Source organism: Pseudanabaena sp. UWO310, assembly GCF_006861605.1.
Lineage (GTDB): Bacteria > Cyanobacteriota > Cyanobacteriia > Pseudanabaenales > Pseudanabaenaceae > Pseudanabaena.
The window spans coordinates 1-57,671 of the sequence record NZ_SELU01000011.1 but is presented as its reverse complement, the minus strand read 5'-3'; the positions used below and the strand labels follow the sequence as shown (position 1 = coordinate 57,671).

Here is a 57,671-nt window from a genome sequence, read left to right as displayed (position 1 = left end):
AGTTTTGGAAAGTGTTGCAAAGCAACACTTTCCAAAACTTTCTTGTGGTCTTTTTGATCGAAAATTACGGTAGGATTTAGTAAAGACGGCTCAAAATGCCGTCTTTAACTTTTTAAAGCTTAGAGATAATCATCTTGACTACTGTTTCACTATCCCAACGCGCCATTCAAATTAAAGAATCCCAAATTCGTGAGGCTTCTCGATACTGTGAAAAGTTTGGGGCAATTAATCTCGCTCAAGGTTTGCCTGACTTCCCTGCACCAGAAGCGATCAAAGAATCCGCAAGAGCGGCGATCGCCTTAGATTTTAATCAATATGCCGATAGTTGGGGATGGGACAAGTTACGTAACGCGATCGCGTCAAAGATGCAACGCGACAATCACATCACCGTCGATCCCGAAACCGAGGTAACTGTTTGCTGTGGCGCAACCGAAGGACTGAATATTGCTCTAATGACCTTAATTAATCAAGGCGATCGCGTCTTGATTTTTGAACCATTTTACGAAAACTATATTCCCAATCTTGCTACCGTTGGCGGTATTCCTGAGTTTGTCACGCTGCAACCACCGCAATGGGAAATTACGCAAGAGATGCTCGAACCAGCTTTTAAGCGAGGGCTTAAAGCCGTCATCATCAATAGTCCTGCTAATCCGACAGGCAAAGTATGGACGAGGGCTGAACTGGAATTAATTGCCCAACTCTGCCAGCAATACAATGTCTATGCGATTACCGATGAGATTTATGAATATATTCTTTACGAAGGCGAGCATATTAGCCTCATGAGCATTGCGGGGATGCGCGATCGCACAATCGTTGTCAATGGCTTCTCGAAGACTTTTTGTATTACGGGTTGGCGCTTAGGCTATACCGTTGCCAGTCCCGAACTAACCGCCGCCATGCGACGGATTCATGATTTTATTACCATCTGCGCTCCCGCGCCTTTGCAACATGCCGCCCTCACCGCCATGGAATTTGGACGGGAATACTTTACCAAGCTTGCCCTAGACTACAAGCGCAAGCGCGATATGCTTTACCCCGCCTTGGTGGAACTAGGTTTAGCCCCCGTGCTTCCTAAGGGAGCCTATTATATGTGGACAGACAGCTCCGCCATCGCTCCAGATGCAGATCGGGCTGCCTTTCGTTTGGCTAAAGAAGCCTTAGTCGCGGCAGTTCCTGGCAGTTGTTTTAGCCATCCCGATCGCGAAAAAGTTAATGGTTTGAGATTCTGCTTTGCAAAGAAAGATAGCACGATTGAAGCTGCGGTCGAAAATTTGCGTAAACTCAAACTATAGGTAATCAGGAAGCATCGACATTTGGCTATAGTTATTGGGGTCACAAGAGTGGGATAACTAGTTTTGTCAAGAACTATCAAGAACTATCAAGAACTAGATAGTTAATACCAATTCCCAAAATGGCGTTGCCATTTTGGGAATCTCAAAACCTTATACCAAAACTAAAAATGGCTACGCCATTTTTAGTTTTGCAAACCCTTATACCAATTCCCAAAATGGCGTTGCCATTTCGGGAATCTCAAAACCTTATACCAAAACTAAAAATGGCTACGCCATTTTTAGCTTTGCAAACCCTTACTAGGTTTAATTTTTAATTCACAAATCTTAATTCAAAAATCTTAATTCAAAAAAGTGTTGTCACGCTTTCGTGAATTGGTATTAAGTGGGTTTTCAGGTTATCTATGCTTAACTGCTTATTTGCTTGCTGTCGTCAGGAGTAAAGCTATGGTTGAGAATATACAAGACAATGCGATCGCGCTAATACCAGATTTTGTACATAACTATTCAGGCTGCGATCCAGACTTTTATTCAGATTTTTATTCAGGTTTTATGGAGACCCAAACTCTAGATATTGATATATTTCAGGATTTAAGAGTGGCGATTGGGGAGGATCTCGAATTTTCTGACTTGCTTACTATCTATCTTAATTCCGCAGAGAACTTGATCGATACCATTCAGTCAGCCTTTGTTAATCAAAAAGCGAGTCAATTAGCGCTTGCCGCCCATTCTCTAAAATCGACCAGTGCCAGTATTGGCGCAATTAGACTGTCTCACATCTGTAAATATCTCGAAAAATTCGGTAAAACAGGGCAAATTCCCACTTCCACGGAAATTTTAAAATTGCTCAGTAGCGAGTACAATGCCATGGTTATTGCAGTTAAGGTCGCTATTATTGGGTTTATGGCAGAATGATGGGGAATCCATTAGATTACTAATCTATGCTAGTCCAAGCGATCGCACCCTTTTCTCAAAAACTGCAAACTCCCTTCTTAAAGCATCATATTTCCGTATTGCAGATTAATTTGGGTAAAATTTGCAATCTTGCCTGTAGTCACTGCCATGTTGAGGCAAGTCCCCATCGTACCGAAGAGTTGACCCCAGAGGTCTGCGAACAGTTAATAGAAATTATTCGTCGCTTTCCACAAATTCAAACCGTAGATCTGACGGGGGGTGCGCCAGAAATGCTATATGGATTCCGTCCATTGATCGAGGTGGCAAGAGAACAGGGGAAAGAGGCGATCGCGCGTTCTAATTTGACCATATATTTTGAAAAGGGCTATGAAGACATTCCCGAATTCTATGCTCGCCATCAAGTGCGGGTTGTGGCTTCTCTCCCCTGTTACCTTGAAGATAATGTGGACAAGATGCGGGGGAAGGGAGTTTTTGATCGCTCGATCCAAGCTTTACAATGGCTGAATCGCCTTGGCTATGGTTCCGATCCTCATCTAGTTTTAGACTTAGTATACAATTCCCAACTTCCCACATCCGAACGATTTACCCTTGCCCCCAATCAACAGAATTTAGAAAAGGATTATAAAGACTATCTGCAAAAGCATTTCGGGATTGTTTTTAACAGTCTCTTTGCTCTTACTAATCTTCCCATTGGCAGAAGTAAGTTCCATCTCCAGCACCGCCAACTAGAACAGCAATATACCTCCTTTTTAGAATCTCATTTCAATCCCAACACGCTTAACCATCTCATGTGTCGCAACCAGCTATCCATCGACTATCAAGGCAATATCTACGATTGCGACTTTAATCAAATGGAAAACTTACCCGCCCGTTCTCCTTCAGACCATATTCTTACCCTCGCTGAAATTCTCAAACTAGATACTTTGGAAATTATCCAAGAAATCCAGACTGCTGACTATTGCTATGGCTGTACCGCAGGAAGCGGTTCCAGTTGTGGTGGTTCCCTACTATAACTGTCGCCAAGGTCGCCAAGTGTAAAAAACAAGAATTGACTGGCGGCGCAAAGCGCTGCCAGTCAATTCTTGGGGTTTTGTCCTAAAGCAAGTGGTGATAGCCCCATTTTTCTTAAGGTACGGGCACGACATCTAGCAAGCGTTGAATGATTTTTTGTGGCGATCGCCTGCCAGACACCATAATCCGATGTCCTAGAACAAAGGGGGCAAGGAATTTTACATCGTCGGGTAAGACATAATCCGACTTGCGATTGGGATCGAGCATTTGTTGCATAAAGGCATAACTTTGGAGCGATCGCAATAGAGCCGAAGTGCCGCGAGGACTCACCCCAAGGGTAATTTCTTCATCATTACGGGTAGCGCGGACGATATTCACGATATATTCGCTAATGGCATCACTCACAGGAACTTTTTTACAAAGTTGGCGAATTTCGAGAACTTCTTCAGGGGTGATACAGGCTTCTAGCTGGGCGGAACCGATCTGCCCTGTTTGCATCCGTTTTAACATTTCCAGCTCTTCAGTTTCACTGGGGTAGCCAATGCTAAAGGATAGGGCAAAGCGATCGAGTTGGGCTTCAGGTAATGGGAACGTGCCCTGATATTCGATGGGATTTTGGGTGGCGATCGCAAAAAATGGTGAAGGGACTTGACGCGATATACCGTCAACCGTAACTTGACTCTCTTCCATTACCTCTAGTAAGGCTGACTGGGTGCGAGGAGTAGCCCGATTGATTTCATCAGCTAATAACACATTGGCAAAGACTGGACCTGGCAGAAACTGAAATTCTCCCCTTTGCGGATTCCAAATATTTGTGCCTGTAATATCTGTTGGTAACAGATCGGGAGTACATTGTACGCGCTGAAATTTACCAGAAATAGAGGCGGCGAGGGACTTAGCGAGTAAAGTTTTACCCACCCCCGGCACATCTTCTAGTAATGCGTGACCACCAGAAAAAAGCGCCACTAAAACTAATTGAATGGCTTCATCTTTACCAACGATCGCCTTTGCCAGATTATCAACTAACTGCTGTATTTTAAGTTGCTTTTCCATGTTCCCCATCAAGCTTATGAAGATCGAGTTTTGCCATAGTTGCCATACTAACTTATTGCGGCTCGATTACCCATAAGTAGCTAGGTATAATTAAGAGCGTACCGCCCGCGTAGCGGGCGGTACGCTCTCTGGTTTTGTTTTTTTAATTATGCCTAGCTACTTATAGCTATCGCCAAATGTACTAGGATATAAACCCGAAGAATTGACTGGCGGCGCGAAGCGCCGCCAGTCAATTCTTCGGGTTTGATTTGTCCTCATTCAAGTGACTGTAGCGATATTACCAATTCACGCAAGTGTGACAACAATTTTGTGAATTAAAAACCAAACCCAGTAAGATTTTTGGAATTGGTATAAGAGGGTAGGCGGCGCGAAGCGCCGCCTACCCTTACCTATTTAGCACTACTGATGGTTAATCTGCTAAGATCTATGCTGTGAGGACTTAGGAGTTACATGGCTGGATATACGCTGATTTTAGCGATTTTGATCTTAGGAGGCTTAATCGCGACGCTGGGCGATCGCATTGGCACTAAGGTTGGTAAAGCACGACTTAGCATATTCAAGCTCAGACCTCGTGACACTGCCACCGTCGTGACGATCGCTACGGGTGGCATGATTTCGGCATCAACCCTAGGGATTTTATTACTACTAAGCGGACAGCTAAGAGATGGTCTATTTCGATTAGAAAGTATTCGATCGGAGTTAGCTAGTAGTCAAGAACAAAAACAAAAGGTGGAGACTGACTTAAAAACGGCAAAGGACGAACAGGAAAAAGCACAACAACGCTTGGGACAAATTAATCAATCCCTCGTTCAAGCCATCCGCAAACAGTCAGAAACGCAGGCTCTATTGCAATCAGTCGAAAGCAAATTTCAACAAGCCGATGAAGCGCTGCAAAAAGCATCAAAACAGGAAGCCGATCTCCGCGATCGCATCCAGAATTTGACCGCAGAACAATCCAGTTTGCAAGCGGAAAGCAGTCAACTGCGGGAAGAAAAATCGCGCATTTCTAACGAATTAGCCACCATTTCACAGGAGCGCGAAACCCTCAAACAAAAAGTCGATGAATCCGAACAACGTCTAGTCGAAATTGAAAAGCAAAGGGTTGCCCTCGGTTCAGAGGTCGCTTCCTTGGAATCGGTTCGGGAACAATTATTAATCAGCCTCGAAGCACTCCGCAAAGGGAATGTCGCGATTTTTGCCGATCAAATTTTGTCCATCGGTGTCGTGCGTCCGAATCTCAGTACTGGGGAATTGCGCCAAGCCAGTACCCAACTACTGCAACAAGCAGAACGCAATGCTCGCGAACTTCTAGCTTTTCTCCCCGACCAAGCTCCTAAGGAACCCGTAATCAAAATTACGGAGGCTCAGGTCGAAGAGCTATTAAATAAGATTAAAGACGGACAAAGCTATGTGATCCGCATTCTATCCGCAGGCAACTTTCTCAAAAGAGAAACCCGCATTGCGATCGCTGCCGATGTGACCCTCAACCGCCAGATCTTTGCCCGTGGTGCAGAAATTGCGACTTTACAATTTACGCCCGACCTATCACCACAGGCTTTAGCCTCAAGAGTCGAGCAATTGTTTTTACTCGTCAGTTTTCGGGCGCGTCGTGAGGGGGTTCTTGCCGATCCCCTGACAGGCAAGGTCGGTCAATTTACTCCAGAAGCATTTAACGCCCTTATAAAAACTGCGGGTGAACTCAAATCTCCCTATGAGATTAAGGCTGTAGCCAAAGATCCCATTTTTCCTGCGAGTTCGCTCAGCCTAGAACTGGTGATCCGCCAAAATGGTGTCGAAATTGCTCGCTTTAGTTAAGTGATCCCAATTCCCAAAATGGCGTTGCCATTTTGGGAATCTCAAAACCTTACTGGGTTTGTTTTTCAATTCACAAAAGTGTTGTCACACTTCAGTGAATTGGTATGAAACCGCAAGCAGAGAATGGCGGCGCATTGCGCCGCCATTCTCTGCTTGCGGTTTATGGACTGATATACTTAGCGACAGCTATAAAATATAAATATGGCAAAAATATCCCTCTGCGATCGCTGCAATTTTTACGCCCACACTCAGTTATTGGTCTGTGCAGTGCATCCCTATGGACCAGAGTGGGGAGTCTGCTCGGATTTTGTCTCTGCGGAGTTGTGGGAACCCGACGATCCCCAAAGTTACGATCCCGCTATGGAATCAGAATGTGGTTGGCATCCTATCTTCACAGGTAAATGTCCAGAGTGTCGAACTCCCTTCTCGCGGATGCGGTTACCACCAGAACAATGGCGATGTAAATGTTGTGGTTGGGAAGATGATCTCTAGGTAAAGCCTGTAGCGCACGCGCAGCGTGCGCTACAGGTTTTGGGGTTTAAATTATGACTAGCTACTTACCTATATTGATTATTCTTTGCGATCGTTACTATATATATCCCGACCTCTGACATTGTTAATTGTATTTAGCACTGCTGCCGAAGCAGCCATAATATCTCGCTCCTCGCCGCCAAGATATAAACGTCCAAAACTACCCACTGCCACAATTTCCAAAATGTTAATAGATGCGGCTTTCTCCGCTTCATTGGCGGCAAGAGCGGCATAGGCAGCAGGTTCAACTTCCATAATGTACAGAGTCTGTCCTGAAAGCAACATTTGACCGCGCCGAAATCGATTAATCAGTTGTGTTTGATGTGCGTCCACATTCCGAATAATTTGACTTGACAATAATCTTGGCTTAATCCGTTCTTCTTCAGTAACGCCAAGCATTTCTAAGATTGCGCGACCTGCGGCTTGGGTTTCCCCTTGGCTTCCAGAATGAATTTCTAGCAATCCATACAAGCGCTCAACTATTTGCACTCCAGGACGGACTGAAGTCGATTTTAGCGCTACGTCAGTAATGCGGTTAATCTCAATGCCGGGGGATATTTCGATCCAGAGGGAAGTGTCCCCTGGTAAGGGCAAAAATCCTTGTGCGATCGTTCCTAAATAGGCAGCATGTTGTCGCTGTAAATTGTCTAAATAGACGTAGCTGCGTAAATCGATACCCAAAAATTTTCTCCCACAAGGCTTTTACTGGGTTTTCCTAGCTGCCTGAATCAAAAAATTAGTTAGCCTACCCAATGTGTAATTTTATAGCAATATAGCTGCCTTCATAAAAGTTATCCCAACTTCCTCAATTAAATATAAAACCCAAAGGAATAGTGGTAGCGCTTCGCGCTACCACTATTCCTTATTGCTTAGGAAAAATCAAAAACCAAGAATTGATTGGCGGCGCGAAGCGCCGCCGATCAGTTCTTGGTTTATATTGGGCAACTATAGACCCGCTTGGGCTTTTGCAACAACTTGCCCATCCTTAAACTCCACGATCGCATTGCTCCCCTGAGAATTTTTCCAAGAATAAACCTTGCCGTTACCATTGCTCGAACTATTCTCGGCGATCACTTTACCTGAGATCCCAAAAATTTTGTCCACCTGTTCGACCGACATACCTTTTTGAATGCGGTTAAATTTTTCTAAAGTGATGACTTGTTCTTCTTGCTGGGGAATGGCATTGGCGGAAATCGGCTCATCCGTGAGGGAGCCATTGGCTTTTGTTACCTTGGTGGGATTGGGGCTAGGTGTTTCTGCGATCGCACTAGGATTGCTCGCTCCCGTGGGTTTTGTCCTGTCCATCACTTGGCTGGGGTTGGCTGGATCTGAACCGTTCTCGGTTGCGATCTTCGAGGTCAAGGCTCTTACGGAAGCACCAATTCCCAAACCTAGTAAGACAATTGATAAACCTACCAATAATAATTGCCAATAGCTGATATTTGCCTGATTTTTTCCCTCTTTGGGATTGGCAAGGACAATTGATGACTTTGATGACTTAGGGAAATATTCATCTAAAGATGACTTTTCTAGAGACGGATTCTCTAGGGATGGCTTTTCTGAATTTGCAAAGGCTGGTTGTTTTGCTTGAGGACTAGTGCTAGTGGGAGCGATCTTAGAGATCGCCTGTTGTAGAACCGACTGTTTAGAAAGTTGGGTTTCTGGGGCTCGCGTTTCCGAAGATTGATTTTCAGGCAAGCTTGTGGCAGGTGTACTTGTTGGGGGCGAGAACGGAGCCTCTAAATTTGATTCCAATCCTGAAAGTGATGATTTGGGTAGATCTAGCATAAATTGCTCCGTCCAGAGTGGGCGCTGTTCATGCATTTCTTCATCATTGCGCCAACAGTGGATTTTAAATTTAGCTATTGATTCTATATGCAATTCTTGAAGTCCATTACGGACAATTGTCAGCAGTTGTTCTTTGTCTAGGGCGGAATCTGTCCGAATTTGTACTTCCAAGCTACTATCAACAATGTCCACATCAATATTTAGCCGATCAATGTCAAGACATTGCAACTCCTGATAAATAATCTTAGCGATCGCTTCGGGATTTCGTTTATGGGCAAGTTCAGCAATCGAAAGCATACTTGGCTGATCGTCCTAGGCTAAATAATGAATAGCTTTATGAATGGCTTTTTGTGAATAGCTTTTGAATAAATCTTAAATAATCTTGGCTATTATTCCATAGATTACACTTGCCGACCAAAAGCTGCGATCGGCTAAATTGCGTGAGTACACGCAAGTCCATTATAAAAGTTTGCGTCAAAATTAGCGATATTTATCCACAAATACCAAAACAGGAAAACTTCTCGCGAAGCAAGTATAGCTGCCGTCAACTGTATCAGGACATCAAACCCAATAGAGAGTTGCGGCGCGAAGCGCCGCAACTCTCTATTGGGTTTGATGTCCTGATAGCTAAAGCAAAACCTAAAAGATCGTACCGCCCGCTAAGTGGGCGGTACGATTGCCTAGCTACTTAACCAGCCTTCCCAAGTTATGTCTTGCCTGTATTCCCTGACACATACAACTTAATAAATTTCGGTCTTGTGCATCACAAATGAGATAAATCCTGATAGGGTTAGTTTGGAAACTGTAACTCAAAATTTTTGTAACCCACAGAATTCATGAAAGTACTGGTAATTGGTGGCGACGGTTATTGCGGATGGGCGACAGCTTTACATCTCGCCAATAAAGGGTATGAAGTTGGTGTGTTAGATAGTTTAATTCGCCGACATTGGGATAATGAGTTAGGCGTTGCGACTCTAACACCGATCGCCTCTATTCAAGATCGGATCTATAAGTGGCAAGCCGTTTCAGGTCAAAAAATCGATTTGTTTATTGGCGACATTACAAATTACGAATTTTTGCAAAAAACATTTCGTAATTTTGAACCCGAAGCCCTCGTGCATTTCGGTGAACAACGCTCAGCACCATTCTCAATGATCGATCGCGAACATGCCGTACTCACTCAAGTCAATAATGTTGTTGGTACGCTCAATTTACTTTATGCCATCAAGGAGCATAACCCAGACTGCCATCTAGTCAAACTCGGGACAATGGGCGAGTATGGCACGCCCAATATCGATATTGAAGAGGGCTACATCACCATTGAACATAATGGGCGCAAAGATACCCTTCCTTATCCCAAACAGCCTGGTAGTTTTTATCACCTCAGTAAAGTCCATGACAGCCATAATATTCAGTTTGCCTGTCGGACATGGGGCTTGCGAGCGACCGATCTCAACCAAGGCGTAGTTTATGGGGTACTTACCGAAGAAACTGGCACTGACGAATTACTAATTAACCGTCTTGATTATGATGGTGTCTTTGGTACGGCGCTTAATCGTTTCTGCATCCAAGCAGCGATTGGACATCCTTTAACTGTCTATGGCACAGGAGGACAGACAAGGAGTTTCCTTGATATCCGCGACACGGTGCGCTGTATCGAACTGGCGATCGCCACCCCCGCAGAATCTGGCAAAATGCGCGTCTTCAACCAATTTACTGAGCTGTTCTCGATCCGCGACCTTGCCTACATGGTGCAGAAAGCGGGGCAGACTCTCGGGATCAAGGTCGAAGTGCAAAATATCGATAATCCCCGTGTGGAGCTAGAAGAGCATTACTTCAATGCTAAAAACACTAATCTGCTAGATCTTGGTTTGCAACCTCACTTTCTCTCTGATGCCCTACTCGACTCATTACTCAATTTTGCAGTTAGATATAGCGATCGCATCGACCAGAAGCAAATTTTACCTAAAGTCAAATGGCGCGGTTAAGCTATTTTTACAATTATCTATAATATAGCTGCCGCCAGTCTTGTTATACCAATTCACTGAAGTGAGCCAACACTTCAGTGAATTTAGGACAAAATTAAAGCCGAAAAGAGGGTTGCCGCGCGGAGCGCGGCAACCCTCTTTTCGGCTTTATATCCTGATGCAGTTGACGGTAGTTATATATCCGAACGAGAAGCGGTAGAACATTACGCTACCTCTTCTTTATGAATAGTTACGATTAGTCCCTGTGGTAGAAGCTTTGCAACAGAAAAAGAGGTATCTTAAATTACATAAAAGAATAATTGTCAAGATCTTCTTACCGAACCTACCATGACATCTTCTACAAAAACTTTGCGCGTTTTGGTGGTGGATGACCACGAACTAACCAGATGTACTTTACAACTAGCACTTTCCCTACAATCCTGCATTGGATCGGTTGAAGTGGCAAACAATGGCAAAGAAGCGATCTCCAAAGTACACAAGTACAAGCCTGATGTGGTGATCATGGATTTACATATGCCTGTAATGGACGGTTGGTCAGCTTCAAGCGCCATCAAAACTGAGTATCCTCATATTAAGATTGTCGCCTATTCAGCCGCTGATGGTGGCAAAGCTCAAGCTATCTCCAATGGGGCAATTATTGACGCTTTTTGCGATAAAGGAGCCTGCACGCGCAGTTTACTCGAAGCGATTAAGAGCGTAGCTTAAAATTTAATAAACTAATAACTAGTAACTAATAAAAGAGAGGCGGCGCAATGCACCGCCTCTCTTTTATTGGGCAACTTTACTAGGGGACAATAACTTTGCGGCGATAATTCCGCCTATAAAACCAAACAAATGTCCTTCCCAAGAAATATAGGCATTTGTGGGCAATACACCCCAGATTAAACCGCCGTAGGTAATGGCGATCGTAATTGAAATAGCGATCGCTACAAAACTCCTCTCAAAATAGCCACGAAATAAAAGATAGCCAAAGTAGCCAAAAATCACACTACTTACACCAATATGAACCGAATCAGCCCTGCCGACTAACCAAGTACCTAAACCACCAACCAAAGCCGCCATAAAAGACACAAAGTAAAAGTCTTTAGTGTTTCGTAGCATCACCATCCAGCCCAAAACAATAAAAGGAACCGTGTTTGCCGTAATGTGATAAAAGTTTGCATGGAGAAACGGGGCAAATAAAATGCCACGCAAGCCGATGAAACTGTGAGGGAGAATCCCAAAGGCATTAAGGCGGCGAGAAAAGATTAATTCATTTAAGATAAAAACAATCCAAAAGACTGATACCAAGGTTGCCAAGATTTTCACTTGGTTTTTTAGTTCACCACCAATTGCTTGTAGATTTTGCTTCACAATTTTTACCCCAGACTTAAAAATTCTTCCATCTTGGACTACCTAAACTATAGCGATCCTCAATGGTTCTTGGAAGAGTGCGCCCAAAGATTTCGCTCTTCTAAGAACTTAGAAAAATCCAAAAAATCCAATTAATTAAGGAGCTTTTCAAGCAAGGCAGAACAAGCCAGAACAAGCCAGAACAAAAGGTTCATTTCCTCACCACAGGTAGAGTAATGAACCTCTATTTCTATAAAACTAGGGTTTCTCAATGATACGAACATTCATGTATTGATCGTTTTTGAGCTTTTCTTTAATCTTTTTCTCAATTTCCTGCTCTTGTTTCTTTTGGGAATCATTAAGAGCCTGAGAAATCCACAAACAGTAGCTGATTAGCACAATCCCAAAAATTTCCATATAAATTTTATGTAGATTTATGCAGGTGGATATTACATTAGTTAAATTTTATTAGTCAAGCAATAAATTATAAAAATATCAGAACTTAACAATTTCATGCTGAATATGCTTAAAAACCAATCGGGATCAGGATTGCCCTAGTAATTCCTTCAGGATATTTCGTTATATATTCAGTTTTATAGCTCAATTAAATTTTGATACTTTCATTACATTTTATTTTTGAGTACGCGCATTTTGTATGTTATGTTGATACATGGCACAAGAGTGTCGTATTAATTTGATTAATCGCAGGTAGCACCTAATCAATAGCTCCAATTTAAGCTAATTAAGTAGCAAACAAGTTTTTTAAACAAGTTTTTTGTAGCGGCTGCTCTAGTCACCTGCTGAAGATTTCATAGCGTAGAGGTTTTCTATTATCATGTCCATTCGCCTTTATGTTGGCAACTTGCCAGCAGAATTAGATCGCCAAGCTCTAGAAAAAATTTTCAATGAATCAGGTGATTCAGTATCGTTGAAAGTTATAACCGATCGCAAAACAGGCAAATGCCGTGGTTTTGGATTTGTGACCGTCGGCTCTGATGAAGTTGCCGATACAGTAATTGAGAAATTCAATGGTTATGATTTCAACGGTGCTGTCTTGAAGCTAGAAAAAGCTTTGCCTCGCACTAAGGGCAAAGCCGAAGATGGTTCTGATTTGGAAGAAGGTTCTGATGATTCCGTCAATTCAGAGAGTGAATCCTCAGTAACAACGAGTACGGTTGCTGCGCCAATTAAAGCTGCGGCAAAACGGAAGAAACGTAATAATAACAATAAAAAAGCTTCTGGAAATGTATCTAGTTCTAGTACATCTTCTGAAGCCCATCAGCCCGATCCAAGATGGGCTCAAGATCTGGAGCGATTAAAGCAACAGCTTCTCGAAGCTCAAGGTGCTGCTAAATAGACTAATAGATCTTTAAAGAATCTTGAAAGGGTAAGTGACGGTGCTTCGCACTGTTACTTATCCTTTTGATTTTATATTCTAAGCAAATCTTATGTTGCGATCGCTGTCACCACTCGCATTAGGACAAAATCAAAACCGAAGAAGAGAAGGTTGGCATTTCGCGCCAACCTTCTCTTCTTCAGTTTGATGTACTAATCTACTGGGAAGGAATATAGGAAATAAAGCCCAAAATATTGTTGCTGCGCTCCGCGCAGCAACAATATTTTGGGCTTTATTTCCTAACAAGACTGGCAGCAGCTATATATTAAAGAAATTCGTAAGTAGTTCGGCATAATTAAAAAACAGAACCAGAGAGCATACCGCCCGCTGCGCGGGCGGTATGCTCTTCTAGGTTTTAAGTTTACTTATGCCTAGCTACTTAGGTCGTTTGTTTAGGATAGTAGGGACGTTCATCTGTTAGAGGCGGACGTAACCAGAATCTGAGCGTATAAAATACTAATTCTTTGATTTCCGTCCATGCACGTTCGGATTTGACAAAAGCTTCGGCATTAAATAGAAAATATTGCGGCTTGATTTTAAACTGCTTGCCAATCGGCCAAGGACATTGTTGGCTGAGGTTGCTGTGACTATCGGAGGGATAACTAGCGGTTGTTAAAGAGGCGTTGAGTTCTTGATTTCTAAAGGATAAAAAGGCGCGAGTTGCTTCTATGGGTGAGGTAATTAGCAAAATTCGGCGGCTGTTACGGGCATCTTCCTTTAATAATTTATTTTTTTCCAAAGATTTGATCAACTTGCTAATTTCATCGCCACTGCTACGTACGGTTACTCCCGATGGCTCGATAATTACAAAAGAACGAACGGCCGAAATATTGGGAAAGCTGGTCAAGGCACTACACATTTGATCGGCTTCAGTCAGATCGACTTGGGGAATTCCATCACTTGGGCTGGCTAGATTGGTAAAATAACCTTCGTAGCGAGGATCGTAACGTAGACCAATATTAGGTATATCCGCCCGACTCGCAATCTCGTTTCTAACATTATCTTTGGTGCGATTGGGAGGCGCTTCAGGCGGGGTGAGGCAGGGATAGCCCTTGGTCGCTGGATAAGAGGTGCGTTTACCGCCGCTGAGGAGAATATAAGGTTTTTGTTGTGAGTCGGCAGCGTTCCATAGTTTGATGGCTTCTTGGAGACGGGGTTCGTAGGGAGGATTTTCCGCAAGAACGACGATGATATCGTAAACGCCACGTCTAAAATCTAATAGCTCTTGGGGAGTTAATTCTCTCACGGGACGGCGATAGGACTGCTCGATCGCATTATCGCCTTGTTGTTCTAGGTAACAGGTAAATAGTTCTGAGGTGGCGTTGTTTGTAGCGATCGCAAAGATTAGTAAAACTATTAATATTTCTTTTCTAACGATACCAATTTTTTCGGCAGCGCCTTTATTGTCAACCTTTTCACCACTTTTAACACTAAGATTTTTGAGTCTTAGCCAATAATTAAAAAAGAGTAATAGTAATAAAATTCCAACTAGAGTGAATGGAAAGGTAAGAAACTCAACAACGGTTTTGGGGATCGGCTCTTCGACAAATCGAAAGTTCGCAAAAATAATGGCGACTAAAGCCGTAAATATCACTAACCCAAAAAGGCGGAACCATTCCTTAGGAATCGCCCTAAACAGAATGACAAAAATTGGGATTGCAATAATCCAAATCAGAATATTGGTTAATAGATCGAACACTACCCCTCCAAAATTCTTTACTATTGCTTGGGCTTAACTGAAAACCGAGAAAGAAGGAGAATCTTCACCACTTCTTCTTTCTCGGTTTTCCCTTGCGTCTCATTCATCATGACGGCTATAAAATGTGTCAGTGCAATATGCTAGTCAATCGGGTTACATCTGTAAAGGGCTTTATAAGGTTTTATAGGGTTTTATAGGGCTTTTTCTGATTAAGTAGCTAAGCAAGCATAAGTAAACCCAAAACCAAAGAGCATACCGCCCGCGTGGCGGGCGGTATGCTCTTTGGTTTTGGGTTTTAATTTTGTCCTAATAAAACTGGTGGCAGCTATAGATATAAATTATGGGCTTTAATAAAAATAGGTAGTCTATGCCTATTTTTATTAAAACCATAATTTATGCCTGCTAAAGAAGAGTTACGTTTACCCAGTTGGTTGCGACCACAAATCGGCAAAGCCAATGAAATCTCTGAGGTTCAGCAAATTATTAAGCAGAGGGGAATTCATACAATTTGTGAGGAAGGGCGTTGTCCTAATCGAGCCGAATGCTATGCCCAAAAGACGGCAACCTTTTTGCTCATGGGACCAACTTGTACTCGTGCTTGTGGATTTTGCCAAGTGGACAAGGGACATAAACCGATGCCCATCGAGCCAGATGAGCCAAGGAAAGTTGCCGAGGCAGTCGAGCTATTAGGATTGGATTACGTAGTGCTGACTTCCGTGGCAAGGGATGATTTAGCAGATCAGGGGGCTAGTTGCTTTGTGGACACCATGCAAGCAATTAGACGATCGCGCCCTAGCGTAAAAATCGAGGTACTTACACCAGATTTTCGCGGCGATCGCCATTGTATAGAGACCGTGGCTTGCGCTGCTCCCGTCTGTTACAACCACAATATCGAGACGGTGAGACGTTTGCAGGGTAAAGTACGGCGAGGTGCGAAGTACGAACGCTCTCTATCGGTTTTGGCAATGGTGAAGGCGATCAATCCGCAAATAATTACCAAATCTGGATTAATGGTAGGACATGGAGAAACGATAGAAGAGTTAACCGAGACGATGCAAGATTTGCACGCTGTGGGTTGCAGTTCGCTGACCATCGGGCAATATTTGCGTCCATCCCTCGAGCATTTACCAGTTCAGAAGTATTGGACTCCTGAAGAGTTCGATCGCTTAGGAGCGATCGCTAACCAGATAGGTTTTGTCCATGTGCGATCGGGAGCCTTGGTACGTAGTTCCTATCACGCTGGTCAATCACTGTAGTTATACCAATTCACGCAAGTGTGACAACACTTTTGTGAATTAAACACCAAACCCAGTAAGGTTTTGAGATTACCAAAATGGCGTTGTCATTTTGGGAGTTGGTATTATGTCGCCGCTAAACCCCCAGAAGGGAAGGTTAGCGCGAAGCGCTAACCTTCCCTTCATTTCATCGCAAGACTTGCTACAATCAAAAAAATAGCGGGTAATGGCAACGTCAGTAAATCCACTCCCCGCTAACTCTTGTTCAATGAAACAATTGAGACGCATGTATAACTTCCCACGAAGCGAAATGGGTTTTCATCAGCTAAAGCGCTTATTTGAAATGCTTTCTATATAAGCATTTTGGCTTGATCCCTCCGCATAGAAATATCGCAACACCGTATTTCTATGCACCATACCAAATGCTTTCAATGCGATCGCTTAAATCCAGCGCCACATCATGGGATTCTGCCAAGATGGTAACGTGACCGAGCTTGCGCCCTACCGATGATGATTTTTTGCCGTACCAGTGCAAATAGGTCTTGGGGAAATTCGCGATCGCCTCGCGCTTTGCTAAATAATCAGCATCTACCCCACTTGCCTCCTCAAAGCCTAGCAAGTTAACCATTACGGCTACGGGGGCGAGCATCCCTATATCTCCTAAAGGATGCCCACTGACAATGTGCAACAATTGCTCGAACTGTGAAGTTTGACAGCCTTCGATGGTGTAATGTCCCGAATTATGGGTGCGGGGAGCGATTTCATTGACACTGACTTCCCCCGTTGCCGTCAAAAAGAATTCGATGCCGAAGACCCCGATCGCATCAAGGGTATTTACAACCTGTTGGGCAATAGTTTCTACCTTGGCTCTGACTGCGGGACTGATCCTTGCGGGGGCAATGGTGCGGCGACATACTTGATGGATTTGGATCGTCTCAACCACAGGATAAATAACCACATCCCCCGATTCTGAACGGGCAGCGATCACCGCAAGCTCGCGCTCAAAGGGAATAAACGCTTCGGCGATCGCGGGTAATTGCTGCATACTTTGCCATGCCGAGCGTAATTCGATTTCATTGTCTACAACCCAAGTCCCTTTCCCGTCATAGCCATGCCGTCTTGCCTTGAGTACCAATGGATAGCCTAATTGCTCCGCCGCCGCTAATAAGTCTGATTGATTATCTACCGCATAAAATTGGGGTGTAGGAATGCCGTGATCATGAAAATGCTGTCTTTGATTGAGCTTGTCAACGGAAATTTTCAGGGTTTCTAGGTTGGGTAAAAAGAGCAAGTTCCCATCGACTTGGCGATCGAGCATCGCTTGCAGGGCGGCAATATCGACAAATTCATTCTCAAAGGTAATTACTTGGCAATATTCTGCAAGCTGGGCTGTTGCCTCGGCATCATCAACTTTTCCATAAACTACGCGATCGGCCATATCCACGGCTGAGTCGTCAGGGCTGGTTGCTTGTACGGTTAGTTCTAGACCAAGACTTTTAGCCGCGATCGCCATCATCCATGCTAATTGACCACCACCAATTACCCCGATTTTCTGCCGAGTAGTCACAACAAAATTCCTGAATCAATACTTCTGTAAATTAACAAATAGCTTCTCATTATATAGCAGTCCTAAATCATTTCTAGATTTTTAGGTTTGAGGAAGCGCTCCCCCAACGCTCCCAAAAAGGGGGCGCTTTCTCAAAAGCTTGTTGGGCTTTATACCAAAGCACAAAATGGCTTAGCCATTTTGTGCTTTGAAACCCTTACTAGGTCTGTTTTTTTGATTCCCGAAAGTGTGACAACACTTTCGAGAATTGGTATTACCTATTTCGGACTAACGATTTCGTTTACAAAAGCAATGGGAAAAGTCGATAATTATGGAATCAAATCGCAGTGATAAGGATTTTATGGGAATAATAAAAGCTAAGGTTGCGACAAAACTTAAGGTGCGTCCCGTTGACTCAGCACTGCTCAAACTACCCAATGAAGCTATTGATGTTCCCATTGGTAAGACCTATGGATTTGATAAAGCCGAACCTGCGGACAATGGACATGTAAAAGTTGTTTTAGCAGCGAATAGTGGCACTTATTTTATATTCCCTTCGCATTGGGATGGCTTGACTCTAACGATCGCGCAAATAGTCAATGCCAAGCAAGTCGAAGCGCTATTTGAGAATCCCATTACCAATGAGCAACTCCAAGATTTAAATTCCTGTCTTAATCGCTATAAGATTACAACCGCGCCCAGATTGCGCCATTTTCTTAGTCAAATTGCCCATGAATCAGGAGGGCTGCAATATACTGAGGAACTTGCCGATGGTTCGGAGTATGAAGATCGCGAAGATCTGGGTAATGTCAATCCTGGAGATGGTCCCAAGTATAAAGGTGCTGGTGTAATTCAACTTACGGGTCGGGCAAATTATCAGGCTTTTAGTAATGCGATCGGAGATCCGAAGGTAATGGATGGGGTTGACTATGTTGCTGCTACCTATCCCTTTACGAGTGCAGGATTTTGGTGGGACAACAACGATATGAATGCCTTGTGTGATAGTGGAGCCAGTGTGGCTGATGTCACTTTTCGGGTAAATGGGGGCTATAACGGGCTAGACGATCGCCAATATTATTACGATAAGGCTAGCGGTATCTTTGCCTGATCCAAAATCAAAAAGTTTAATATAGCAAAAAAAAACCAGAAGAGTGTTGCGGCGCTTCGCGCCGCAACACTCTTCTGGTTTTTTTGTCCTAACATAACTGGCTACTGCTATAAGTAGCTGGACATAATGAAAATCCAGATCTAATACCAATTCACGAAAGTGTGACAACACTTTTGTGAATTAAACACCAAACCCAGTAAGGTTTTGAGGTTCCCAAAATGGCGTTGCCATTTTGGGAATTGGTATAAAACCTGAGGCGATCGCCTCAGGTTTTAGGCAATTCTAAAGGCTGCTGGAACCCAGATATTTGCCGATCGTTGGGGAATAGATTTCGTAGAGCAAGGTAATCGGTTCGCCACCATGCCACAGCAAATAATGTCTTGCCCAATAGGTATCGATCTCAGGATAGCCAAAGGCTGCTGCTAAATTAGGACAAGCCCCCTTATAAATACCTTTAAGATCACGATATAGCTCGGTGTATCTCTGGTTGAGGCTGACCCAGATCGGTAAGGAAGGATCTTTGAGGTACTTTTGCATTGCCGCTTCCGACCACCAAGAAGTCGCATGGGAAAAAATTTCTCCCGTTTTTTGCGATCGCAAAAAGATTTGGCGGCGTATGCGTGGGGAAGCGATCGAGGCAATGTCCGATGGCGCTTCGTCATCATCGTCACCGATGTTGGTCATGGCAACCACTTCCACCGAGATATCGGCTTGTGTCAGGAGTTGTAAATGTCTCGTTGGCGCACCATCCCCCATTAAAAACATTTGCCAAGTTGGAGATAGGAGGTTAAAGGGCAAACCCTTACGAATATCCGCTTCACTTCCCTGCCACATTGGTTCTTCGATCCGATGCCAAGGTGATATCTTGTCTCGACCGAGAGGTAGCGTTGTCGGAACTTGAATATTGGGTGCTGATGAATGAGCTGATGAAATAGTCATACAGGATTTCTCTTAACAATCCGTAACATATTCCCCATTGTAGTCTTAAAAAGGAAAGGATTTATACGATCGCGATGGCGGCGCTTCGCGCCGCCCGTTTAGAGCGAACTGGTGCAATCATTTGCTCCTACAGCAATTTTTGATCCCAAGAACCACAAGAAATTTTTTGAAAGTGTTGCTTCGCAACACTTTCAAAAAATTTCTTGGTTTGGGTTTGATCGCAAAGCGCTGTAAGAAATCGCTAGGACATCCTCAGCAGTCTAATTTGCGCGACGATGAAAATAGCGGGAATAATCCGCCCGTAATTGGTGGCGATCGCCCGCCAACCTAAATCCGCAAAAAATAACCCCCATAGGGCAGGCGTAATTACTGAAAAGACCGTCCTCGCCGCCGTGTACTGTGTCGCCGCCACCGCCATACCCCGTTTGGCTAAATATGTCGAAACATAGGCATTTAGGCGCGTCGCGATCGCCGTTCCTCCCGCCTTAAGAACTTCATACCCCACTTGATAAGATGCAAAATGCCAAGCCATCTGACGGGCGATCGCATTCAATACTGCCGAACGAACGACTGTGCTAACGGCGATCGCACTACCACCTTTAACTAATAAGCTCATCGGATTCCTTTGCGCGTCAATGGGCAAAGACTTTTGCAGATCTGACTCGGTAAGTACCGCTTGCATTGAATCGTCAAGGCTAGAGCGTTCTTGAGGAGATAGATTTTTCCATGAATTACTAATTAAATTCAGAAATAATTCTGACTCGATATCTTCAATGGATTGATTCTTGGAATACTTGATATGGAGATGTTGGCAAACTCGCTCCAAAACTTCGCGATAACTGACATGGCTAGTCTTGCGGCGTAACACCGTTAAACCATCAGCGGCAAGAAATTTGAAACGTTTGGCGATCGCCTCAATTAATTCATCGCGCTCCAAGTTTTGTAATTCTCTCACTGGTGGGGTAGCAAAATAATCAAGGGGATTGAATTTGCGCCGAAAGAGGATATCTGCGATTTGGTATATTTCCTCATCAGTCGCCAACGTGAGAACATTGATTAACTCGTCCATTGCCCCATCCATTGATTTTTAACGAACAGTATCTCCAGCTTTCCTAAGCTTAGAAGATTCTAGTACTAAATACTTAAAACACAAAATCTCACTAGGGAGTGGGGAATTTGCAGTTTCTTGGGACAAAGATTTTTTTGCAGGATTAACAACGATTTTTCCTGTGATTACTGGTCTTGCAACTGTTGATTTTGTAACTGTTGATTTTGTAACTGTTCGATCTCACGGATTACCCTAATTTGGCTGGATTGTAAATGATTACTTAGGGCGATGACCGCCTCTTCACAATTGCCCTGCGCGATCGCTTCATAAATTTGCCGATGCTCGTAACTAATTTCTAATACCTTGGGGTTTTGCTGGATTGTTTGCATCCGCAAGAGCGCCATTTTGTCGAATAGTTGATCGAGTAAAAGCGCTAACCAAGGATTGCCAGAACATTCCGCGATCGCCCGATGAAACTGATAGTCGATATGCAGCAATTGATAGCTAGTCAGTTGATTGGGTTCTTGGAGAATCGCTTTTTCGGCTTGAAAAATTGCTAACTCGATTTTGGCTAACTGCTCAGCAGTCGCGTAGGTACAGGCTTCAGTTACCGATTCCTGCTCTAGCACCAAACGACAGCGATACAGATGTTTGGCATCAGCGGGCGAAAAGCTAACTACACGTAAATTGTTATTTTCATCGCTCACGATAAGTTGCTCTTGCTGCAACTGTTGCAAGGCTTCGCGAATTGGGGTGCGGCTGACCTGTAGCTTTTCAGCAATTTGTGTTTCGACTAGCCGTGAACCTGCCAAAAGCTCCCCTGACAAAATAGCCGAACGTAAAACCTGATAGGTTTGCTCTCGTAAAGATTGTGAACGTTGAATGGAACGAGGTGAAGAAAGCAACAATCAAGAATCTCCTAAGATCTGCATGAGTAATTTTCTATGATTTCGACCCCTAACAGATCGATTTTAGCCATGAAAATTTTATTTGATTTGCATTAAATGACATTTATGGCAATCTAGCAATAATCGCTACTCCCTTCCCAGCAAAGAAATAGACATACAAGACCAAGAATTAGCGTTGTGGCGCTTTACGCCGCAACGTCTAATTTTTCACTGGGTAGAGAGTATCTAGTATATAAATGTATACAGTATATTGTGTACATGAAGGTTGTTTGCCATTGTTTTCCCCTGTCTCATACCAATTTCCAAAATGACAACGCCATTTTGGAAATCCCAAAACTTTACTGAGTTTGTTTTTTAATTCACTGATTAATTCACTGATTTTAATATAAGGAATAATCTGCGCATGATCGCCCTATCCCCGAAACTTGCTATTGATAGCGATCGCCTTGATCGCCGCATTGCTGAACTTGCCAAAATTGGAAATCTAGCTAATGGTGGGGTATGTCGATTGGCTTTTTCCGAGGAGGATATTCAAGCTCGTCAACTAGTTAGGACTTGGATGCAGGAGGCGGGAATGTCTGTCCGTAACGATGCGGCTGGAAATATGATCGGTACTTATGCAGGTACTGAAGCGCAAGCATCTTTGGCAACGGGATCGCACATTGATACCGTACCTGTGGGCGGTCGCTATGATGGCTGCTTGGGAGTTTTGGCGGGCATCGAGGTAGCAAGGGTTTTACAGGAAAATCAAATGCGGCTCCGTCATAACTTTGAGGTCATTGTTTTTGCCGATGAAGAAAATAGCGTCATTGGTTGCAAAGCGATCGCGGGAAATGCACCGACCGATCCCGAAAAATATCGTCGCAAAGATGGCACATCGATTCAGACCTGCTTAGAAAGAGTCGGTGGCGATTGGTCAAAATTACATACCGCCCAACGAGATCGTCACGATATTGCCGCATTTATCGAGTTGCATGTGGAGCAGGGGGGCGTACTTGAATCCTTGGATAAAGCCATTGGCGTAGTTACGGGTATCGTCGGTCAATACCGTTTTAAGGTGACGATCCTCGGTCGTCCTAATCATGCTGGCACGACCCCGATGTCTATGCGAAAAGATGCGCTTTTGGCGGCTTCCCAATTGATCATCGCCATCAATCGACTAGCTACAGAAACTGAAGGCGAACAGGTGGCAACGGTAGGTCACCTAACGGTTTTACCTAATGCTACGAATGTTGTGCCCGCCCATGTGGAGATGAGTATCGATTTGCGCGACCTTTCCGAAGAAAATTTACAGTATCTCATCGCCCGTATTGAAAAAGAAGCGGAGGCGATCGCCCAAAACACGGGAACGGAGATCGCCATTGAGCAAAAGCTCCATATATTACCGACCCCTGCCCACCCCCCCATCATGGAAGCGATCGCGATATCTTGCCAAGAACTCAAACTCAGCTATACCTATTTACCCAGTCGTGCAGGACATGATGCTCAAGAAATCGGACGCTTTACCAATATGGGCATGATTTTTGTCCCCAGTCGGGCTGGTATTAGCCATTCTCAAGATGAATATACTTCTCCAGAGCAATGCGCCCAAGGTGCAAATGTTTTGTTGCGCACTCTCTTAGCGATTGATCGCAGTTATAAGTAATAAGTAGCTAGGCATAAGTCAACTTAAAACCTAGAAGAGCGTACCGCCCGCTACGCGGGCGGTACGCTCTCTGGTTTTGGTTTTTAATTATGCCTAGCTACTTACCAAAACTAAAAATATAACTATGGCAACCCTTCTAGTCAAAAATATTCATACCCTAGTGACAATGGATCGCGATCGCCGCGAACTGCATAACGCTGCCATCTTTGTTAGGGATAATGCGATCGAGGAGGTAGGACTAACGGTCGAATTGCCACAAACTGCCGATGAAGTCTTGGACTTACAGGGCAAACATATCGTTTTGCCAGGGTTGGTGAATACCCACCATCATTTTTATCAAGTTCTTACCAAAGTTGTGCCTGCCGCCCAAAATTGTGAATTATTCAATTGGCTGCGAAACCTTTACAAGTTTTGGTCAAATCTAACTTCCGAAAGTATTTATATCGGGGCGCAGATGGCAGCTGCTGAACTAATTTTATCGGGTTGTACTACGGCTAGCGATCATCTTTATATCTATCCCAACGACTGCAAATTGGATGATGAAATTGCGGCGATTAAAGCGATCGGGATGAGATTTCATGCGAGTCGCGGCAGCATGAGTGTTGGTGAGAGCCAAGGCGGACTTCCTCCCGACCACTTAATCGAAAAAGAAGTTGATATTCTCAAGGATTCCCAAAGGCTCATCGAGCAATACCATGACTCCTCGCGTTATTCCATGCTAAGGATGACCTTAGCACCCTGCTCGCCCTTTACCGTATCCACGGATTTAATGCGAGAGTCTGCGAAGATGGCGCGTTCCTATACCAGTGTGAGACTGCATACCCATCTGGCGGAAACGCAATCTGATGTAGATTACAGTTTAGCTAAATTTGGCAAAATTCCTGGAGACTATGCGGAGTCTGTCGGTTGGTTGGGCGATGATGTGTGGCACGCGCACTGTGTTAAATTGAGTGATGATTCGATTTTGAAGTTTGGAAAAACGGGAACGGGAGTTGCCCATTGCCCCTGTAGCAATATGCGTCTCGCTAGTGGCATTGCCCCGATTCGGAAAATGCTCGATCAAGGAGTTCCTGTCGGTCTGGGGGTTGATGGCTCGGCATCTAGTGACACGGGTAATCTTTTGCAAGAAGCAAGAACGGCATTTCTTTTGGCGCGGGTGAAGGACTGCGATCCAACTGCGATGAGTGCGCGGGATATTTTAGAAGTTGCTACCCTTGGTGGTGCGAGGGTGCTGGGACGGGATGATATTGGCGCGATCGCCCCAAATATGGCAGCAGATTTTATTGCTATTGATATCGAGCGATCGCAATTTGCTGGTGCGCATCACGATCTCGTTGCTGCGTTGATATTTTGTCCTGTCCCATCGGTGGACTACAGCTTTATCAATGGTCGCAAGGTGGTGGATCGCGGTCAATTAACTACCCTCGATCTCCCGATGTTAATCGAACGTACCAATAAAATCTCCCGCCAACTTGTTAACGAGTAAAAGTTCTGTACTGCCTTAGTACCAGACAATAGGGAGCATGATTGAGATCGGCTAATTGATCAAAGAACTAGACCTATTTGGGTTCCTTTACCAACGCCCTATCTCCACATCTGGAACCATCTTTAGCAGTTTGCCAATAGTAATAACATTGCCCTCCATTCTGGGTGATATTGAAAATTCATTTTGGAGTAGTGGAAAAAAATTTAAAAAAAATTTGACTAAATGCGATCACTATCTGCTATATTAAATGAGGTCGAAAAAAGACCACAAAAAAGGGCGCTTAGCTCAGTTGGTAGAGCGTCTCGTTTACACCGAGAATGTCGGGGGTTCGAGTCCCTCAGCGCCCATTATTAAATTCCCAAAATAGCAACGCCATTTTGGGAATTTCAAAACCTTACTGGGTTTGTTTTTAAATTCACTGAAGTGTTGGCTCACTTCAGTGAATTGGTATAATTTATATCTCTGGAGATTACCTTTATACAAACTTAGATAGCGATCGCTGGTAACATCTAGGATAATTTCTGGAAAGGAGTAAGCATCTGATGTCATCAGTCAATCAGCAAGAAGTTTTAGCAAGCTTTAAAATTTTGGTAAGCATGGCAAAAGCCGATGGCAAACTACTCGAAGAAGAGTTTGCTAGCCTTGCCGATACCTTTGAAGAAATCCATTTACCTGAAGGCATTACCGTCGATCGCCTGTTGAACGAAGAGGATGAACCGATTGATACCTTACTGACTAAAATTACTAGTGAGATTGCTCAGGAAATGGTTTATCAATCCGCCTATGCCATGGCAAATATCGATGGGGAATGTAGTTCTGAAGAAAAGTTACTGTTAGATAAAATTGGTGCAACCTTTACTAGTTCTAAGCTTTGGGGTAAGCAAGAATGGCTAGAAACCTTAGAACGCCGCTCTACCCGATCTTCCATTTCTGAGCAAGTTCGTCAAATTGACGATCCCGATAAACGTGCTATGGAAGTGGAAAATGCCACTACCGATGCCTGCTTTTTAAATGCTGTGTTAGGTGCTTTTCCAATTCCAGGAGTAGCGATCGCTTTTGATATGTTGATCTACTGGAACCAACTCGATCTCGCTCAGGCGATCGGTCAAAGTTGGGGCTACGACCGCAACCGCGAAGATTTCCGCAAAGCGATATTTGGGAGTTTGGGGATAACGGGTACCAGAATTGCCGTGAGCAATCTGGCTAAGTTAGTCCCTGTATTCGGAATGGTCGTAGGTGCGACGACTGCCTACGCAAGTACTTGGGCCTTGGGCAAGGTTGCCAATCAATACTTCGCCTCTGGTGGTGAAATGGATGCCTTTAGCCTACGGCAAGCCTTCAAGCAAGCCAAAAAAGAAGGCGAAGCTATGTACAAAACTAAAGCCGATGAGATCGCTGCTAAGAAACAAGCGATCGAGCCACAGGTTCAATTGCTGAATGAGGCACTAAAGGCTGGGACTATTACCCCTGAAGAATATCAAGTAAAGCTTAAAGAGCTTCTCTAGAGATCCTCCATTCCCAGTGAATAATTAGCGTTGCGGCGCTTCGCGCCGCAACGTCTAATTATTGTTTTTTGATGTCGGTGGGAAGGGAGTAGCAATGCTTGAGATATACCAAGTTAAGAAATGGCTACGCCATTTCTTAACTTGGTATTAGATATATTTAGCCGTTTAATACATCTTTTTTATGCTGGGGAGCTGCCGCTACTGCGGCAACCTCGGCGATAAGTTCATCGGATACTCCCATTTCTCTGAGGGTAAGGATTAAGTCCTCCGCCACGGCATCAAAGTGATCGCCATTTAAACCTTGCTTTTCGACTAACTCTTTGTGAGCTTGACGCATTAATTGACCATCGTATTTATCAGTGCCACCAAAGGCATAGGTCAGAAAAGCTTTTTGGTGCGATCGCTGTTTCTTCATATCTGTATTGGCAAAGAAATGCTTAATGCGATCGTCTTGTAGCACCCTTTCATAGAAGCGATCAACCGCTAGATCGACTGCGGCAGCACCACCAAGTTTTTCAAATAATGTTGTCATGGGATTTCCTTTTGCTTTGTGTAAATCATTAATACCAATTTCCAAAAGTGTGGCTACACTTTTGGAAATTGAAAACCAAACCCAGTAAGGGTTTTAAAATCACAAAATGGCGTAGCCATTTTGTGAATTGGTATAATACCAATTCACGAAAGTGTCGTTACACTTTCGTGAATTAAAAAACAACTCATCAAGGTTAAGCATCAAAAATAGATCTAACTAGACTTTTAACGACCCATACATCAATATCATCGGTTCTTACGGCTTCAGCAATCCGCTGAGCGCGATCTAGATCGGCTGCGATCGCAAAGACTGTTGATCCCGAACCTGACATCATCGCCCCAAGACATTCCTGTTCGAGTAGCCTATTTTTAAGTTCGGAGATAGCTGGATATTCAGGCAAAACCACTCGTTCGAGATCGTTATAGAGCAAGCGCCCCAACTTGCTAGGAGCAGAATCCCCACCCGAGGCGATCGCTGCTACCAATTGGCTCGATAGATTTTGATTTTTAACTGGACTGGTAGCAAGTAAACCTTGCGAACGAAAAGTTTGATATGCCCAAGCTGTAGCGATCGCAATGCTTCGGGGCTTACAGATGACTAAAACTAAATCCGTGAGATCGGGCAATGGAGAAAGTATTTCGCCACGACCAGTTGCAATAGCCGTACCTCCAGACACGCAAAAGGGAATATCAGAACCTAACATGGCGGCAAAATCACAAAGCTGGGACTGAGTTAGCCCCAGTTCCCAGAGTCGATCAATTCCCACCAACACGGAAGCGGCATTACCCGATCCCCCAGCTAAACCTGCCCCCATGGGAATTTGTTTATCGATCGCGATTTCCATTCCCCCCACTTCAGGGAAATTATGCTGGAGCAAGGCTGCGGCTTTATAGGCGAGATTGCTCCGATCGCAAGGCACTTCAGGATTCGTACAAAGTATCTGAATCTCGTCGGTAGAAGTTTTGCAAATATCAACGCGATCACAGAGATCGATGCTTTGCAGGATCATCACCAGATCGTGATAACCATCGGGGCGATTTCCCGTAATCTCTAGATAGAGATTAATTTTTGCCGCAGCCTTGAGAGAAATACGCGAGGTCATTGGAAAAAGGTTCGCTTATATATATGTTGTAAATTTTTTTGATCGAGATCGGAACCACCACGACGGAGCGATCTCATTTGAGTCTCGACCATAAGTTTGGCATCAGCACGGGAGACGGGCTCAAACTGAATACCATCAGGACTAGTTGTAATAAGGAAAAATAACCTTTGGGCGTAGAGTGTGGTAAACAAACTACGAAAATCATCCACCCTACATAAGCGAGATAGCAAGCCAAAAGTAGGATGATTTAGATAGTGTTCGGACATTTGGCAGGCTGGAAATATAGTGAATTTGATAAATCAAGGAGAGTTGAGTTTTTTCTGTGTCATAAACTACCTAAGTTTAACGACACTATTGCAATTGGCAATGACAAAAGAAGCTTAAAAACCCCTAGAAATTCGACAATACAACCTATTCAATTATATTGCGACTACTATTTTGATATGTTTAGAGCGATTAATTAGTAAATGTTATCAAACCTTAACGATTTTTGTCTAAGCTTTGAGAAAATTATGGAGTCACGGAGGAGTTAATTATGGATCGACTTTCTAAATTTCGGATTCTGGCAGGATTACTGGTTATTCTTTCCGCAATTGTCATTTTTTTGACAGCGCCAGAGGCGATCGCCGCCGAACGTCGTCCCGTGATCCCCGCTAATGGTCAGCCGATTTTGGGTGGAAATATGCATGGTAGTGACTGGCGATCGGCTGCGAAGGAATCAAAACAAGCCTATTGTCAAGAAGCTTTTGCCGCTTTCCGTGGCTCTGCGGCTCAGAGCTATATCATCAGTCACAATATTCAAAGCCTGAGTCCCGCAGGGCTATGCGATCGCATAGATCAGTATTACAGTCTCGAAGAATACCTTGATGATCGCTTGGGTTCGGCAGCAGCGATCGCCCCAATTTTATTTGCTGATACCCCCATTGGTACTAAGTACTAAGTAGCTGGGCGCAATTAAATATAAAATCCTAAAGCCCGTGGTGCTTGCTAGGCGTGCGTCACAGGTTTTAGGGTTTTAATTATGCCCAGCTATTTGACAGAGATTACCAACTAAAAAATCAGAAAAAACAAAAGTTTTACCCATATAAAGCCTTTGGTCGCTGGACTTGGGAACAAGTCAATTTGTACAATTGTCTGTGTGTTAAACGACAGTTTATCCCACCTCAATCCGTATAATTACTCATTAGATATGTTTATGGTACATAAAAATACATGTAACATAAGATAGAATCTGAAACATAAAATATTTTGTGGTGTGATCGCAACGTTTTAAAAGCGTTTTAAAGGAAGTATGAGCAAACAAACTGAAGCCCCATCAAAAGAAATTTCTACATTGAGCGTAACCTCTAAAAAGTTATATTCCGAGGAAGTTCAAGCCGAACTAGCGGAATTGCAATCAGATATCGATATTCTTTTACAGCAATTGCAAAGCTTGAGTAGCCAACGCCTGACCACCGTAGGGAGTGCTCAGTAGTGGTTGCCATACAAAACTCCTCCCATACCCTTACCCCTGAGACTACACTCCGCGACATTATTAAAACTATTCCCGCTGAATGCTTTGAGAAGAAGCCTCTTAGAGCATGGCTGAGTGTTTTATTTTCTGTAGCAGCTGCTGCCTTAGGCTATGCCAGTATTGCTTTCTCGCCTTGGTACTTATTGCCCTTTGCATGGATTTTAACGGGGACAGCCTTAACTGGCTTTTTTGTAATTGGTCATGACTGCGGACATCGTTCTTTTTCTAACAAGATTTGGGTTAACGATCTCGTAGGACATCTTGCTTTCTTGCCATTGATTTTCCCTTTTCACGGCTGGAGATTTAAGCATGATCACCATCACCTGCATACCAATAAAATGGGTGAAGATAATGCTTGGTATCCTTTCACCGTTGCCGAATACGAAGAGGGCAAGGGGTTAATTTCTAACGTTTATCGGATGATTCGTACGCGATTTTGGTGGATTGGTTCGATTTTACATTGGGCTAACCTCCACTTCGATGCCAGTATCTATCCTGAACGGCAACAAAAGCAGGTGAAGTTTTCCTATCGCTTGGTCATCGCTTTTGCTGTAATCGTCTTCCCAGTTCTGATCTATACCACTGGCTTGATGGGTTTTGTTAGCTACTTCGTAATGCCTTGGTTGGTCTATCATTTCTGGATGAGTACCTTTACGATCGTTCACCACACCATGCCTGATATCCAATTCAAGGAAAAGGATCAATGGCACGCAGCGACCGAGCAACTTACGGGAACCGTGCATTGCGATTATCCAGTTTGGGTTGAATGGTTGTGCCATGATATTAACGTGCATGTACCTCACCATGTTTCTACGGGTATTCCTGCTTACAACTTGCGTTTGGCGCATAAATCTCTGGATGAGAATTGGGGGCAATATATGTACAAAACTAAGTTCTCATGGGAATTGATGAAGGACATTGGCGATCGCTGTCACATTTATGATGCTGAGAAATGTTATAAAACTTTTGCGGAAGTAGATGCTTCTAATAAAGTTTAGATAAAATTCAAATCCCCAAAAAAAGCGATGCTTTGCATCGCTTTTTTTAACCCCAAAAGAAGGTTGCCGCACGGAGCGGCAACCTTCTTTTGGGGTTTATTACCAATTCCCAAAATGGCAACGCCATTTTGGGAATCTCAAAACCTTACTGGTTTTGTTTTTTAATTCACAAAAGTGTTGTCACACTTTCGTGAATTGGTATTATTTACAATTTAGTGAGAAAGGCGATCGCTTCTACATGGGATGTTTGGGGGAAGAAATCGATCGGTTGAATGCGGGTGATTTGATAGCGATCGCCTTCGCATAGGAGTTTGAGATCTCTCGCCTGAGTGGCAGGATTGCAACTGACATACACAAGGCGATCGGGGGCATTTTCACGGAGAAATGTAATTACTTCAGGTTCGCATCCTTTACGCGGCGGATCGAGAATCACAATATCGGGATGTAAATTGAGCGTGCCAATCAGTTCTTCGACTTTGCCAGTATGAAAAACTACATTGTCAATGCCATTGAGTTCGGCATTAAGCTTACCTTGAGCCGTAGCCTGTGGCTGGATTTCGATCGCGATCGCCTGTTTGACTTGTTCCGCTAGGGGTAAGGCGATCGTGCCAATGCCAGCATAGGCATCTAAGAGAACTTCCGTTCCTTCTAACTTAAGTTCTGCTTCAATGATTTTTAACATTTGTTCGGCTTGCTCGGTATAGACCTGAAAGAAGGTATCCCCACGTAGACGGAAGGTTAATCCCGCAAACTTCTCCAATAGATAATCTTTTCCTGCAATGCAGCGGCTTTCCCGTCCAAAAATGGCATTGGTCTTATCGGGATTGCAATTGAGGATCACGCCAACCACCTTGTCATAGCGCTCCAACCAAGTTTGAGCAAATACGCTTAAGTTGGGAACCTGCCAATCTCGCGTTACTACAGTAATTAGAATCTCTCCTGTCGATCTGCCAATCCGCAGTCCGAGATGCCGCAGTAATCCAGTATGCGTATTCTCGTCATAGATTTCCCAACATTGATTGTGAATATCCATTTTTAGCTCGGCAAGCATGGGATCGAGCCGTTCGTCTTGGGCGGGACATTGATTGAGATTGACAATCCGATGGCTTCCTTTTTGGTAATATCCAGCCTTGAGATTGCCATCCTTACCCGTTGCTAGAGGATAAGTAACCTTGTTGCGATAGTGGAGGCTATCCTTTGCGCCAACGATTGGGGAAATGAGATCGGTCAGCATTTCGGGGCTAAATCCCCCAATTCTCTGCAATGCTTGCAGGACGATATTTTGCTTGGTTCTTAGCTGAGCTGGATAGCTGACTGCTTGCCATTGGCAGCCACCACACTTATCGGCAACAATGCAGCTAGGTCGCACGCGATCGCTTGATGGCGTAAGGATTTTTTCAATGCTGGCATTAGCAAAATTTTTCTTGACGAATTCTAGTTTTACCTGAAGGCGATCGCCTGGCACGCTATTAGGAACGAAGATTGCGATATTTTCGTAACGCCCCACCCCATCGCCGCTATCCGCAAGATCGTCAATGGTGAGCGTGATTTTTTGTCCCTGTAATAGCATGTTTTTATTGGTTTAAGAGGAAAAGCGCCAAGCATTATATGATTTAAAGCTATAGGATTTAAAGCAATGTTAATTCGATTGTTTCAAAAGCAAGATAGCGATCGCATCGCGCAGTTGTTCCATGATACTGTGCGTGAGGTGAATATTCGCGATTATTCACTTGAACAGGTCAAGGCTTGGGCTCCCGATGACTTGCATTTCACTAACTGGATAGAGGATTGTAGTAACAACTTTACCTATGTTGCGGAAGAAGAGGGCGAAATTATTGGCTTTGCCCAGCTAGAAACTAATGGTCATATAGATTGCTTCTTTTGTCATAAGGACTATCAGCGCTGTGGTGTGGGAACGCGGCTATATCGTGCCATTGAAGCCAAGGCTCTGGAATTAAAAATCGATCGCTTATTTGTGGAAGTGAGCATTACCGCGAGAGCCTTTTTTAAAAGTCGTGGCTTTAAGGTGGTGCAGGAGCAGCAAGTTGCTTGTCGTGGGGAAAAACTCACCAACTTTGTGATGGAGAAGTCTCTGGCAAAATATTTAGAGATTCCCGATCGCTTTGTGGTGGCAACTTTTTATCACTTTGCCGATTTGAAGGATTATCGAGAGATGCGATCGCCCATCACGGATTTCTGTAACGATCGCGAACTTAAGGGCGTAATTTTACTCGCACCAGAGGGGATTAATTCCACAATTGCAGGTAGTCGAGAAGGTATTAATGCGCTATTAAGTTATCTTCGTTCCGATCCACGCTTGCAAAATTTGGAACATAAGGAAGCTATTTCGGAAGTCATGCCTTATAACAAACTACGGGTAAGGCTTAAAAAGGAATTGGTAAAGTTTGGAGTATCAGGTATCGATCCTAGCAAGGAAGTCGGAACCTATGTCCATCCCCACGATTGGAATGCCTTAATTTCCGATCCAGAGGTAATCGTGATTGATACGCGCAATATTTACGAAGTGGAGTTTGGTACTTTTAAAGGAGCGATCGATCCGCATTTAGATTTCTTCCATGAGTTCCCTAAGTACGTGGAAGAGAATCTTGCTATGGATAAAAGTAAAAAGATCGCGATGTTTTGTACAGGGGGCATCCGTTGCGAGAAAGCAAGCGCCTATATGCTGGCTCAAGGGTTCGATGAGGTTTACCATCTCAAAGGCGGCATTCTCAAATACTTAGCCGAAATCCCTCCCGAAGAAAGTCTCTGGGAAGGAGAATGTTTTGTCTTTGACGATCGCATTGCAACTAAGGGTTCTGCAATTTAATTGAGTGGTGCGGCTTAGCCGCGCTACTCAATTAAACTGTCTCAGGATCAACCCCGATTGACCGTAAATAAGTCGCTAATTTTTCCTTCTGTTGCCGTTCTTGGTCAGCGATCGCTTGCATTTGTTGTTTAGCTAAACGTTCTTGTGCCGCCATAATTTCAGCATTGGCAGCCCTTTCTTCAGCGGTGAGATAGCGATCGCCTGAAGCGTTATACCAATAGAGCCATTCACGCTGCCAAGCAATATGTTCTCCCTCTTCATAACCGAGAGCTAAATCAATTTCTGGTAGCCAAACACGATTATTCTCAATGGGTAAAAGTTCGTACTTACCTGCAATTAGTCGATAAACTTCCAATCTCTGCCTATTTTTAAATCTTCCTCTACGTCCACTTAAGGGATTGTAAATCGCATAGTAGAGAATACCTAATGTTTGGTAATCGGCTAACTTGTCCTCATATTCACTGTTATAGCGCTCAGAGACAACCTCTAAGGCAAAGATCGGCATGATGTTCTGCTCTTCCCACAGCACATAACTGAGCCTTCCTCTTTCACCTGTATCATGCTTGACTCCCATCGCGAGAAAGCCATCAGGCACGATCGCAGGTTCATCAGGATTATAGTAAATACCCATATCTACGCCAAAATACCAATCATCCCGATCTGCCCAAATAGAGGCTAATAAACTCAGCAGTAAATTGGGGATGTCATTTTGTAACTGATTATCCACAGGCGTTTCGTCAGATGATGGCAATTCTTCAGCAGTGGGAAGAATCCGATTAGTTGTATAAGTGAGGTTAACCATAGCTTGTACAAGCGCAGCATTAAGTTACCGCAATTCTAACAGATGGAATATAAGTAGCTAGGCATAATTACAAACCCAAACCCGTAAAGTTGCAACCCGTAGGGTTGCAACTTTACGGGTTTGTAATTTATTTTGCGCAAGTATTTATAACGCACGCTGCGCGTGCGCTATAGGTTTTAGTTCTGTTTTTTTAATTATGCCCAGCTAAGTAGTTATACCAATTCCCAAAAGTGTGGCTACACTTTTGGGAATTGAAAACCAAACCCAGTAAGGGTTTTAAAATCACAAAATGGCTACGCCATTTTGTGATTTGGTATTAAGTATAAGTAAGCTTAAAACCTAGATAAGCGTAACGCCCGCTACGCAGGCGTTACGCTTATCTAGGTTTTGGTTTTTAATTATGCCGAACTACTTACTTAAATGATTTAGGAATGTCAATGAAAAAATGGTTCTGTTATTTCCTTTGCCATAGGTAGTATTTCTCGGTGGCTGACAATTAAGGAGGGAAAGTTGCGCTGACTGTAATCTTTTCCCATTTCTAAGGGAAAGATATTTTGAGAATCCTCTAAGGGAATCCAGATCGCGCCGATCGCTTTGATGATCGCCCAAGCCGCCGCAATATCCCAGATCTTTGGAGTTGCTTCCACTGCGCCAATCGTAGAGCCGATCGCTACGGTTAAAATATTGTAAGTTGCAGCCCCCATCATCCGCATTTTAAAAGGGAATTCCGCTCTGCCCATTTTGGCTAAACTGCGAGAACAGGCACTAAAAAAGTAATTACTCAACGCATCGGGATCGGGAGCGATATCAGCTAGATGAATCTCGCGATCGTTCAAAAAAGCTGCCGAGCCATTCTCATCAGCCCAGCCATAAATATTTTGGTGTAGGGGTGGGACGGCAACATAGCCAAAAACGGGAGTGCCGCGATGCAATAAGCCTAGGGATATGCCCCAGATCGGGATACCTCTAGCAAAATTAGTTGTGCCATCGAGGGGATCGACGACCCAAGCCCATTCGCGATCGGGTAAAATTTGCGTTGATTCTTCCGTTAAAACGCCATATTCAGGAAATTCTCTTTCTAGGGATGATTTTATATATTCATCTGCCCAGCGATCGCTGCTGGTGACAAGACTGCCATCTTCTTTGTTAATGGCGACTCTCGCCTCTTCAAAGTCCGCAAGTAGGCGGGTTCCGACTTGTTTCGTTAATTCTTGGATGAAGGGAAGAATTTTTTGCCAGTTATTCATAGCTTGTTAGGATACCCCACGAAGGAAAGAGAGCCGCAAAGCAGCCCTCTTTCACTACCATATCCTAATATAGCTGTCGCCAATTGTACTAGGACATAAAGCCCAAGAATTAATTGGCGGCGCTTCGCGCCGCCAATTAATTCTTGGGCTTTGATTTGTCCTAATTCAAGTGACTGTAGCTATACGTTTGGCGACAGCTATAATTGCGGCTAGCTAATTGCGATAAAATGCAATGATGTTAGGACTTATGAGGATTTTGTAGACCTATGAACTTGAGCTTGAACCTGAGTCTAAGTTTAGGTCGCGTTTGGGCGATCGCCACTAATGTCTTTCGCGAAACCGTACGCGAACAAGTGCTTTATTTATCTTTGCTATACATTGCGATCGCGGTGTCAGCAATGCTGCTGTTGCCCGAATTTTCCTATGATTCATCGGCGAAGATGATCGTGGATGTGGGCATTGCGGCGATCGAGGTGGTGAGTTTGATCGTAGCGGTGTTAGTAGGCACTAACTTGATTAATAAAGAAATTGACAAACGTACAATCTTTATCCTAATTGCCAAACCCATGCATCGTGCTGAATTTGTCTTGGGTAAGCACCTCGGGCTCACAGCCGTAGTTGGGGCGTTGGTCTCGATTATGACCGTGATTTTTGTCATTCTGATGGCGATCAAGCAAATCCCTATTCCGATTCCCGCGATTCTCACGGCTAACTTTTTTATCTTCTGGGAAATTATGCTATTAGGGGCGATCGCCATTTTCTTTGGCTCCTTTACAGGTTCGTTGATTGCCTCTTTACTAACCCTTGGAGCCTATTTGATTGGTAACTTTAGTCGCGATCTATTACTACTAGGCGAAATTTCCAAAAATCCCAGCTTGCAGGCAGTAACGCGCACCTTTTACATGATCTTGCCCGATCTGTCCCGTGCAAATCTTAAAAATGACGCAGTTTATAATATTTTGCCAAGCATCATGGATATGTTTAACAATGGCGTTTACATTCTCAGTTATGCCCTGTTGACCCTAGCCGTCACCATTTTTATCTTTGCCCGTCGCCAATTTTAATACCAAGTTAAGAAATGGCGTAGCCATTTCTTAACTTGGTAAGTAGTTCGGCATAATTAAAAAACAAAAACCAGAGAGCATACCGCCCGCTGCGCGGGCGGTATGCTCTTCTAGGTTTTAAGTTTAGGGACTTGCGAGAGAATAAGATACCAATCCAGATTTGCCAGAATCGGTGGCGCAGCTCCGCCGCGCCACCGATTCTGGTTTTATATTTGGTACTTCATTAAATCGCAAGTCCCTTACTTATGCCTAGCTACTTATAAGGTTTTGAGATTCCCAAAATGGCAACGCCATTTTGGGAATTGGTATTAGAGCTAGCTATAGCTGCCGCCAGTTTTGTTAGGACAAAATCAAACCCCCAAAGAGAGTTGCCGCGCGGAGCGCGGCAACTCTCTTTGGTTTATATCCTGATACAGTTGGCGGCAGCTATATATCCTCATGGGATAAACAGATATAGGGACGCTAAGCGTCCCTATATCTGTTTTGGGTAAGATAATTATATTTAGTGGACAGACTATGCGATATCGTCGTTTTGGCAAAACTGAAATGCTCCTATCGGTATTTTCCTTAGGAGCAATGCGCTATTTGGAATCGGCAGAGAATGCCCATAAAACCATTTTGCGGGCTTTAGAAGTGGGGATCAATCATATTGAAACTGCCCAAGGCTACGGTAAAAGCGAAGAATTCATTGGCAAAGCGATGCAAAATGGATTGAAGGCAAGGCGCGATCGCTTTTACCTAACTACCAAAATATCGCCAACTAAGGATGCTGACTCCATGCGTCGTCAGATCGAGCAGTCCTTAAAAAGAATGAACGTGGACTATATCGATAACTTTGATATTCATGGAATTAATCTATACGAACATCTCGAATTAGTAAAAAATCCTCAAGGCTGTATGAAAGCGGTCAGAGAAGCGATCGATCAAAAAATAATCGGTCATGTGGGATTTTCTACCCATGCGCCCCTTGAGGTCATTCTCGCCACGATTGAGACGGATTTATTTGAGTCGGTCAATTTACATTATTACTACTTCAATCAGCGCAATGCTCCTGCGGTGCAGCTTGCCCATGAAAAGGATATGGGGGTATTTATCATCTCGCCATCCGATAAAGGAGGAATGCTCTATAACCCTTCCGAAGAATTAACGGGGGTTAGTTATCCCTTTACGGCTTTATATATGGGCGATCGCTTTCTGCTCAGCGATCCGCGTGTTCATACTCTCAGCCTCGGTGCTGCAAACCCTGCCGAAATTGATTCCCATCAAGATGCATGGGATCACGATGAGCCGATGTCAGAGTTAGAGCAAGCCGTACTCGACTGCATGAATCGTCGCTATAGCTTCTTAGAAAACGATCTCTGTTCCCAATGCTATAAATGTTTGCCCTGTCCTGAAGGAATTAATATTCCTGAGGTTTTAAGGCTAAGGAATTTAGCGATCGGCTTTGATATGGTGGAATTTGGCAAGTATCGTTACAAAATGTTTGAAAATGCGGGACATTGGTTTCCAGGGAATAAAGCAATTCGCTGTACGGATTGCGGTGATTGCTTGCCGCGTTGCCCAGAGAATTTAGATATTCCGAGACTGTTACGCGACACCCACGATCGCTTAAGTGGGCAGGAAGGAAAACGCCTTTGGGAATAAGCCTATCTAGCTAATGTTTGCTTTACAAATATAAAACCCTAAAACCTGCGGCGAACGCTGCGCGTTCGCCGCAGGTTTTATACCAATTCCCAAAATGGCGTTGCCATTTTGGGAATCTCAAAACCTTACTGGGTTTGGTATTTAATTCACAAAAGTGTTGTCACACTTTCGTGAATTGGTATTAGATCTGGATTCTAATGACGCTGAGCTGAGGTACTTATCAAACCCCAAGAATTGACTGGCGGCGCTTCGCGCCGCCAGTCAATTCTTGGGGGTTATGTCCTAGTACAGGCGACAGCTATATACGGAGAAGAGAAGATTGGCGCGAAGCGCCGCTATTCTCGGTCGTTGATTTTTTGGTATCCTAGATATCTATTTAGATCGAATTAGATCGAAGAGGTTGGGGCGCAAGCGCCCCAACCTCTTCTCAGCAAATTGTATAATACCCAGACTAAACCTATGGCATCTAGCTATTCTTTCGATATTGTTAGCGATTTTGATCATCAAGAACTGGTCAATGCGATCGATCAAACTCGTCGTGAAATTGTTAGTCGTTATGACTTAAAAAACACAAAAACCGAAGTGGAGCTTGAAAAAGAATTAATAACCATTAACACCAACAGTGAAATGACCCTCACGGCTGTAGTTGATGTGATGCAGTCGAAGGCAATTAAGCGAGGATTATCCTTAAAAATCTTTGACTATGGAGAAATCGAATCGGCAAGTGGAAATCGTGTAGTTCAGAAAATTAATCTTAAAAAAGGAATCGAGCAGGATCAAGCGAAAAAACTTTCCAAGCTTATTCGCGATAGTTTTCCTAAATGTCAAGCTTCAATTCAAGGTGATGCGTTGCGGGTTACTTCCAAATCAAAAGATGAACTCCAAGAAATCATTCAACTTGTAAAAGCAGAGGATTTTCCCCTCGCTTTACAGTTTACGAACTATCGCTAATCGCGACTAAAAAAGAAGGGCGCATAGCGCCCTTCTTTTTCTTGTGGGCAGTTTAGGAAGCTTTAGATATTTGCTCTAAAATTCTCTGCACAATTTCAAATCCAGTTAGGGTCTGCCAGACAAAAACACCAAGGAGCAAGACGTTTACGGAAATGTGCGTAATTCTTGCCCAGTCTTTACCCTTTTGGAGTAAGGGAGCTAATGCTGTTGATATAGCCGCCAAAAAGACTAAGCCCAAACCTGCAATGAGATGAGCGCCAACAAATAGCTTGCCATTGTTACTATAGGTCACAGCCATACCACCGATCGCTCCTGCCACCATCAATACTAAAAATATCGATCCGAGATTATGGTGGAGAAGATTGTAGCGTTTGGAGATCAGGGTCTTTTTCTCTTCACCTTCCGTACTACGAATTCTACGGTATTGCCAGCCAGTATAGCCTGCGTAGATTGCTAAAAATAGGGTTAAAAGCATGAGGATCGGGTGAGCAAAAGTCACCACGGTTTTCAATGGTTCGGTAATTGCGATCGTCATAAAATTGGTGAGGTATCTAGAGGTATCTATGAGAAGGAGACTTGTGAAGATTTTGCAGCAAATCTTTGCGAATCTTTAATAATTTTAATATGATTTTTCCCATTTAGTAAAAGTGCTGCTTTGTAAAGGCTTTAGGCGATCGCTTCCCAGTTGGAAAAAGTTGCGGCTTGCCCCCATAATTTATTGTTTTTGTCCACCACATTCCAGATAATTGCCTGATCGATATAAAAGCGATCGCCATTACTCGCAATCCTGATGCCGCGATAGTTGCTAATGTAGCCCTGCGATTTTGCCTGTGCTAATAGTTGTTCTCTTTCACTGCGTTCTATTGGTTCGGCTGTGTAGCGTGATGGCGTTGAGGTTAGGGTTTGCCAATCCATTTTCCAGAGGTCGAGAGCTTTTTGATTTCCATAGTTTAGAATTGGATCGGCTTGAGTGCCGTGGGAAACAACCACAAAATTAGCATTAAATAATGAATTCGCAATTTCCAATGGCGATTGGCGATCGGTAATGGGAATGAGGTCGTTACCTGTCCAATGATGAAAGCTATAAAGCAATAATTGGATATGTGCTAATAGTTCTGTTTGTAACCAAGGTTCCGATTTATTTATACTCATAATTTGCCCGCCAAGCGATCGCTACCGCTATAATACCAATTCACGAAAGTGTGACAACACTTTTGGGAATTATAGCTATCGCCAAATGTACTAGAACATAAACCCCAAGAATTGACTGGCGGCGCTTCGCGCCGCCAGTCAATTCTTGGGGTTTGATTTGTCCTAATTCAAGTGATTGTAGCTATAAAAAACAAACCCAGTAAGGGTTTTCAAAGCTCAAAATGGCATAGCCATTTTGAGCTTTGGTATAATATCGCCTACGCTTGAGAAAATTAGCGAGAACATGGAATTATTTGATTTGATTGATGGTAATAAAGAGCGTTTTGTCAATGTCATCGTTGATTGCATTGGTATTGACGATCTGCTGACCTATCGGATCCCTGAAGATATCGATATTCAAATCGGAGATATTCTTAGTGTTCCCTTAGGAAATCGTCAAGTTGGAGCGATCGCCTTACAAATTTGCGATACAGCCCAAGTTATAGATACCACAACAGAGATTAAATCAGTAATTGCCGTAGTCAGTTCGGGCATTTTTCCAAAGACATATTGGGAAATGCTGACCCTTACTGCTGATTATTATCGTACGCCTCTCATGCAAACCATAAAAACGGCTCTACCTCCGAAACTATTAGATCAATCTCATTATCGAATTAAAGTAAAGCGCGAAAATATAATTTCCGAAAAGCAGGAACGAGAATCCCCTAAATTGCCAAAAGCGGCTCAGATGGTTTGGGAATTTTTGCAAGCACATCAAGATAACTCAAAGGGGATTAGTCGTCGTTATATCTATCAGAAGCTAGGTAGATATACAAGTTCGGGATTAAAAGAACTTCAAAAACTAGCATGGATTGAAACAACTTTGGAGCTTCCCAATCGCCCAAAGCCCAAATACGAAGATATCGTAATTTTGCTCAAGGCTCCTGATCGGGAATTAACGGAACGGCAAATAGAAGTTCTTACGATTTTGCAACATCAAGGCGGTGAATGTTTAAAAACGCAGTTGTATAAGCTGGCGAAGACAACATCATCAACGGTGCAGAATTTAGCAGATAAAGGCTATCTAGTGATCTCAAAACAGGAATCGCTGCGACTAGGGGGCAAAAGCCATACAGTTACACGCGATCGCCCTAAGGATTTAAATGCCGATCAAGATGCGGCTTTACAACAAATTCTGAAGGCGATCGCCGATCGCCATGCAACCCATTTCCTCTTGCATGGAGTGACGGGTTCTGGCAAAACTGAAGTATATTTGCAGGCGATTGCCCCTGTTTTAGAATCTGGGAAATCGGCGCTAGTCCTCGTTCCTGAAATCGGTTTAACGCCGCAGCTTACTGATCGCTTTCGGGCGAGATTTGGCGATGCCAAGGTGAGCGTTTATCATAGCCAGTTATCGGAGGGTGAGCGGTTTGATACATGGCGCTTGATGCTCGCTGGCGAAGCCCAAGTTGTCATTGGTACGCGATCAGCGGTGTTTGCGCCGCTCTCTAATTTGGGATTAATCGTGATGGATGAGGAACATGATCCCAGTTTCAAGCAGGATCGACCTCAACCCTGTTATCATGCGCGGACGATCGCGATATGGCGATCGCAGTTGGAGAATGTCCCGCTCATATTAGGGTCTGCCACTCCCTCAGCGGAGACTCTATTTGCCCAAAAAGAAAATAATTCTATCTATTTAAAAATGCCCCATCGTATTGGCAATAAACCGATGCCACCGATTGAGATTGTGGATATGCGCGATGAGTTTAAAACTGGGAACTACTCGATTTTGAGTCGCAAACTACAAGAAGCGATCGCGGAAATGTTAGAGAACAAACAACAGGGGATTCTCTTTATCCATCGGCGCGGATATAGCACCTTTGTTTCCTGTCGATCCTGTGGCTATGTGGCTGAATGTCCGAACTGCGATGTTTCCCTTTCCTATCACGATCCCATTAATCCTACGGCTCATCAGCCCAAATCAGCCCATTTACGCTGTCACTATTGCAACTACACGCAAATTCAGCCCAAGTCCTGCCCCCAATGCGGTTCACCCTATTTCAAGCATTTTGGCAGCGGCACGCAAAAAGTGGAGCAGGAACTCGCCAAACTATTCCCCAATATTCGCCTCATTCGCTTTGACAGCGACACCACCCAAAACAAGGATCGCCATCGGTTGCTCATCGATCAATTCCGTTCGGGAGAGGCGGATTTATTAGTGGGAACCCAAATGCTGACTAAGGGTTTGGATATTCCTCAAGTCACCTTAGTCGGCGTGGTTTCTGCGGATGGATTATTAAACTTTTCAGATTATCGTGCGGGCGAGAGAGCCGCCCAGACCTTACTCCAAGTCGCGGGTCGTGCGGGTCGCGGCGAAGAGGAAGGAAGGGTCATCATGCAAACCTATACTCCCGAACATCCTGCCATACAAGCCGTCCAGCAATATCGCCTTGATGAATTTATGCAAACGGAATTGGCAATGCGCGAGTCCTTAAGCTATCCACCCAAGGGGCAAATGGTCTTGATTCATCTCAGTAGCGAGCAAGAACAGGTGGTTGAGAAATCGGCGGATGAGCTAGCGTCATATTTGCGTCAATTGGGAAACAACTGGGATGTCCTAGGGGCAACTCCTGCCGCGATCACGAAAGTTTCTAATCGCTATCGCTGGCAGATTTTGTTGAAATTTGCCCCAGAGGTTTTGCCCGATGTTCCGAGTTTAGAAGAATTACGCATGTTGGTTAATTCTAAAGCCGTGAGAGTAGCGATCGATGTCGATCCCTTAACAATCCTATAGCCGAAACCCAAAAAGGGAATGGCGGCGCTTTGCGCCGCCATTCCCTTCATAAATCAAGGTTGGATCGCGCCTGCGACCATATTAACGAAAGTTCCATATTTCGTAGCGACCATTGCGAAGGGTGAGAATTTGACCTTCGGTGCTACTGGGCAGTACATCCATCCAAACTCTGCTGCCATTCATATCGCTGAATATCAACGAACCATCGCTAGCGAAAGCGATCGCTAATGGATAATGCCGATCGCCTAGATCGACCTTAGAGCGATCGAGCAATAGTAGATATTCAGACTGCCCAGAACCATCGAGATTGACCGATGAGAGCGTCCATTGCTGCTGTACCAAAATACTAAAATCTTCAATGCTCATCGAAACTTGACCGCCCCGTTGCAACTCACCATACATCGCGCGAATCAACCGCTCGATCGTTTTTGGGGAGAGACTTTGCCATTCCACGGGATTTCCCTTAGGCGGATCGAAAGTGCCACCGCTAGTTACCAATGGCGGGATTACGCTTTTGGGTAGCAATGGGGCAAGTATGATCTCCCCAGAAGCGAGTATTCTCAAACGTCCATCATCGCTTACCCAGAGAGACTGAGCCGTTAAGTTAGCTGCTTGCGATTTCCCATAGCCATCGTAGAGCACGATACCTAAATTAGGATTGGTTGCGAGTCCAAGAATTCTCCACAGCACGATTGAAGAGCGATCGCTAAGTTCTTTAAATGGAGCGCTGACCCATTTATCCCCATCTTTGATCAGATTAATATTGACCTCATACCATGCTTGCCCTGATTCCAGCTTTGGTGGTGGTAAAAACCATTCAGATCCCGCATCTTTACCAAGATAGGAAACCGTTCCTAATAATTGTTGGGGCTTGAGGGTAATCGGGGCAAGATCTAGACGCTGCAATAGTTGATTGGAGTCTTTGGTATCCACCTTTTGCGATCGCAGCCAATGTTCGGCGCGGCGCAGTCCATTGCGCTGTAAAACGACCAATCCCCCCCAGAGCTTAATCTCTATGGCATCGGTAAAGGTCATCATCGTGGTTACCCTTGGCCAGATATGGGGGTGATATTTCGCTAACATTTCCGCAATCTTATCCCCCTTATAGCTGGGGTCGTTAGCGATCTCCAAAGCTTCTTTCCATTTACCATCGATGATATTAATCAGGGCTTTTTCCCCTAGATTAGAATTGGAATTTTGAACTCGATCGCTGGTAATCTTGGCATGTAAGGCGATGAGGTCGTACTGTTCTTGCAGAAATGGAGGGAGGGTTTTCCCTTGCGATCGCCATTCATCAACTACTTGGGTGAATTTTTCGAGGGCAGGCGACCATAAACCCACGCTTGCCATGACCAAGGCATCTTGATAGAGCTTGGGTTGATTTTTTGCCTCGTTTAAATTGATTTGTCGCAATTGGACTTTACCAATCTCCGTAGTGTTATTTTCTTCAGGTTGAAAAACCAAGTATAGAGGTTCAAATTCTTGAGTTTGATTGATTACCAATTGCACCGCATTGGAATCATGCGGCAGAACATTACGCCATTTGGGAAGTTCCCCCGTAGAACTCGTCCAAGCATCTAACTCGATTAGCTGCGATCGCTTATCAATGGGAATGTAATAAATTTGACCATAGGCAATACCATCAACATTTCCTGTGGTCGAAAACCAAATCCCTTTAAATTGAGAAGGAGGATCAGTTAATAATGAGAATTTTTTGAGGGGAAGTCGATTGCGCCCCACTTGTAACCGTTCGGGAATTGCGTAGGTGGCATATTTAAGGAGCGGCGATCGCACAAAATACTCATCGAGACCTGCGATCGTGGTCGTACTTAATAACAGGATTTTCTCCTCATTGCGATCGCGCACGGGCTGATAGAGACGAATTTCGCGAATATTTTGGGTTTCGGTTTCTAGAACTGTATAGAGAATCTCACCAGTCGGCAAATTATAACTTTCGCCAAGTTTTAATTGAATGCGCCCTAGTTCTGATTGAATTTGAGAAATGCTTTTAGGGATGTTCCACAGAGAATTCGAGTAAAAGGCGGGAGTATCGGTTGAAGCAAGCCAACTAATGGCCGATGGATTAGAAAGGTAAATTAGCCCTAGGGCAATTAGCCCCCCGACGAGGGGAATACTTGTGACAATGCCAAAATTTGACCATGTAAAGCGATCGCGCAGGTCAATTTCTGGTGATGCATTTGATTCATTCGATGCATTCGATGCATTAATATTCTGTGGCTCTAGACGATGATCTAACCGCTCTAACTGGCGATCGCCTTGGGTTTTAACCAGCTCACTTGATTGCTCGACTGGGTCGGCATGAGCAACTTCGCGATCGGGCTTAACGCGATCGGTCTTAACAAGATCGCCAAAAGGTTTTGAGGATTCAGGTAAAGATTCCATGCGCGGCATCGTCAATCTCGTACGGTTGCCATAGCCTAACATATTGATGCAAATATGGGCATTGCTAAAGCCGTGAAGAGTGTACAGCCCGCTACGCGGGCTGTACACTCTTCACGGCTTAGCTGCTTAGAGTTATTTAGGATTTATCTATATTCACCCATTGGGTAAGTAGCTGGGCATAATTAAAAACCAGAATCAAAACCTGTAGCGCACGCTGCGCGTGCGCTACAGGTTTTGGGGCTTTATATTTGATTGCGCCCAGCTACTTAATATGGAATTGGTTTACTATTTTTAAAGAAAAGGGCTAAGATTGCATTAGCTTAAGTTTGTGGCGATCGCTGTAACCCAGCAAACTAATCGACCATAAATCGATCATAAATCGACCATAAATTTAAGTAGTTCCAGTCGCTTCACAAGTTACGTTTCCACATAAACATTCATGAACTAACGCATTATGTCTACAACATCTCAAGAGTCCCAAGTTGCTCAAGACCGAATTATCTTTTTTGACACCACATTGCGCGATGGCGAACAGTCCCCAGGCGCAACTCTGAACGTGGAGCAAAAACTGCTAATCGCTCAGCAACTGGCTCGACTTGGGGTAGACATTATTGAGGCTGGATTTCCCTTTGCCAGCAAAGGCGATTTTCATGCCGTCCAAGAAATTGCCAAGCTCGTTGGCACAGAAAATGGACCGACGATTTGTGGTTTAGCTAGAGCTACCAAATCTGATATTGATGCGGCGGCTGAAGCCGTCAAGCCTGCGGCGAAAAGTAGAATTCATACTTTCCTCGCCACTTCCGATATCCATTTGGAATATAAACTTCGGAAAACTCGGGCTGAGGTTTTGGCGATCGTGCCCGAAATGGTTGCCCATGCCAAATCAAAGGTTGCCGATGTCGAGTTTTCACCCGAAGATGCAGGACGATCCGATCCAGAGTTTCTCTATCAAGTCCTCGAAGCTGCGATCGCCGCAGGGGCAACGACAGTTAATATTCCCGATACGGTCGGTTATTTGACACCCTCCGAATTTGGAGCCTTGATCAAGGGTATTAAAGACAATGTCTCGAATATCGATCGCGCCATTATTTCCGTCCATGGTCACAACGATCTTGGTTTGGCAGTGGCGAACTTCCTTGAAGCGGCTAAGAATGGGGCGCGGCAGATGGAATGCACGATCAATGGTATCGGTGAACGAGCAGGCAATGCCGCCCTTGAAGAGTTGGTGATGGCTTTGCATGTCCGTCGGGCTTACTTTAATAGCTTCCTCGGTCGTCCCATTGATTCCACGGCTCCCCTCTGCAATATTGACACCAAGCAGATCTATAAGACTTCGCGCCTCGTGTCCAATCTCACGGGCATGTTAGTACAGCCCAATAAGGCGATCGTGGGCGCTAATGCCTTTGCCCATGAGTCGGGCATCCATCAGGATGGCGTATTAAAAAATCGTCTCACCTATGAAATTATGGATGCTCAATCCATTGGGTTGACTGACAACTTGATCGTCCTCGGTAAGCTTTCGGGAAGAAATGCCTTGAGTTCTCGGTTGAGGGAACTTGGCTTTGAACTTTCGGAGCAGGAACTTAATGCCGCGTTTGTTCGGTTTAAAGAGCTTGCTGATAAAAAACGGGAAATTAGCGATCGCGATTTAGAAGCGATCGTCAATGATGAAATCCGTCATGCTCCCGAAGCCTTCAAGCTTGAACAAGTCCAAGTAAGTTGTGGCGATCGCGCTATCCCCACCGCTACGGTCACAATTGTGATGCCTGACGGTCAAGAAATCACCGATGCCTCCACTGGGACTGGCCCCGTCGATGCGATTTACAAAGCGATTAATCGCATTGTGAAAGTACCAAATCAATTGATCGAGTACTCGGTGCAATCGGTGACCGCAGGGATCGATGCCCTCGGCGAAGTCACGATTCGACTCAAACATCCAGATGCGGGTACGCTTTCAGGACATTCGGCAAATACTGACATTATTGTTGCCTCGGCAAGAGCCTATCTTAGTGCTCTCAATAAACTCTACTTTGCGTTGCAAATTCCCAGTACCAAAATTGGCGATCGCGAAAAACTTCAAAAAGAAGCTTCTTTGTAAAAGCCTTTAAGAAAGCAGCCTTGCATTGCAAGGCTGCTTTCTTAATTCACACAAATTCATATAAATTCATACAAGTATAGTCACATTCACCCATCGACTTGATCCCAACCTAAAACCTTTGGCGCACACTGCGTGTGCGCCAAAGGTTTTAGGTTGGGATCTTAATTATGTTGAGGTACTTATAGCGTGGCGTGCGCCATAATTGGGGGATGTTTAATTTCGCTCGGCTACGGATCCAAAAAGTGAAATAGTTATAGGCATGATGTTAATTACAATGGTAAAAGATGCAAGAACGCGATGAATCTCAACGATCTGTAAAGACTCAAGAAAAAGAATTGGCAAAAAAACTAAAATTTGCCAATAATAGTGGATTTCAGGCAGAACTCAGACGTAGAGTTGATGAACTCTTTCAAAATGGCAATCTCAAAGAACGCGATTGCCCTCAGATGTATACCAAAACCGCAATTCTGTTATTGGGCTTTTTCGGAACTTACGCAGTCCTAGTCCTTCTTGCTCAGTCTTGGTGGCAAGTTGGTATTTTATGTATTGTTCTCGGTGTGATCACCGCAGGCATCGGTTTTAGTATCCAGCATGATGGGGCACATCATGCCTATTCCAATTCTTTATGGGTAAATAAACTCATGGCGATGAGTTTGGATGTAATTGGTGGCAGTTCTTATATTTGGCATTGGAAACATGATGTCCTCCATCATACCTACGTTAATATTGCTGGGTACGATATGGATTTAGAGGTAGGAATTTTTGGTCGTCTTTCACCTACCCATGCCCATCTCCCCTTTCACCGTTGGCAACATTATTATTTGTGGCTGCTATATGGCTTGCTGGCGATCAAATGGCATTTTTATGATGATTTTTATTGTTTGATTACAGGGAAAATCGGCGATCGCCCTTACCCTCGCCCCAAGCGGAGCAATCTTGCTATATTTTTTGTCGGAAAGGGGATTTTCTTGTCGCTCGTCTTTGGCATTCCTTTGTTATTGCATTCTTTTGGGCAAGTCTTCGCAAGCTATGTATTAGTCGCCGTTACTTTAGGAATTGTTCTGAGTGTCGTATTCCAATTAGCGCATGTAGTTGAGGAGGCAAATTTTCCTGTTGCCAAAGCTTGTGTCATTGAAAATGATTGGGCTATCCATCAGATCGAGACCACTGTCAACTTCTCCCGTAATAATCCCTACGTAACATGGTTGCTTGGTGGTCTAAATTTCCAAGTCGAACATCATTTATTTCCGAATATTTGCCATATTAATTATCCAGAAGTTTCCAAGGTCGTCGAGCAAACCTGTCAGGAATTTGGCGTGAGATACAATCAGCATGGATCTGTATGGGCGGGGTTTCGTTCTCATTTCCGTTGGTTGCGGCGGATGGGAACATGTAAATCGCTATAAATAAAGAAGGAGCGCAAAGCGCTCCTTCTTTATTTATAGCTAGGACATAAACCCCAAGAATTGACTGGCGGCGCTTCGCGCCGCCAGTCAATTCTTGGGGTTTGATTTGTCCTAATTCAAGTGACTGTAGCTATATAGCGATTTACATTAGCTACTTAGTAACTATCGGTCTTACTAACGGTGGTATTAATTAATTGCTGGTTGGCTTGATTCAAACGATCGGCGATCGCTTCACGCACATTAAAGTTAACCTCAGGATCGGCAAGAACGTCTTGCGCCATTTCACGATAAACGGCACTGGTCGTTAAATCCACTTGATCTAGTTGGTTGAGGTTTTCATAAACGGTCTCAGGTGAAACCGATACATTACTTTCCATAATTTAATTTTTCCCTATATTTATACCAATTCCCGAAGGTGCGACAACACTTTCGGAAATTAAAAACCAAACCCAGTAAGGGTTTTCAAAGCTGAAAATAGCGTAGCCATTTTCAGCTTTGGTATTACTTTATGGCGTTTTCTCAGCTTTTCAGAACCGATAAGTAGCAAGGCGCAATCCAACATAAAACCCTAAAACCTTTAGCAAAAGCGGCTTGGGCTAAGGGCTTGGGCTAAGGGTTTTGACGCTGGGTTTTAATCATGCCCAGCTACTGAGTACCAACAGCGGAAAATTTGGCTTAGGGTAAATCGGTATCACCCATCAGATAGCGATCGCATTCACGGGCAGCGCCACGACCTTCGTTAATCGCCCAAACAATGAGACTTTGTCCGCGACGACAATCGCCAGCGGCAAAGACATTAGGAAGACTGGTGGTGAATTGACCATGATTAGCTTTGACGTTACTGCGAGGATCGCGTTCTAAGCCTAGAGAATCAAGTAAAGGTTGTTCTGGACCAAGGAAACCCATTGCCAACAGTACGATCTGTGCGGGGATTACCTTTTCCGTACCAGCTACTTGCTTGGGAATGAATTGACCTTTGTCATTACGCTCCCATTGCACCTGTACGGTATGAACAGCTTTCACCTGACCGTCTTCGTCCCCTTCGATTTTAGTCGCTGTGGTGATATATGCTCTGGGATCGTCACCAAACTTTGCACGAGCTTCTTCCTGTCCGTAGTCCAATTTATAGACCTTCGGCCATTCTGGCCAAGGATTATCCTTAGCACGAGTTTCGGGAGGCTTAGGCATGATTTCTAATTGCACAACGCTGGTGCAGCCATGACGAATTGATGTGCCAACGCAATCAGTACCAGTATCACCACCACCGATAATCACAACATCTTTGCCCTGCGCAGAGATAAAGCCATCTCCTGACTTACCATTGAGAACTGTCTTGGTATTGGCGGTGAGAAATTCCATCGCAAAATGAATCCCCTTAAGCTCTCGTCCTTCAATACTGAGATCACGGGGTTTCGTTGCCCCAGTACAAAGGACGATCGCATCAAATTCTTTGAGTAGATCTGCTGCGGCTAAATCCTTACCGACTTCGGTATTACAGACAAATTTCACACCCTCTTTTTCGAGGATATCCAAACGCCGCAACACGACCTTTTGCTTATCCAATTTCATATTGGGAATGCCATACATCAGCAGTCCGCCTGGGCGATCGGCACGTTCGTAGATCGTGACCCAATGTCCTGCTTTGTTAAGCTGTGCGGCCGCGCTTAGCCCTGCGGGTCCCGAACCAATGACGGCAACTTTTTTGCCCGTGCGCTTTGTCGGTGGTTCGGGGATAATCCAACCTTCTTCCCAACCCTTATCCACGATCGAATATTCAATATTTTTAATCGTGACTGGTGGATTGGTGATCCCTAGGACACAGGAGCCTTCACAGGGGGCGGGACATACCCGTCCTGTAAATTCGGGAAAGTTGTTAGTTTTATGCAGGCGATCGAGCGCCTCGCGCCATAGCCCACGATATACCAAGTCATTCCATTCGGGGATCAAATTATTGACTGGGCATCCGCTTGCCATACCGCTAATTAGATTTCCTGTGTGGCAAAAAGGCGTGCCACAGTCCATACATCTCGCGCCCTGTGTACGTAGATTTTCATCGGGCATATGGACATGAAATTCATCCCAATTTTTAATGCGATCGCTTGGTGGTATTTCCGTTGGTGCTTCGCGAAGGTACTCAATAAATCCTGTCGGTTTTCCCATTAGTTTGCGTTTCTAAGTTTTGCTAAAAAGCCTATAAATCATTTTTAAACTGCCTACTCTGATTCTAAGCATAATTGGCGAGATTCTTTAATATTAGTTAACATTCAAACCACAAAACAATATATATAGCTGTCGCCAAGTGTATTAGGACATAAACCCCAAGAATTGAGTGGCGGCGCTTCGCGCCGCCACTCAATTCTTGGGGTTTGATTTGTCCTTATTCAAGTGGCTGTAGCTATAGCTGCTGCCAGTCTTGTTATACCAAATCACAAAATGGCGTAGCCATTTTGTGATTTTAAAACCCAAAAGGCAAAAGGCGGCGCGAAGCGCCGCCTTTTGCCTTTTGTAATAAGAGCGTGGCGATAGGTCACGCGGAGCCTGACCCTAATCTTGATCTTTAGTTAAACCAGATCGTAAAGTTGAAAAGGTTGCTGCCAAAGGCACGGAGCATTTCATTCCAAACATTCATATTAGTAACAGTTCCTTTCTCAAGATAGGGTGTGGCGGCAGTACCTTGAAACCATGACACCAGATCGAAGGGGCGTGGCTCCGTAAAAATGCGAGGGAAATTAATACTTAATTTCGCATCCCGCCAGAAGGGAAGATTCTTTTTGGCGGTCAGAATTGACTCAATCTCATCAAGGCTTTGGAACCATGCTTTCACCATATCATCGGTTACCCTCGCTTGGGGGATTACCGATACTTGTTTAGGGTTGGGAATCCATTCGCGATCGTTGTCGGTTTCTGCAAGAATGGATTGCCAAGACTCGCGACTGAGGCTGATTATTGATTTCAAGTGATTGAGGATCGTCTTCATGCGCTGGGGCTCTGCTAGGGGAAATTTCGTAAGATGAACCGCCGACACTAAATCAAGAATTTCAAAGGGACTGAAACTATAACCATATTCATCGGGTGATTCCCTACGTGGTGTGATTAAAAATTTATGGGGTGTATCTACCCTTTGGAAAAACAAGTGAGCGCAAGATTCAAACAGCTCCCGACTGTCATAGGCTCGCAAAAACTCACCGATCGCTCCCAGTACATGGGTATATCCCTGCAACCACAGCGCATCCCCGCGATCAAACGCAATTAAAAACTGTTGTGCGTCTTTTTCGGTAACATTTGCACCTGTAATAGCATTAAAGATCTGCCACAGCATTTCATCATCGGTAGCCTTGCCATTACCGTCAAAGTCTAGACGGATTAGTCCGAGACGCAATGCTAGTTTAAAGTTTCCATCCTTAATCGGTTCAAGGGTATTACGGACAGTGGCAAGATCGTCAATCCACGCTTGAAAAACCTGTTGAAGTCCCTCATAGGTTAGAGTTTGGGGTTGGGGATTTTTGGGGATTGGTAAGCGTAAAAATGGTACTAAACCGTTTAAAGGTGTCTGCATCATCCCATAACGATAAAGTGACTGTATTAGCCTCTCAGTACCGCGCATGAATTGGATTGCGCCCAGCCCTAAGCGAGCCTTGTCATCTTTGAGGTTAGTTTGCAAATAGTCGCTAAAAACCTTTTCGCCTTCGGCAAATTTTCCAGAGGTGAGGTAGGGATCGGGTAATGGGGCGATCGCAGCCTGAGTAGGCTGTAATGCGATCGTGGTCGCAATCATCAAGCTAGAAACCAAAATAGCAATCAGCGATCGCCATATCCACTGCATCTTCCTTGGCATATCCAAACTCCTAGTCACAAAAACAAATGACTCAAGAAATGACTCAAGGAAAGCTTACATCATTTGTTTTTGTGGAGGTAAGGGACTTGCGATTTAATGAAGTACCAAATATAAAACCAGAATAGTTGGGGCGGCGGAGCCGCCCTAACTGCCCTAACTATTCTGGCAAATTGCGCCTAGCTGCTTAGGTCAAGGAAATTCAAGAAAGACCTTAACAGTAAGCGCTAATGTCTTCACCACAGCGATCGACAAGGAAACAGAGTGCGCGAAATCTGAGCCCAATCAACTCATCGTAAACGGGATTGAATTTACAAAGTGGAGGGATCTGAAGTAACGTACGTTTTCTGAACTTAATGGTGCGTTCAAAGGGGCATTGGGCGGGAATTAGCTTGGCAATAAAATGCGCTGTGCGCGGCTTTTGAATTTCAAAGTTATCGATTTTCTGACGTAGCGGTTTTAGTAGATCGAAGACTGCTTTCGGTTGAGGGCGACCAATATACGAGGTTTCCCCATTAAATCCTGTGCTGTTAATACTTGACATATTTACCAAACGCTCTCAAATCACAGTGTGTACGCTTTAAGCGATCATGTTATCAATCGTAACATAATCATCTCGAATAGAGGGTTAGACAAATCATTATTCATTCTTATGTATGAGATTGTAGATACAAACAGAAGAACATTGCTCTTCCCCCAATCCTTAATAAGTTAAATCTTACCCATCTGTCTGTATAGACGATCGCTATAGATGGATTTGTACCAATTGATGATCAATAGCAAATAGAGTTTACATAGGACATATAGCTGCCACCAATCTTGTTAGGACAAAATTAAACCCCAAAAGAATCGCCCCAAAAGATCAGAGATATTTCTTGTTAGCGAATTAGGCGCGGCTGGGAATTGGTCCACGCCGATGAGAAACAGTAATCGAATCTTGTAAAAATTGGCGCAAATGCTGAACATGAGCATTATCAGCGAAGGTAACTAGTTTTTCGAGGGCTTCCACTAGAGTGAGATCTTGATGGTAAAGCAAACGAAAAGCCGACTTCAGAGCTTGTTGAGTTTCCCCATCAAGTCCTGCGCGATCGATGCCGACTCGATTTAGAGTCCGTACGCGGGAGGGATTGCCCTCAACTAAGGTATAGGGAGGGACATCGCGCTCAATTCGACTCATGCCACCTACCATGGATAGACGACCAATACGCACAAACTGGTGCACCCCCAGAACGCCACTGATTCTGGCATGGGACTCGATGTAGACATGACCCGCCAAGGCGACTCCGTTGGCTATAATCACTCGATCTTCAATTTCACAGTTATGCCCTACATGAACATAGGCCATCAGCAAATTTCCGTTGCCAATATAGGTAACTTCATCGGCTTCATTGGCTCGATTAATCGTCACATATTCACGAATGCGGTTATCATTACCGATTCGGACAAGACTATTAGCACCCGCATATTTCAAATCTTGTGAATCTAACCCGATCGCCGCTCCTGGATAAATTTGGTTGCGATCGCCAATTTCGGTTCTTCCTTCGACAATAGCATGATGTCCAATGACAGTATGAGCGCCAATTTTCACCTGCTCACCGATGACAGCATAAGCTCCAACTTTGACAGTCGGATGTAGTTGGGCATCAGGATGCACTATGGCTGTCGGGTGAATAAATTCAGACACAGGCGCATGAGACACAGGCATAAAAAGTTTGGCTCGCTTGATACTAAGATAGATCGCTTTGTTTGCGATCGCTTGGATCGCCAGATGACGAATAAAGTAATGCTTTACAAGATTTTTTCTAGAGCTAAGAAGGACTCTAAAAAATATTTTCTAAAGATTAACTAAGGAAAACATCAATTCACCTTCGCAGACTAGTTGACCATCAACTTCTGCACGCCCATGCATCTTACCAAAGCGCTTGCGCGATACAAGCAATTTGGTGGTGATCGTTAAGCGATCTCCAGGGACGACAGGGCGACGAAATCGAACTTTATCGATTCCCGCAAATAGTGAAAGTTGATCTTCCATGCCAGGTAAATGTCTTAGTACAATACCGCCTACTTGCGCCATCGCTTCAACAATTAATACCCCTGGCATGATCGGACGCTCAGGAAAATGCCCCTGAAAAAATGGCTCATTAAAGGTTACATTCTTAATCCCTGTCGCAGATTTGTTTGGCACAAAATCAATGATGCGATCTACCAACAAAAATGGATAGCGGTGAGGTAAAAGTTTCTGAATATCTTCGATCATTAAGACGGGACTAGGAGGGGTATTTTCCAGTTCAGTATTAATGTCGGTACTATGTATGGTGTTTTCTTCGGTCAAAGTTGACATATTAAGTATTAAGTTTGCGGTGTTTTAGAGCTAGGTCGGACGATGCAACGCATTGACCTTGCTAACTTCTAGAGACTTGCTTGGTCGCTAAGGCGATCGCAAATTCGGCATGAAGATTATGACTAGCTTTGTAGGCAAGAATATGCGCTCTCGGTAAAAATCCTAGCAAGCTTAGGTCACCAATGAGATCTAAAAGTTTATGACGACAGGGCTCATTCTCAAAACGCAGGGGTGGATTGATCCAGCGGTCGGCATCGCAGACGATCGCATTTTCTAAACTACCACCTTTGATCAGCCCTGCGGCTCTCGCTTGGTCGATATAGGCCGCGAGGGTAAAAGTCCGCGCAGGGGCGATTTCGGTAGCAAATTTTGAGGAAAATTCGGCAATGGGGGGTGACCAACTAAACCACTGCTCACCGATCGCCTTCGTGGGGAAAGCAATGCCATAGGTAAACCGCAAGGTATCGGCAGGAATTGCCGTGACAAAACCATCTCCTTTCCAAACTGTGACGGGTTCGGCTAGGGATACTAAGCAGTCGCCTTCAACCTGCGTCTTGACCCCGACTTGGGCGATCGCCTCTACCCAAGGCATCGCCGAACCATCAAGGATTGGTAGTTCAGGGCGATCGAGCTCAATACAGGCATTATGGATGCCCATACCAAACAATGCTGACAACAGGTGCTCAACCGTACGCACACCAGTGCCATTGTGCCGTAGTTCCGTGGATAGCTGTGAGGCAGAAACTACATTGGTATCCGCAGGTATTTTAGTACCGTTATAAATAAAGTAGCGACCTGAGTCGATAGGGGCAGGACTGACGGTCACAGAAACTTGCTCGCCACTATGCAATCCAATCCCCGATAAAGAAAAAGGAGAGGCGATCGTCTGTTGGTAGAGCATGACTAGAATTTCTCTCCTAGACCAAAGCTAAACTGGTTGCCGCCATTGGAGGATAGCCCGTAATCCACCCTGATCGAACCGAGCGGTGACTGTACCCGTACCCCAATGCCATAACCAGCGCCATTGCCTGGCTTGTTTCTCACCCCCGCAGGGTTGCCAGGTACGGCTGAGGCTGAGCCTAAATCAGTACCGTAATCGAAGAACAAGACCCCACCAACAATGTTAAATACGGGGAAACGATATTCTGCGGAGAAGATACCAAAGCTGCGACCGCTACCAATTTTACCTTCATCCCAACCGCGTACCGAGTTGCTGCCGCCGAGTTGAAATGCTTCGTAGGGGGGTAATGTGCCGATGACCGTTCCTGCCTGAATGTTAAAGGCGAGGGCTTGCGTTCCTTCTGAAAAATTCAAGAAATTAACGGGCATATAAAAACTATAACTAGCCCGAACCCGATTTAAGAAAATTGAACCTAATCCAATGGGGATAGACTGTTCGGTGGCAATCCGAAATACAGAGCCTGAAGAGGGTTTAATCGGATTATCTCGCTGATCGCTAGCATAGGCAAGTTGCAGTAATAGTAAATCATCCTGCCCAGTGCCACTAGTACTGAGCTGATTGCCTAACGAGTCAGTGGCGGCGATCGCATTGTTCGTATTGTTCAGAACACTAACGCGCTGATAGCGGAAACCAAGGGATGCTGTATCACGAGAACTCAATGGGCGCGAAAAACTAAACCCAAGTCCCAGACGATTTATAACTGGCTGATCGTTATTTGCCCCGATGCCCACGCTGCCATCAAAGATATAGCTATAGGCGCGTTGATTGAAAATATTTGCCGAAAATGAGGTGTGGTAGGGGTCGCCAGCCAACCAAGGATCGGTAAAGTTGAGGTCGAATAATAACGAAGTTGTACCAACTTGAACATCTAATCCGAGTTTTTGGTTGTTGCCACCAAGGTTTTGCTGTTGGAAACTGACAGTACCGAATAAACCCGTAGAGGAGCTTATCCCAGCACCTGCGGAGATGGAGCCCGTATTTCTTTCTTTGACATTGACTGTCACGACGACTTTACGGGGATCGGTACCGGGGGCAAGCCCAATATTGAGATCGTCAAATAGCCCTAAACCATAGACCTTTTGGAGATCGCTTTGAACAGTATTTTTATTAAAGATCTCCCCTTCTTTAATTGTCAATTCGCGAGTAATGATGAAATCACGGGTAGTGCCAGTCACAGGCTTGCCGTCTTTATCGACAGTTTTACCATCTTCGTTAATAAAAGCGACTTTGATTGCCTCGATCGCCCCCTCGGAAACCACCAGATTAATATTTCCTTCTGGCGTAGCCTTGATATCAACTACTTGGGCTAAAACATAGCCCTTATCTTGATAGTACTTCTCAAGCTCCTTTACCCCAGCTTGGATGTCTTTGAGGTTAGTAACTTTACCGATCTGCGAACCGAAAATTCGATTAATTACGCCATCTTCGAGAACTTTAGTACCATCGGCATTAACAGATTTGAGGACGGGATTGGGGAGTACAAAGAATGTTACACGTACGCCAATATCGGTGTCTTCTGGCTCAGCCTGTACATTGGAGAAGAAGCCCGTCGCAAATACTGCGTTGATGTCGGATTGGAGCTGGGTGCGCGTTACCGTGCGTCCTGGTTTGGTTGAGATCGCGTCATAAATTCTTTGTTCTAGCTCAGGAGGTAGGGGGGGCTGACCTTCGGGAGTCTTGATCGCGACTTCTCCTACTAATACTTGAATTTCATTGGTAGTGGTAGGAGTAGTGGCGGGGGGGGTAAAAGTGGGGTTGGTATTTTGTGGCGCAGGAGTACTGGGG

General features: G+C 44.4%; 50 protein-coding genes and 1 tRNA gene. 24 read left to right on the top strand and 27 right to left on the bottom strand.

Features of this window, described 5'->3' with window-relative positions:
• Window positions 1-134: 134 nt before the first annotated feature.
• From PseudUWO310_RS05565 to arsS, 3 genes are all read left to right on the top strand, one after another.
• Window positions 135-1,292, top strand: coding sequence for a pyridoxal phosphate-dependent aminotransferase (locus PseudUWO310_RS05565; RefSeq protein ID WP_142599763.1), 1,158 nt, complete (start codon window positions 135-137; stop codon window positions 1,290-1,292).
• Window positions 1,293-1,736: 444 nt separating this feature from the next.
• On the top strand, window positions 1,737-2,204 hold the full coding sequence (locus tag PseudUWO310_RS05560) for an Hpt domain-containing protein (protein ID WP_142599762.1): 468 nt from the start codon (window positions 1,737-1,739) through the stop codon (window positions 2,202-2,204).
• A gap of 41 nt (window positions 2,205-2,245) precedes the next feature.
• Complete coding sequence (arsS, locus tag PseudUWO310_RS05555; protein WP_142599780.1) at window positions 2,246-3,217, top strand: arsenosugar biosynthesis radical SAM (seleno)protein ArsS; 972 nt, start codon at window positions 2,246-2,248, stop codon at window positions 3,215-3,217.
• 112 nt (window positions 3,218-3,329) lie between these two features.
• Here the strand turns inward: arsS and PseudUWO310_RS05550 are convergent, their stop codons facing one another.
• Window positions 3,330-4,268, bottom strand: coding sequence for an AAA family ATPase (locus PseudUWO310_RS05550; RefSeq protein ID WP_142599761.1), 939 nt, complete (start codon window positions 4,266-4,268; stop codon window positions 3,330-3,332).
• A 450-nt stretch (window positions 4,269-4,718) separates the two neighbouring features.
• On the opposite strand from PseudUWO310_RS05550, the gene PseudUWO310_RS05545 reads away from it, so the two are divergent.
• Together PseudUWO310_RS05545 and PseudUWO310_RS05540 are read left to right on the top strand one after the other, a co-directional pair.
• The gene (locus PseudUWO310_RS05545) at window positions 4,719-6,083 is read left to right on the top strand and encodes a DUF3084 domain-containing protein (protein ID WP_142599760.1); all 1,365 of its coding nucleotides are present in this window, start codon (window positions 4,719-4,721) and stop codon (window positions 6,081-6,083) included.
• 201 nt (window positions 6,084-6,284) lie between these two features.
• Window positions 6,285-6,575, top strand: a complete 291-nt coding sequence (locus PseudUWO310_RS05540) for a hypothetical protein (RefSeq protein ID WP_055077037.1) — start codon at window positions 6,285-6,287, stop codon at window positions 6,573-6,575.
• 78 nt (window positions 6,576-6,653) lie between these two features.
• Here the strand turns inward: PseudUWO310_RS05540 and PseudUWO310_RS05535 are convergent, their stop codons facing one another.
• On the bottom strand, window positions 6,654-7,295 hold the full coding sequence (locus PseudUWO310_RS05535; RefSeq protein WP_142599759.1) for a hypothetical protein: 642 nt from the start codon (window positions 7,293-7,295) through the stop codon (window positions 6,654-6,656).
• A 264-nt stretch (window positions 7,296-7,559) separates the two neighbouring features.
• The gene (locus PseudUWO310_RS05530) at window positions 7,560-8,699 is read right to left on the bottom strand and encodes a hypothetical protein (RefSeq protein WP_142599758.1); all 1,140 of its coding nucleotides are present in this window, start codon (window positions 8,697-8,699) and stop codon (window positions 7,560-7,562) included.
• 539 nt (window positions 8,700-9,238) lie between these two features.
• On the opposite strand from PseudUWO310_RS05530, the gene PseudUWO310_RS05525 reads away from it, so the two are divergent.
• Entirely contained in the window at window positions 9,239-10,390 is a 1,152-nt protein-coding gene (locus tag PseudUWO310_RS05525; RefSeq protein ID WP_009626962.1) for an NAD-dependent epimerase/dehydratase family protein, read from the top strand.
• 327 nt (window positions 10,391-10,717) lie between these two features.
• On the top strand, window positions 10,718-11,095 hold the full coding sequence (locus tag PseudUWO310_RS05520; RefSeq protein WP_009626963.1) for a response regulator transcription factor: 378 nt from the start codon (window positions 10,718-10,720) through the stop codon (window positions 11,093-11,095).
• Window positions 11,096-11,158: 63 nt separating this feature from the next.
• Here PseudUWO310_RS05520 and PseudUWO310_RS05515 read toward each other — a convergent pair whose 3' ends face one another.
• Window positions 11,159-11,743, bottom strand: coding sequence for a rhomboid family intramembrane serine protease (locus tag PseudUWO310_RS05515; RefSeq protein WP_142599757.1), 585 nt, complete (start codon window positions 11,741-11,743; stop codon window positions 11,159-11,161).
• Between the two features lie 237 nt (window positions 11,744-11,980).
• The gene (locus PseudUWO310_RS22755; RefSeq protein WP_190315916.1) at window positions 11,981-12,139 is read right to left on the bottom strand and encodes a hypothetical protein; all 159 of its coding nucleotides are present in this window, start codon (window positions 12,137-12,139) and stop codon (window positions 11,981-11,983) included.
• Between the two features lie 418 nt (window positions 12,140-12,557).
• On the opposite strand from PseudUWO310_RS22755, the gene PseudUWO310_RS05510 reads away from it, so the two are divergent.
• A complete protein-coding gene (locus PseudUWO310_RS05510; protein WP_055077042.1) occupies window positions 12,558-13,079 on the top strand; it encodes an RNA recognition motif domain-containing protein in 522 nt (173 codons plus the stop codon).
• A gap of 418 nt (window positions 13,080-13,497) precedes the next feature.
• Here the strand turns inward: PseudUWO310_RS05510 and PseudUWO310_RS05505 are convergent, their stop codons facing one another.
• Window positions 13,498-14,817 (bottom strand): hypothetical protein, encoded by a 1,320-nt coding sequence (locus PseudUWO310_RS05505; RefSeq protein ID WP_142599756.1) that lies wholly within the window; start codon window positions 14,815-14,817, stop codon window positions 13,498-13,500.
• Between the two features lie 395 nt (window positions 14,818-15,212).
• On the opposite strand from PseudUWO310_RS05505, the gene lipA reads away from it, so the two are divergent.
• A complete protein-coding gene (gene lipA, locus PseudUWO310_RS05500) occupies window positions 15,213-16,073 on the top strand; it encodes a lipoyl synthase (RefSeq protein ID WP_142599755.1) in 861 nt (286 codons plus the stop codon).
• A gap of 385 nt (window positions 16,074-16,458) precedes the next feature.
• Here lipA and PseudUWO310_RS05495 read toward each other — a convergent pair whose 3' ends face one another.
• Window positions 16,459-17,619 carry a 5-(carboxyamino)imidazole ribonucleotide synthase gene (locus PseudUWO310_RS05495; RefSeq protein WP_142599754.1) on the bottom strand — a complete coding sequence of 387 codons (1,161 nt, stop codon included), beginning with the start codon at window positions 17,617-17,619 and terminating at the stop codon, window positions 16,459-16,461.
• 310 nt (window positions 17,620-17,929) lie between these two features.
• Between PseudUWO310_RS05495 and PseudUWO310_RS05490 the strand changes: the two genes are divergently transcribed.
• A complete protein-coding gene (locus PseudUWO310_RS05490) occupies window positions 17,930-18,706 on the top strand; it encodes a glycoside hydrolase family 19 protein (protein WP_142599753.1) in 777 nt (258 codons plus the stop codon).
• A 282-nt stretch (window positions 18,707-18,988) separates the two neighbouring features.
• Here the strand turns inward: PseudUWO310_RS05490 and PseudUWO310_RS05485 are convergent, their stop codons facing one another.
• From PseudUWO310_RS05485 to PseudUWO310_RS05475, 3 genes are all read right to left on the bottom strand, one after another.
• A complete protein-coding gene (locus tag PseudUWO310_RS05485) occupies window positions 18,989-19,645 on the bottom strand; it encodes a chorismate lyase (protein WP_142599752.1) in 657 nt (218 codons plus the stop codon).
• Window positions 19,646-19,886: 241 nt separating this feature from the next.
• Window positions 19,887-20,726: a YaaW family protein gene (locus tag PseudUWO310_RS05480; protein ID WP_223805548.1), complete on the bottom strand. Its 840-nt coding sequence runs from the start codon at window positions 20,724-20,726 to the stop codon at window positions 19,887-19,889.
• Between the two features lie 152 nt (window positions 20,727-20,878).
• The gene (locus tag PseudUWO310_RS05475; RefSeq protein ID WP_142599750.1) at window positions 20,879-21,601 is read right to left on the bottom strand and encodes a GntR family transcriptional regulator; all 723 of its coding nucleotides are present in this window, start codon (window positions 21,599-21,601) and stop codon (window positions 20,879-20,881) included.
• Window positions 21,602-22,004: 403 nt separating this feature from the next.
• On the opposite strand from PseudUWO310_RS05475, the gene PseudUWO310_RS05470 reads away from it, so the two are divergent.
• From PseudUWO310_RS05470 to PseudUWO310_RS05455, 4 genes are all read left to right on the top strand, one after another.
• A complete protein-coding gene (locus PseudUWO310_RS05470; RefSeq protein WP_142599749.1) occupies window positions 22,005-23,246 on the top strand; it encodes a Zn-dependent hydrolase in 1,242 nt (413 codons plus the stop codon).
• Between the two features lie 124 nt (window positions 23,247-23,370).
• Window positions 23,371-24,732, top strand: coding sequence for an 8-oxoguanine deaminase (locus PseudUWO310_RS05465; protein WP_142599748.1), 1,362 nt, complete (start codon window positions 23,371-23,373; stop codon window positions 24,730-24,732).
• 274 nt (window positions 24,733-25,006) lie between these two features.
• Window positions 25,007-25,079, top strand: a tRNA-Val gene (locus PseudUWO310_RS05460).
• 195 nt (window positions 25,080-25,274) lie between these two features.
• The gene (locus tag PseudUWO310_RS05455) at window positions 25,275-26,237 is read left to right on the top strand and encodes a hypothetical protein (RefSeq protein WP_142599747.1); all 963 of its coding nucleotides are present in this window, start codon (window positions 25,275-25,277) and stop codon (window positions 26,235-26,237) included.
• A 157-nt stretch (window positions 26,238-26,394) separates the two neighbouring features.
• On the opposite strand, the gene PseudUWO310_RS05450 is transcribed toward PseudUWO310_RS05455, so the two are convergent.
• The 3 genes from PseudUWO310_RS05450 to pipX all read right to left on the bottom strand — a co-directional run bounded on the left by PseudUWO310_RS05450 (window position 26,395) and on the right by pipX (window position 28,137).
• On the bottom strand, window positions 26,395-26,769 hold the full coding sequence (locus tag PseudUWO310_RS05450; RefSeq protein WP_142599746.1) for a group I truncated hemoglobin: 375 nt from the start codon (window positions 26,767-26,769) through the stop codon (window positions 26,395-26,397).
• 193 nt (window positions 26,770-26,962) lie between these two features.
• On the bottom strand, window positions 26,963-27,871 hold the full coding sequence (ispE, locus tag PseudUWO310_RS05445) for a 4-(cytidine 5'-diphospho)-2-C-methyl-D-erythritol kinase (RefSeq protein ID WP_142599745.1): 909 nt from the start codon (window positions 27,869-27,871) through the stop codon (window positions 26,963-26,965).
• Window positions 27,868-28,137 carry a transcriptional coactivator PipX gene (gene pipX, locus PseudUWO310_RS05440; protein ID WP_009625994.1) on the bottom strand — a complete coding sequence of 90 codons (270 nt, stop codon included), beginning with the start codon at window positions 28,135-28,137 and terminating at the stop codon, window positions 27,868-27,870. The genes ispE and pipX overlap by 4 nt, the downstream gene beginning before the upstream one ends.
• A 269-nt stretch (window positions 28,138-28,406) precedes the next feature.
• On the opposite strand from pipX, the gene PseudUWO310_RS05435 reads away from it, so the two are divergent.
• The 3 genes from PseudUWO310_RS05435 to PseudUWO310_RS05425 all read left to right on the top strand — a co-directional run bounded on the left by PseudUWO310_RS05435 (window position 28,407) and on the right by PseudUWO310_RS05425 (window position 30,382).
• Complete coding sequence (locus PseudUWO310_RS05435) at window positions 28,407-28,811, top strand: hypothetical protein (RefSeq protein WP_142599744.1); 405 nt, start codon at window positions 28,407-28,409, stop codon at window positions 28,809-28,811.
• Between the two features lie 351 nt (window positions 28,812-29,162).
• Window positions 29,163-29,345 carry a hypothetical protein gene (locus PseudUWO310_RS05430; protein ID WP_009625996.1) on the top strand — a complete coding sequence of 61 codons (183 nt, stop codon included), beginning with the start codon at window positions 29,163-29,165 and terminating at the stop codon, window positions 29,343-29,345.
• Window positions 29,345-30,382 carry a fatty acid desaturase gene (locus PseudUWO310_RS05425; RefSeq protein WP_142599743.1) on the top strand — a complete coding sequence of 346 codons (1,038 nt, stop codon included), beginning with the start codon at window positions 29,345-29,347 and terminating at the stop codon, window positions 30,380-30,382. Before PseudUWO310_RS05430 ends, PseudUWO310_RS05425 begins: the two co-directional genes overlap by 1 nt.
• A gap of 205 nt (window positions 30,383-30,587) precedes the next feature.
• Here the strand turns inward: PseudUWO310_RS05425 and rlmD are convergent, their stop codons facing one another.
• Window positions 30,588-31,952 (bottom strand): 23S rRNA (uracil(1939)-C(5))-methyltransferase RlmD, encoded by a 1,365-nt coding sequence (gene rlmD / locus PseudUWO310_RS05420; RefSeq protein WP_142599742.1) that lies wholly within the window; start codon window positions 31,950-31,952, stop codon window positions 30,588-30,590.
• Between the two features lie 66 nt (window positions 31,953-32,018).
• On the opposite strand from rlmD, the gene PseudUWO310_RS05415 reads away from it, so the two are divergent.
• A complete protein-coding gene (locus tag PseudUWO310_RS05415) occupies window positions 32,019-33,209 on the top strand; it encodes a rhodanese-related sulfurtransferase (protein ID WP_142599741.1) in 1,191 nt (396 codons plus the stop codon).
• A gap of 31 nt (window positions 33,210-33,240) precedes the next feature.
• Here PseudUWO310_RS05415 and PseudUWO310_RS05410 read toward each other — a convergent pair whose 3' ends face one another.
• Both PseudUWO310_RS05410 and PseudUWO310_RS05405 read right to left on the bottom strand, forming a co-directional pair.
• The gene (locus PseudUWO310_RS05410) at window positions 33,241-34,011 is read right to left on the bottom strand and encodes a Uma2 family endonuclease (RefSeq protein ID WP_142599740.1); all 771 of its coding nucleotides are present in this window, start codon (window positions 34,009-34,011) and stop codon (window positions 33,241-33,243) included.
• A gap of 434 nt (window positions 34,012-34,445) precedes the next feature.
• Window positions 34,446-35,258 carry an inositol monophosphatase family protein gene (locus tag PseudUWO310_RS05405; protein WP_142599739.1) on the bottom strand — a complete coding sequence of 271 codons (813 nt, stop codon included), beginning with the start codon at window positions 35,256-35,258 and terminating at the stop codon, window positions 34,446-34,448.
• Window positions 35,259-35,524: 266 nt separating this feature from the next.
• On the opposite strand from PseudUWO310_RS05405, the gene PseudUWO310_RS05400 reads away from it, so the two are divergent.
• The 3 genes from PseudUWO310_RS05400 (at window position 35,525) to PseudUWO310_RS05390 (ending at window position 38,917) form a co-directional block, all read left to right on the top strand.
• On the top strand, window positions 35,525-36,322 hold the full coding sequence (locus tag PseudUWO310_RS05400) for an ABC transporter permease (protein WP_055076612.1): 798 nt from the start codon (window positions 35,525-35,527) through the stop codon (window positions 36,320-36,322).
• 516 nt (window positions 36,323-36,838) lie between these two features.
• Entirely contained in the window at window positions 36,839-37,966 is a 1,128-nt protein-coding gene (locus PseudUWO310_RS05395) for an aldo/keto reductase (protein ID WP_142599738.1), read from the top strand.
• 459 nt (window positions 37,967-38,425) lie between these two features.
• Entirely contained in the window at window positions 38,426-38,917 is a 492-nt protein-coding gene (locus PseudUWO310_RS05390; protein WP_009626412.1) for a YajQ family cyclic di-GMP-binding protein, read from the top strand.
• A 52-nt stretch (window positions 38,918-38,969) separates the two neighbouring features.
• On the opposite strand, the gene PseudUWO310_RS05385 is transcribed toward PseudUWO310_RS05390, so the two are convergent.
• Entirely contained in the window at window positions 38,970-39,452 is a 483-nt protein-coding gene (locus PseudUWO310_RS05385) for a DUF4079 domain-containing protein (protein ID WP_142599737.1), read from the bottom strand.
• 131 nt (window positions 39,453-39,583) lie between these two features.
• Window positions 39,584-40,069, bottom strand: a complete 486-nt coding sequence (locus PseudUWO310_RS05380) for an MEKHLA domain-containing protein (protein WP_142599736.1) — start codon at window positions 40,067-40,069, stop codon at window positions 39,584-39,586.
• A 283-nt stretch (window positions 40,070-40,352) separates the two neighbouring features.
• Here PseudUWO310_RS05380 and priA point away from each other — a divergent pair, with 283 nt between their 5' ends.
• Complete coding sequence (gene priA, locus PseudUWO310_RS05375) at window positions 40,353-42,845, top strand: primosomal protein N' (protein ID WP_142599735.1); 2,493 nt, start codon at window positions 40,353-40,355, stop codon at window positions 42,843-42,845.
• Between the two features lie 81 nt (window positions 42,846-42,926).
• On the opposite strand, the gene PseudUWO310_RS05370 is transcribed toward priA, so the two are convergent.
• The gene (locus tag PseudUWO310_RS05370) at window positions 42,927-45,356 is read right to left on the bottom strand and encodes a hypothetical protein (protein ID WP_142599734.1); all 2,430 of its coding nucleotides are present in this window, start codon (window positions 45,354-45,356) and stop codon (window positions 42,927-42,929) included.
• A gap of 346 nt (window positions 45,357-45,702) precedes the next feature.
• Here PseudUWO310_RS05370 and PseudUWO310_RS05365 point away from each other — a divergent pair, with 346 nt between their 5' ends.
• Window positions 45,703-47,346 (top strand): 2-isopropylmalate synthase, encoded by a 1,644-nt coding sequence (locus tag PseudUWO310_RS05365; RefSeq protein WP_142599733.1) that lies wholly within the window; start codon window positions 45,703-45,705, stop codon window positions 47,344-47,346.
• A 284-nt stretch (window positions 47,347-47,630) separates the two neighbouring features.
• Complete coding sequence (locus PseudUWO310_RS05360; RefSeq protein WP_142599732.1) at window positions 47,631-48,752, top strand: fatty acid desaturase family protein; 1,122 nt, start codon at window positions 47,631-47,633, stop codon at window positions 48,750-48,752.
• A 155-nt stretch (window positions 48,753-48,907) separates the two neighbouring features.
• Here the strand turns inward: PseudUWO310_RS05360 and PseudUWO310_RS05355 are convergent, their stop codons facing one another.
• From PseudUWO310_RS05355 to PseudUWO310_RS05320, 8 genes are all read right to left on the bottom strand, one after another.
• Window positions 48,908-49,129, bottom strand: a complete 222-nt coding sequence (locus PseudUWO310_RS05355) for a hypothetical protein (RefSeq protein ID WP_009626405.1) — start codon at window positions 49,127-49,129, stop codon at window positions 48,908-48,910.
• A 298-nt stretch (window positions 49,130-49,427) separates the two neighbouring features.
• Window positions 49,428-50,912 carry a glutamate synthase subunit beta gene (locus PseudUWO310_RS05350; RefSeq protein WP_142599731.1) on the bottom strand — a complete coding sequence of 495 codons (1,485 nt, stop codon included), beginning with the start codon at window positions 50,910-50,912 and terminating at the stop codon, window positions 49,428-49,430.
• 397 nt (window positions 50,913-51,309) lie between these two features.
• Entirely contained in the window at window positions 51,310-52,587 is a 1,278-nt protein-coding gene (locus tag PseudUWO310_RS05345) for a hypothetical protein (protein WP_142599730.1), read from the bottom strand.
• A gap of 211 nt (window positions 52,588-52,798) precedes the next feature.
• Window positions 52,799-53,128: a Mo-dependent nitrogenase C-terminal domain-containing protein gene (locus PseudUWO310_RS05340; protein ID WP_142599729.1), complete on the bottom strand. Its 330-nt coding sequence runs from the start codon at window positions 53,126-53,128 to the stop codon at window positions 52,799-52,801.
• Between the two features lie 342 nt (window positions 53,129-53,470).
• Window positions 53,471-54,289, bottom strand: coding sequence for an acyl-ACP--UDP-N-acetylglucosamine O-acyltransferase (gene lpxA / locus PseudUWO310_RS05335; RefSeq protein ID WP_009625442.1), 819 nt, complete (start codon window positions 54,287-54,289; stop codon window positions 53,471-53,473).
• Between the two features lie 129 nt (window positions 54,290-54,418).
• The gene (fabZ, locus tag PseudUWO310_RS05330) at window positions 54,419-54,925 is read right to left on the bottom strand and encodes a 3-hydroxyacyl-ACP dehydratase FabZ (RefSeq protein WP_142599728.1); all 507 of its coding nucleotides are present in this window, start codon (window positions 54,923-54,925) and stop codon (window positions 54,419-54,421) included.
• Window positions 54,926-54,986: 61 nt separating this feature from the next.
• The gene (lpxC, locus tag PseudUWO310_RS05325) at window positions 54,987-55,826 is read right to left on the bottom strand and encodes a UDP-3-O-acyl-N-acetylglucosamine deacetylase (RefSeq protein WP_142599727.1); all 840 of its coding nucleotides are present in this window, start codon (window positions 55,824-55,826) and stop codon (window positions 54,987-54,989) included.
• A gap of 2 nt (window positions 55,827-55,828) precedes the next feature.
• On the bottom strand, window positions 55,829-57,671 hold a 1,843-nt coding region (locus PseudUWO310_RS05320; RefSeq protein WP_142599726.1), incomplete at its 5' end, for a BamA/TamA family outer membrane protein.

What these genes read in the sequence shown, in the direction of transcription:
- PseudUWO310_RS05560 (WP_142599762.1), top strand. Translation starts at nt 1,737, where the DNA reads ATGGTTGAGAATATACAAGACAATGCGATCGCGCTAATACCAGATTTT.
- PseudUWO310_RS05550 (WP_142599761.1), bottom strand. Translation starts at nt 4,268, where the DNA reads ATGGAAAAGCAACTTAAAATACAGCAGTTAGTTGATAATCTGGCAAAG.
- PseudUWO310_RS05545 (WP_142599760.1), top strand. Translation starts at nt 4,719, where the DNA reads ATGGCTGGATATACGCTGATTTTAGCGATTTTGATCTTAGGAGGCTTA.
- PseudUWO310_RS05540 (WP_055077037.1), top strand. Translation starts at nt 6,285, where the DNA reads ATGGCAAAAATATCCCTCTGCGATCGCTGCAATTTTTACGCCCACACT.
- PseudUWO310_RS05530 (WP_142599758.1), bottom strand. Translation starts at nt 8,699, where the DNA reads ATGCTTTCGATTGCTGAACTTGCCCATAAACGAAATCCCGAAGCGATC.
- PseudUWO310_RS05525 (WP_009626962.1), top strand. Translation starts at nt 9,239, where the DNA reads ATGAAAGTACTGGTAATTGGTGGCGACGGTTATTGCGGATGGGCGACA.
- PseudUWO310_RS05520 (WP_009626963.1), top strand. Translation starts at nt 10,718, where the DNA reads ATGACATCTTCTACAAAAACTTTGCGCGTTTTGGTGGTGGATGACCAC.
- PseudUWO310_RS22755 (WP_190315916.1), bottom strand. Translation starts at nt 12,139, where the DNA reads ATGGAAATTTTTGGGATTGTGCTAATCAGCTACTGTTTGTGGATTTCT.
- PseudUWO310_RS05510 (WP_055077042.1), top strand. Translation starts at nt 12,558, where the DNA reads ATGTCCATTCGCCTTTATGTTGGCAACTTGCCAGCAGAATTAGATCGC.
- lipA (WP_142599755.1), top strand. Translation starts at nt 15,213, where the DNA reads ATGCCTGCTAAAGAAGAGTTACGTTTACCCAGTTGGTTGCGACCACAA.
- PseudUWO310_RS05490 (WP_142599753.1), top strand. Translation starts at nt 17,930, where the DNA reads ATGGAATCAAATCGCAGTGATAAGGATTTTATGGGAATAATAAAAGCT.
- PseudUWO310_RS05485 (WP_142599752.1), bottom strand. Translation starts at nt 19,645, where the DNA reads ATGACTATTTCATCAGCTCATTCATCAGCACCCAATATTCAAGTTCCG.
- PseudUWO310_RS05480 (WP_223805548.1), bottom strand. Translation starts at nt 20,726, where the DNA reads ATGGATGGGGCAATGGACGAGTTAATCAATGTTCTCACGTTGGCGACT.
- PseudUWO310_RS05470 (WP_142599749.1), top strand. Translation starts at nt 22,005, where the DNA reads ATGATCGCCCTATCCCCGAAACTTGCTATTGATAGCGATCGCCTTGAT.
- PseudUWO310_RS05465 (WP_142599748.1), top strand. Translation starts at nt 23,371, where the DNA reads ATGGCAACCCTTCTAGTCAAAAATATTCATACCCTAGTGACAATGGAT.
- PseudUWO310_RS05455 (WP_142599747.1), top strand. Translation starts at nt 25,275, where the DNA reads ATGTCATCAGTCAATCAGCAAGAAGTTTTAGCAAGCTTTAAAATTTTG.
- PseudUWO310_RS05450 (WP_142599746.1), bottom strand. Translation starts at nt 26,769, where the DNA reads ATGACAACATTATTTGAAAAACTTGGTGGTGCTGCCGCAGTCGATCTA.
- ispE (WP_142599745.1), bottom strand. Translation starts at nt 27,871, where the DNA reads ATGACCTCGCGTATTTCTCTCAAGGCTGCGGCAAAAATTAATCTCTAT.
- pipX (WP_009625994.1), bottom strand. Translation starts at nt 28,137, where the DNA reads ATGTCCGAACACTATCTAAATCATCCTACTTTTGGCTTGCTATCTCGC.
- PseudUWO310_RS05435 (WP_142599744.1), top strand. Translation starts at nt 28,407, where the DNA reads ATGGATCGACTTTCTAAATTTCGGATTCTGGCAGGATTACTGGTTATT.
- PseudUWO310_RS05430 (WP_009625996.1), top strand. Translation starts at nt 29,163, where the DNA reads ATGAGCAAACAAACTGAAGCCCCATCAAAAGAAATTTCTACATTGAGC.
- rlmD (WP_142599742.1), bottom strand. Translation starts at nt 31,952, where the DNA reads ATGCTATTACAGGGACAAAAAATCACGCTCACCATTGACGATCTTGCG.
- PseudUWO310_RS05415 (WP_142599741.1), top strand. Translation starts at nt 32,019, where the DNA reads ATGTTAATTCGATTGTTTCAAAAGCAAGATAGCGATCGCATCGCGCAG.
- PseudUWO310_RS05410 (WP_142599740.1), bottom strand. Translation starts at nt 34,011, where the DNA reads ATGGTTAACCTCACTTATACAACTAATCGGATTCTTCCCACTGCTGAA.
- PseudUWO310_RS05405 (WP_142599739.1), bottom strand. Translation starts at nt 35,258, where the DNA reads ATGAATAACTGGCAAAAAATTCTTCCCTTCATCCAAGAATTAACGAAA.
- PseudUWO310_RS05400 (WP_055076612.1), top strand. Translation starts at nt 35,525, where the DNA reads ATGAACTTGAGCTTGAACCTGAGTCTAAGTTTAGGTCGCGTTTGGGCG.
- PseudUWO310_RS05395 (WP_142599738.1), top strand. Translation starts at nt 36,839, where the DNA reads ATGCGATATCGTCGTTTTGGCAAAACTGAAATGCTCCTATCGGTATTT.
- PseudUWO310_RS05390 (WP_009626412.1), top strand. Translation starts at nt 38,426, where the DNA reads ATGGCATCTAGCTATTCTTTCGATATTGTTAGCGATTTTGATCATCAA.
- PseudUWO310_RS05385 (WP_142599737.1), bottom strand. Translation starts at nt 39,452, where the DNA reads ATGACGATCGCAATTACCGAACCATTGAAAACCGTGGTGACTTTTGCT.
- PseudUWO310_RS05380 (WP_142599736.1), bottom strand. Translation starts at nt 40,069, where the DNA reads ATGAGTATAAATAAATCGGAACCTTGGTTACAAACAGAACTATTAGCA.
- priA (WP_142599735.1), top strand. Translation starts at nt 40,353, where the DNA reads ATGGAATTATTTGATTTGATTGATGGTAATAAAGAGCGTTTTGTCAAT.
- PseudUWO310_RS05365 (WP_142599733.1), top strand. Translation starts at nt 45,703, where the DNA reads ATGTCTACAACATCTCAAGAGTCCCAAGTTGCTCAAGACCGAATTATC.
- PseudUWO310_RS05360 (WP_142599732.1), top strand. Translation starts at nt 47,631, where the DNA reads ATGCAAGAACGCGATGAATCTCAACGATCTGTAAAGACTCAAGAAAAA.
- PseudUWO310_RS05355 (WP_009626405.1), bottom strand. Translation starts at nt 49,129, where the DNA reads ATGGAAAGTAATGTATCGGTTTCACCTGAGACCGTTTATGAAAACCTC.
- PseudUWO310_RS05350 (WP_142599731.1), bottom strand. Translation starts at nt 50,912, where the DNA reads ATGGGAAAACCGACAGGATTTATTGAGTACCTTCGCGAAGCACCAACG.
- PseudUWO310_RS05345 (WP_142599730.1), bottom strand. Translation starts at nt 52,587, where the DNA reads ATGCCAAGGAAGATGCAGTGGATATGGCGATCGCTGATTGCTATTTTG.
- PseudUWO310_RS05340 (WP_142599729.1), bottom strand. Translation starts at nt 53,128, where the DNA reads ATGTCAAGTATTAACAGCACAGGATTTAATGGGGAAACCTCGTATATT.
- lpxA (WP_009625442.1), bottom strand. Translation starts at nt 54,289, where the DNA reads ATGCCTGTGTCTCATGCGCCTGTGTCTGAATTTATTCACCCGACAGCC.
- fabZ (WP_142599728.1), bottom strand. Translation starts at nt 54,925, where the DNA reads ATGTCAACTTTGACCGAAGAAAACACCATACATAGTACCGACATTAAT.
- lpxC (WP_142599727.1), bottom strand. Translation starts at nt 55,826, where the DNA reads ATGCTCTACCAACAGACGATCGCCTCTCCTTTTTCTTTATCGGGGATT.